The organism is Pseudomonas sp. P7779 (assembly GCF_013386315.1).
Taxonomy (GTDB): domain Bacteria; phylum Pseudomonadota; class Gammaproteobacteria; order Pseudomonadales; family Pseudomonadaceae; genus Aquipseudomonas.
Genome location: NZ_JACARZ010000079.1, coordinates 1 through 57,671 on the forward strand (window position 1 = coordinate 1; position 57,671 = coordinate 57,671).

The following is a 57,671-nucleotide window of genomic DNA, read 5'->3' on the forward strand; positions in this document are numbered from 1 at the left end:
ACCGATAGGCGCAGCGCAGCAGGCTGGTCTTGCCGCTGCCGTTGGGGCCGATCAGCCCGACGAACTCACCGGCGTTCACGTGCAGGCTGGCGTCACGCAGTTGGAACTGGTGATGACAGTGCTCGTGGCCTGGTGGGGTCCAGGCGAGGGCGGTGAGGTTGAGTGTGTGGGAGCGGGCTTGCTCGCGAAAGCGGTGGATCAGTCAGCCTATTCGTTGCCTGACACACTGCATTCGCGAGCAAGCCCGCTCCCACCCAAGCCCGCTCCCACATCTGTAAGGGGGAAACCTTGAAAATGAAGCGTCTACTCGGCCTGTTGGCCCTGTTCTCTCTGCTCGCCGGCTGCGCCAGCGGCCTCATCGACCCCAACGGCTATGACGAAACCGGCTCCGCTTCCTACTACGGCGCCAAACACCACGGCAACCGCACTGCCAGCGGTGAACCGTTCAACCAGAATGCCCTGACCGCCGCCCATCGTCGCCTGCCCTTCGGCACGCAGGTGAAGGTCACCAATCTCGACAACAACAAAAGCGTCGTTGTCCGCATCAATGATCGCGGCCCGCATACCCGTGGGCGCCTGATCGACCTTTCACGCAAGGCCGCCGAACAGATCGGTATGATCGGCAGCGGCACCGCGCGCGTTCGCGTGCAAGCCCTCAGCAACTGACCGACGGAGCCCAGGCCATTTCCGCATTAACCACCCTCTCGCCCTTTAGCCTGATCGAACTGATCAGCGGCCTGCTGCTGTTGATCTTCGGTGCCGAAGTATTGGTGCGCGCCGCCGTGCGCCTGGCGGCCAGCCTCAAGGTGCGTCCGCTGATCATCGGCCTGAGCATCGTCGCCTTCGGCAGCAGCGCGCCGCAGATGGCGATCAGCTTGCAAGCGACCCTGGCGGACAACACCGACATCGCCGTGGGCAGTGTGATCGGCAGCAGCATCTTCAACACCCTCGTGACCCTTGGCCTGGCAGCCCTGATCATTCCGCTGCGGGTCTCCCGGCAATTGGTACGCCTGGATATCCCGATGATGATCATCGCCAGCCTGCTGGTGTTTGTGCTAGCCGCCAATGAAGAACTCACGCCGATCGATGGCCTGTTACTGCTGGTGGCCCTGGTGGCCTACCTCGGCGTGCTGCTCTACCAGACCCGCCACTCCCGCCGCCCGCGCACCCGGGACACTGTGGTGCAGGCGCCGTGGCTGAGCAGCGTGCTGCTGATGCTCGGTGGGCTGTTGATCCTCGTACTGGCCGGGCACCTGCTGCTGGGCGCGGCGGTGGACGTGGCCTCTGACCTGGGCCTGTCGGAACGCATCATCGGCCTGACGCTGATTGGCGTCGGCACTTCCCTGCCCTGCCTGGCCACCTCGCTGATCGCCGCCCTGCGCGGCCAGCGGGAAATTGCCGTGGGCAACGTGATCGGCAGCAACCTGTTCAACCTGCTTGGGGTGCTGGGCTTTACCGCCCTCGTGGCGCCCTCGCCGTTGTCGGTGTCGCCCAATGCCCTGGATTTCGACCTGCCGGTAATGCTCGGCGTGGTAGCCCTGTGCCTGCCGGTGTTTTATTCGGGCTACCGCGTCACCCGGGCCGAAGGCCTGGTGTTCCTGGGCCTGTACCTGGTGTACGGGCTGCACGTGGTGTCGTTCACCTTCGGCATGCCGCTGGCCAACAAGCTTGAACAACTGATGCTGTATTACGTCCTGCCAGCGCTGGTGGCTTTCCTGTTGTTCACCTCGCTGCAAGCCTGGCGCCGCCAACACAAGAGGGAATCGCAATGACCGAACAGAAAAAGCCCGGCGTTGAAATGCGCCGCCAGGTGATGGGTGAAGTGTTTGTCGATCGGGCGCTGGGCAATGCCACGGAGTTCAGCCAGCCGCTGCAGGATTTCGTCAACGAGCATGCCTGGGGCAGCGTGTGGAATCGCGAAGGGTTGCCGCTGAAAACCCGCAGCCTGATCACCCTCGCCGCGTTGACCGCCCTCAAGTGCCCGCAGGAACTCAAGGGCCACGTGCGCGGCGCGCTGAACAACGGTTGCACCGTGGAGGAGATTCGCGAGGCGCTGCTGCATTGTGCGGTGTATGCCGGTGTGCCGGCGGCGATTGACGCCTTCCGCGCCGCGCAGGAAGTGATCGACAGCTACCAGAAAGACGCCTAGATCCAGCCACCCGCCTGCAACACGAAAATCCCGATATTCGTGGTCACCGCCGCCATCAGGGTGGTGATCACGATAATCGCGGCCGCCAGTTCATGATTGCCCTCCGCCGCCCGCGCCATGACAAAACTGGCCGCCGCCGTGGGCGCGCCGAAGTACAGGAACAGAATCCCCAACTCCGGCCCGCGAAACCCCAGCAGCCACGCCCCCAGGGTCGCGATCACCGGCAGCCAGACCATCTTCATCAGGCTGGCACTCAGGGCCATGTCGCCGCTTTTACGCAGCGCCGCCAACGACAACGTGCCACCGATACAGATCAACGCCAATGGCAACGTCATGTCCGCCAGGTACTGCCCGGAGGATTCCAGCCAGCCAGGCAAGCCAATCTGGAAGTACGCGAAGGGCGCCGCCGCGATCACGCTGATGATCAACGGGTTGGCCAGCACGCTTTTGAAAATGCTCCACGGGTCGGACTTGATCACCGGGCTGTACACCGCCAGCACAATGGTCGACAGGGTGTTGTAGAACAGGATCACCAGCGCCGCGAGCACCGCGCCAAGGGAAATCCCGTAGTCGCCGTACATACTGGCGGCCAGGGCCAGGCCGATCACACCGTTGTTACCGCGAAACGCGCCTTGGGCGTAGATGCCGCGATCTTCCCGCGGGCATCGAAAGATCGCCCAGCCCCAGGCCAGGGCGAAGCTTACCAGCGTGGCGACGGCGAAGTAGATCAGCAGGCCGGGCTTGAGGGCTGAATGCAGGTCGGCATGGAGAATCCCGAGGAACAGCAACGCCGGCATGGTGACGTTGAACACCAGGGCCGAAGCGATGTGGATAAAGTTGTCGTTGATCCAGTTGATGCGCTTGAGCAGGACGCCCAGGAACAGCATGGCAAACACCGGCGCGGTGATGTTCAGGGTTTGTAGGAAGATAGCCAGCATGCCGGGGAGAACCTTGGGTGGGCGTCGGTAGGTGGCTAATGATAAGCCAGCATGGCCAGCTTCGTCTGGACTACCGCTTTCGCGAGCAAGCCCGCTCCCACATTTGACCGAGTTCTACCTTTGGAATGCAGTCAAATGTGGGAGCGGGCTTGCTCGCGAAGCAGGCGACTCGGTCTTAAGTAATCGGCGCGGGATTGAACAACGTAATGTCGTTATGCAGCTTGTGCTGCTCCGCCCATGTCTGCTTCTTGCCGCTGGCCACATCCAGATAGAAGTGGAACAACTCCCAACCCAGCTCCTCAATCGTCGCCCGGCCGGTGGCGATCCGCCCGGCGTCGATATCAATCAGGTCAGGCCAACGCTGCGCCAGCTCCGTCCGGGTAGAGACCTTCACCACCGGCGCCATCGCCAGCCCATAGGGCGTGCCACGCCCGGTGGTGAACACATGCAAATTCATCCCCGCCGCCAACTGCAACGTGCCGCACACAAAATCACTCGCCGGCGTGGCGCAAAAGATCAGGCCCTTGCGATTGAACCGCTCGCCCGGGCCAAGCACGCCATTGATCGCACTGCTGCCCGACTTGACGATCGACCCCAACGACTTCTCGACAATATTCGACAACCCACCCTTCTTGTTCCCGGGCGTAGTGTTGGCGCTGCGATCCGCCTCGCCCTTGGCCAGGTAGCGGTCGTACCAGTCCATTTCCCGCACCAGTTCCCGGGCCACGTCCTGGTTCTCGGCACGGGAAGTCAGCAGGTAGATCGCATCGCGGACTTCGGTCACTTCGGAAAACATCACCGTCGCGCCCGCCCGCAGCAGCAAATCCGAGGCATAACCCAGCGCCGGGTTCGCGGTAATCCCCGAGAACGCATCACTGCCGCCACACTGCATGCCGAGGATCAACTCCGACGCCGGTACGGTTTCCCGCCGGCGCAGGTCGAGTTTCTTCAGGCGGGTTTCGGCCAGTTCCATGATCTGTTCGATCATTTCGGTAAAGCCGTGGCTGGAGTCCTGCAACCGATACAGCCATGGCTCGCTCAGGTCTACCGAGCTGTCGTTTTCATGCATCACCTGCCCGGCCTGCAACTTTTCGCAACCCAGGCTGATCACCAGGGCTTCACCGCCCAGGTTCGGATTGCGCGCCAGGTTACGCACGGTGCGGATCGGGATGTAGGCGTCGGTGGCCGTGATCGCCACGCCGCAGCCGTAGCTGTGGGTCAGCGCCACCACGTCATCGACGTTCGGGTACTTGGGCAGCAACTCGTCCTTGATGCGCTTCACCGCATGGTCCAGCACGCCCGTGACGCACTGCACCGTGGTGGTAATCCCGAGGATATTGCGTGTGCCCACGGTGCCGTCGGCATTGCGATAACCCTCGAAGGTAAAACCCTCCAGGGGCGCCTGGGCGTCGGGCACTTCGGTGGACAGCGGCAAGCTGTCCAGCGGCGGCGCCGTGGGCATGCGCAGTTGATCTTCCTGCACCCAACTGCCTCGCGGAATCGGGCGCAACGCATAACCGATGGTCTGGCCGTAGCGAATGATGCGGCCGCCTTCGGGGATGTCTTCCAGCGTCACCTTGTGGCTTTGGGGAATGAAATCCACCGTCACCAGGCCGTCGGGAAACTCGGTCCCCGCCGGTACGCCCTGGTCGTTGACCACAATCACCACGTTATCCAGCGCGTGCAAACGGATGGAGCGTGGCGAATCGGCATGTTCAATCAACTGCATGACGCGGGCCCCTTCAGGAATGCGCTTGGGAAAGTTTAGTCATCTCGGGGCCTTTGGCCGGCGGCTCCTTGAGCACTACACGCTTGATCGGGCCAACGATCACTACGTAACTGAACACAGCGACCAGCGCGTTGGCGCCAACGAACACCAGGGCCCACTTGAACGAGCCGGTGGTGCTGATGATGTAGCCGATCACAATCGGGGTGGTGATCGACGCGATGTTGCCGAACATGTTGAACAGACCACCGCTCAAACCGGCGATTTGCTTTGGCGAGGTGTCGGAGACTACCGCCCAACCCAGTGCGCCAACGCCTTTACCGAAGAAGGCCAGGGCCATGAAGCCCACCACCATCCATTCGATGTCTACGTAGTTGCAGGCCACGATACTGCAGGAAATCAGCAATCCACCAATGATCGGCGCCTTGCGGGCGAACGTCAGCGAATGGCCTTTGCGCAGCAGATAGTCGGAAATGATCCCGCCCAACACGCCACCGATAAAACCACAGACCGCAGGCAGGGAAGCAATAAAGCCGGCCTTGAGGATCGTCATGCCGCGCTCCTGGACCAGGTACACCGGGAACCAGGTCAGGAAGAAGTAGGTGATGCCGTTGATGCAGTACTGGCCCAGATACACGCCGAGCATCATGCGATTGGTCAGCAATTGACGAATGTAATCCCACTTCGGCCCGTCGACTTTCTTGCCTTTGCCCTTGTCCTGATCCATATCGACCATGCCGCCGTTCTGGGCGATGTGCTGCAGTTCGGCGTCGTTGATCATCGGGTGTTGGCGCGGGCTGTGGATAAGTTTCAGCCAGATCAACGAGAACAGAATGCCGATGCCGCCCATCACGATAAACACGTGCTGCCAGCCGAAGGTGTAGACGATCCAACCCATCAACGGCGCGAACAACACAGTCGCGAAGTACTGCGCCGAGTTGAAGATCGCCGAGGCCGTACCCCGCTCAGCCGTAGGAAACCACGCCGCCACGATGCGCGCATTTCCGGGGAAGGATGGCGCTTCAGCCAGGCCCACCAGGAAGCGCAACATGAACAGCGCAACGATGGCCGTGGAAACACCGAACTCACCGACATAGCCTTGCAGCACGGTGAACAGTGACCAGGTGAAGATACTCAGGGCGTAGACTTTTTTCGAACCGAAGCGGTCCAGCAGCCAGCCGCCGGGAATTTGCCCGGCCACGTAGGCCCAACCGAATGCGGAGAAGATATAGCCAAGGGTGACCGCGTCGATGCCGAGGTCTTTTTGCAGGCTGGAGCCGGCAATGGCGATGGTGGCCCGGTCGGCGTAGTTGATCGTGGTCACCAGGAACAGCATGAGCAGGATCAAATAACGGACATGGGTCGGCTTGGTCGCTTGCATGAAGATGTACTCCCACTAATTATTTTTTTTGCGGGTAATCAAATTGTAAGCCTGTGGCGGGCACGGACCCGCCACAGGGTGCAGCCGTTACGAACCGATGTAGCTGGTTTTCACCACGGTGTAGAACTCTTGCGCATAGCGACCCTGCTCACGCGAACCGTAGGATGAACCCTTACGGCCGCCGAATGGAACGTGGTAATCCACACCGGCAGTCGGCAGATTGACCATCACCATCCCGGCCTGGGAATGACGCTTGAAGTGGTTGGCGTATTTCAGCGAGGTGGTGGCGATACCGGCCGAGAGGCCGAACTCGGTGTCGTTGGCCATCGCCAGCGCCGCCTCGTAATCCGCCACGCGCACCACGTTGGCCACCGGCCCGAAGATCTCTTCACGGCTGATGCGCATCGCGGCTTCGCTGTCGGCAAACAGCGTCGGCGCGAGGAAGTAGCCTTCGGTGTCGCAGGTCACCAGCTCACCGCCGCTGACCAGCCGGGCGCCTTCGCTCTGGCCGATGTCGATGTACTTCAAGTCCTGGTCCAACTGGGCCTGGGAAACCACCGGGCCGATGTCGGTGCCGGTTTTCAGGGCGTGGCCGACCTTGATCGACTTCATCCGCTCGGCCATGGCCGCGACGAACTGGTCGTGAATCCCGGCGGTGACGATAAAGCGGCTGGACGCGGTGCAACGCTGGCCGGTGGAGTAGAACGCGCTCTGCACCGACAGCTCGACGGCTTGCTTGAGGTCGGCGTCGTCGAGAATGATCTGCGGGTTCTTGCCGCCCATTTCCAACTGCACCTTGGCCTGGCGCGACACGCAGCTGACGGCGATCTGACGACCCACGCCCACCGAGCCGGTGAAGCTGATGCCGTCGACTTTCGGGCTGTTGACCATGGCATCGCCGACCACACGGCCGCTGCCCATCACCAGGTTGAACACACCGGCAGGGAAGCCGGCGCGGGAGATGATTTCGGCCAGGGCCCAGGCGCAGCCCGGCACCAGCTCAGCCGGCTTGAGCACCACGCAGTTGCCATAGGCCAGGGCCGGGGCGATCTTCCAGGCCGGGATGGCAATCGGGAAGTTCCACGGCGTGATCAGGCCAACCACGCCCAACGCCTCACGGGTCACTTCAACGTTGACGCCCGGACGCACCGACGGCAGGTAGTCGCCGGACAGGCGCAGGCATTCACCGGCGAAGAATTTGAAGATGTTACCGGCGCGGGTCACTTCGCCGATGGCTTCCGGCAGGGTCTTGCCCTCTTCCCGGGCCAGCAGGGTGCCGAGTTCTTCGCGACGGGCGAGGATTTCGGTGCCGACTTTATCCAGCGAATCATGACGCGCCTGGATCCCGGAAGTGGACCACGCCGGAAAAGCAGCGCGCGCAGCGTCGATGGCCGCGTGGACCTGGGCGAGGTCAGCCTTGGCGTATTCGCCAATGACATCAGACAACTCCGACGGATTGATGTTGGCCGAGTAGTCGGCACCGGCAACCCACTGGCCACCGATGTAGTTTTCAAAACGCTTGGCTTGGGACACGAATTCTCTCCTGACGCAAAAAGCCGCTGATTACTCAGCGGCCTTGGTGATGGGTTATTGCGCGCCTTGCTTGTCGATCAACGCGGCCAGGGCTTCGTATTCTTCCGGCAGCAGATCGGTCAGCGGCGTACGCACGGGGCCTGCGTCGTAACCGACGATTTTCGCCCCGGCCTTGACGATGCTCACCGCGTAACCGGCCTTGCGGTTACGGATGTCGAGGTACGGCAGGAAGAAGTCGTCGATGATCTTGCCGACGGTGGCGTGATCTTCCCGGGCAATGGCGTGGTAGAAATCCATCGCGGTTTTTGGAATGAAGTTGAACACCGCCGAGGAGTACACCGGCACGCCCAGGGCCTTGTAGGCAGCGGCGTAAACCTCTGCAGTCGGCAAGCCGCCCAGGTAGCTGAAACGGTCACCGAGGCGACGACGGATCGACACCATCAATTCAATGTCACCCAGGCCGTCCTTGTAACCGATCAGGTTCGGGCAGCGCTCGGCCAGGCGTTCCAGCAGCGGCGCGGTCAGGCGGCAGACGTTGCGGTTGTAGACCACTACACCGATCTTGACCGACTTGCACACCGCTTCAACGTGGGCGGCAACCCCGTCCTGGCTGGCTTCGGTCAGGTAGTGCGGCAGCAGCAACAGGCCTTTGGCGCCCAGACGCTCGGCTTCCTGGGCGTACTCGATAGCCTGGCGGGTGGCACCGCCGACGCCGGCAAGAATCGGCACGCTGGTGGCGCAGGTATCAACGGCGGTTTTCACTACTTGCGAATATTCGCTGGCCGCCAGGGAGAAAAACTCACCGGTGCCGCCAGCGGCGAACAAGGCGGTAGCGCCGTAAGGGGCCAGCCATTCCAGACGCTTGATGTAGCCCGCCTGGTGGAAATCACCCTGGGCATTGAAATCGGTCACCGGGAAAGACAGCAGACCGTGAGAGAGGATGGACTTCAGTTCTTGTGGATTCATTATTCGAACACCCTGGGCGAAGACTTTCTGTTGTGAGATTACGGATGGTTATCTTGATGTCGTACGTCATCGTACAACTATAAAAATATTCGTCAACTGCAATTCATCGCCGCCCTTCTCGATTGCTGCTTTCTTGACGTAGGAAGTTTTTCCTCTATGCTCGGGATAACTGTATATACGTACAGTTATTACGGAAGATTCCTACGACGTAGCAAGGAGCTAACATGTCAGATCTTGAACTCGCCACACCTGTGAAAACCCCACCAACCCTGCGTTTTGAAGGCGGCGAACACACCGCCATCGGCGACGACACCCTGTTGCGTTTCGTCAAGGACGCCCCGCCGATTCCCGCGCGGCAGGTCGAATTGCACCTGCCCAATGGCCTGGCCCTGAGCTACGGCCAGATCATCGCCCTGGGCGGTGATTTCTATGGCATCCCCGGGCGCCCCATCAACGAAGGCACATCGCCCGCTGATCGTGTGCAGCGCTTTACCGATGCATTCAACTCGCTGGCGGTATTGCCAGCATCACGGGAAGAAGCGGGCAAGATCCTGGCGGTGATGCAAAAGGAGATCAATGCGGTCAACCAGGCGATCAAGGACGGCAAGCAACCCCATGAAGCCTATGACGCGCTGGGTGACACCTTGTCCGAGGAATGGAACCACATCACCGGCGGCGGCAGTGCCGTCTCGGCGCTGATTCCACTGGGTCGCTACCTCAAACTGGCGGCAGACAATGCCGACCACTTTGGCGAATGGGCTTTGGCGGCCTATCTGGCGGGGCATACGGCAGCCTTGCAACAAGCCGTCGTGGCGTATCAGACCGGCACCGACCAGGCGCTGGAACTGGCCTATGCCATGAACAGCTTTGCTGATCACTTTTTGACCGATCTATTTTCCGCCGGGCACCTGCGGGTACCGCGCAAGCAACTGGCGGCGGTGGTGACACCGGGTGAACTGGGCTCGCTGATCAGCCGCTTCATGCACGATGAAGACAGCAAGTTCGGGCTCAATGTGCGCAACGCCCTGGGCGAGCAGTGGCATGCCTACGGTGATAAACGCTATTTCGACAGCAACGATGCGGCCAACCGCGCCATGGTCAAACGCGCCGTGCAGGCCTCGGCCGATGAGATCTTCGAAACGTTTATCAGCGGCATGGCGCCCTCCCCGGCCAACTTCAAGGCACCGCTGTATGTGCCGGACCTGAACGCCGCGCAGAACCCGGCGAACAACTTCTCACCGCTGTTCAAGGCTGAAGGCGACAAGGTGCTGCGACGCAAGGACGTCAACAACCTGAACGACAAGCAGTGGACCAATGACTGGTGGGGTTGGAGCACGTATCTGCTGCTCAAGGACTACAAGCCGAATCAGCCGGCCTGAAAGACGTGAGTTAAGCCTCGCGCACTAACCTGTGGCGAGGGAGCTTGCTCCCGTTGGGCTGCGAAGCAGCCCCGGCAAGAACACGGGGTTCTTTCAGACAGAACTCGGGGCAATGGATTTGGGGCCGCTGCGCGGCCCAACGGGAGCAAGCTCCCTCGCCACAATGAGCTTTCAAGCCACACGCTTACGTCCAGCCTGGAATCAACCGCGCTGCGCTTCCGCCTCTTCATGGGCATGGCGCAGCCGCTCACGGCTGTTGGTCAGGTGCAACCGCATGGCCGCCCGCGCCGCATCCGAATCCTGGCGCGCGATCGCCTCATAGATCTCTTCGTGTTCGCGGCTCAGGCGGCTCATGTAGTGCTGCTGGTCATCATGGGCCAGGCGTGCCGAGTTCAGCCGCGTGCGCGGAATGATGCTGGTGCCCAGGTGGGTCATGATGTCGGTGAAGTAGCGGTTGCCGGTGGACAGGGCAATCTGCAGGTGGAACTGGAAGTCCGACGCCACCGCATCACCGGCGTGGGCCGCGCTTTCGTTCAGCGCATCGAGGGCAGCACGCATGCCGGCCAATTGCTCGTCGCTACGGCGCTGGGCAGCAAGCCCGGCAGACTCCACTTCCAGGCTGATCCGCAGTTCAAGGATGGCCAGCACATCACGCAGGGTGACGACAGTGGCCGGATCAATCCGGAAACCGCTGGGGCTTGGCGTATCCAGCACAAAGGTACCGATGCCATGGCGGGTTTCTACCTGCCCGGCGGCCTGCAATCGCGAGATGGCTTCACGCACCACGGTGCGGCTGACCCCGTGGGCGTCCATGATCGCCGACTCGGTGGGCAGTTTGTCGCCACGTTTGAGTTGGCCGTCGCGGATCTGCTCGGACAACACCGTGACCAATTCCTGGGCAAGGCTGCGGCGCTTGCGGGGAAGACGAGGGGCGGCGCTGGAGTTTTCCATGATGAATCATCTATCTCGGCGATCTGAAGCACGCATGATAGCCCATGGCGGTTGTACGATCACCGTCCTGTCATGACTTTCATCTATAACCGCCGGGGTTTTCGCCAGGCAAAAAAATGCCCCGGCATCGCCGAGGCATTTTCAACGCTGGCCCGAGGGCCCGCGCCTTGTTACTTCACCACTTTCAGACTCGGCCGACCGCTTGGACGCGGTGGCTCGGAATCCGGCGGCGGCACATCATCTTCGCCTCCGAGCTCGATCGCTTCGTCATCCTCAAGGGAAGACTCCAGATCAAACACCATGCCCTGGCCATTTTCCCGGGCGTAGATCCCGAGGATGGCACCGATGGGCACGAACAGCGTATGCGGCACACCGCCGAAACGCCCTTCAAAGCTGACCGCTTCATTGTCCATGTGCAGGTGTCGCACGGCACTGGGTGAAACGTTCAGGACGATTTGTCCGTCACTGGCAAAACCTTGCGGTACCTGAACCGCGGGAAACTCGGAATTGACCAGCATGTGCGGGGTGCAATCGTTGTCCACTATCCACTCATAGAGCGCGCGGACCAGGTAAGGTCGACTGGAGTTCATCAACGGCTCCTTAAGCCTTAGCGCATATCGCGTTCGACACCAGACAGACTCGCCTGGAAAGCCTCACGCGCAAACTGGCGCTCCATGTAGTCAAGCAGCGGCTTGGCAGGCCGCGGCAGTTCTATGCCCAAAATCGGCAAGCGCCAGAGTATGGGTAATAGGCAGCAATCCACCAGACTTTGTTCCTCGCTGAGGAAAAAAGGTTTGTCGGCAAACAACGGCGAAACACCGGTCAGGCTCTCGCGCAATTCCTTGCGCGCCTGAACCCGGGCCGCTTCCTTGCTGCGTGAATCCAGAATCAGGTCCACCAGGCCACACCAGTCACGCTGGATCCGATGGATCAGCAGGCGGCTGTTGGCACGCGCCACCGGATACACCGGCAGCAACGGTGGATGGGGATAACGCTCATCCAGGTATTCCATCACCACGGTTGACTCCCACAACGCCAGGTCACGATCGACCAGGGTGGGCAAGCTGCCGTAAGGGTTCACTTCGATCAGTTTCGGCGGGTGACGTCCCACCTCCACACTGATGATCTCTGCGCTGACACCCTTCTCTGCGAGCACGATGCGTACTCGGTGGGAATAGTGGTCGGCGGGGTCGGAGTAACAGGCCAACCGATTGGTCACGCCCATGGCGGTCCTCCTCGCTTGTTGAAATTATCGGAAGCTCAAAAACGAGCGCGCCCAGTGAGCATCTCCGTGATGCCTGGATAAACCAGACTTACCTTCAGAGATGCCGCTGGGCGCGCAAGATTAACAGCAATTACTTACGGTTGGATCAATGCACATCCTTCCAGTATTCGCGTTTCAGCAGATAGGCGAACACGAAGAAGAAGGCCAGGTACAGCAACACATAGGTACCAATGCGCTGATGCTGCAGCTTCACTGGGTTGGCCGAGTAGGCCAGGAAGGTCACCAGATTCTTGACCTTCTCGTCGAACTGCTCTTCGTTCAGCGTGCCGGTCTTCGGCACTATGGTCAGCTGATCGCACGCTTCATGAGTCAAAGGCGTACCGGTGAGCGGATCATACTGCTTCTTGCCGTCTTCGACGATTTGTACTTGCTTGCATCCTACCACTTGGCGACCTTGCAGGCCGACCAGAACGTTAGGCATACCGACGTTCGGGAACACTTTGTTGTTCACGCCGTAGGGACGCGTCGGGTCTTCATAGAAGGATTTCAGGTAGCCATAGAGCCAATCGGTGCCACGCACACGGGCCACCAGGGTCAGGTCGGGCGGTGCAGCCCCGAACCAGGTCTTGGCGTCGGCCGGTTGCATGCCGATGGTCATGTGGTCGCCGATCTTCGCCCCGGTGAACACCGAGTGGCTCAGCATCACGTCATGGGGAATGCCCAGGTCGTCGGCCACTCGCTCGTAACGCTGGAACTTGGCGCTGTGGCAGCCCATGCAGTAGTTGGTGAACGTACGCAGCCCGTCCTGCATTGCGGCTTTGTCCGACACGTCGATGTCGACTTTTTCCAGCTCTGGGCCGTGTTCAGCGGCGAAAGACAGCAGCGGCAGGGCCGCAAGAATGAATGCAACGAATAATTTTTTCATCAGCCAGTCACCCTTTCCGGTACCGGTTTGGTCTTCTCGAGCCGGGTATAGAGCGGCATCAGAATGAAGTAGGCGAAGTACAGGAAGGTGCAGACCTGCGACAGCAACGTACGCTCCGGGGTCGGCGCCAATACGCCCAGCACACCCAGGATCACGAACGCAATGCAGAACACCCACAGCCAGATCTTGCTCAGCCAGCCCTTGTAGCGCATGGACTTGACCGGGCTACGGTCGAGCCACGGCAGCACGAACAGCACCGCAATCGCTGCGCCCATGGCGATAACGCCCATGAGTTTGTCGGGAATCGCCCGCAAGATCGCGTAGAACGGAGTGAAGTACCAGACCGGGGCAATGTGTTCCGGGGTCTTGAAGGCGTTCGCCTGTTCGAAGTTCGGTTTCTCGAGGAAATAACCGCCCATCTCCGGGAAAAAGAACACGATCGAGCAGAAGATGAACAGGAACACCACCACACCGACGATATCTTTCACGGTGTAGTACGGGTGGAACGGAATGCCGTCCAGTGGTACGCCGTTTTCGTCCTTGTGCTTCTTGATATCCACGCCGTCGGGGTTGTTCGAACCCACTTCGTGCAACGCCAGGATGTGCAGCACTACCAGGCCCAGGATCACGATCGGCAAGGCCACCACGTGCAAGGCGAAGAAGCGGTTCAGGGTGATCCCGGAGATCAGGTAGTCACCGCGAATCCACTGGGTCAGGTCGTTGCCGATGACCGGGATCGCACCGAACAGCGAGATGATCACCTGGGCGCCCCAATAGGACATCTGGCCCCACGGCAGCAGGTAGCCCATGAAGGCCTCGGCCATCAGCGCCAGGTAGATCAGCATGCCGAACACCCACACCAGCTCGCGAGGCTTCTGGTACGAGCCGTAGAGCAGGCCACGGAACATGTGCATGTAGACGACGATGAAGAACGCCGAGGCGCCGGTGGAGTGCAGCAGACGCAGGATCGAGCCGTACTCGACGTCGCGCATGATGTATTCGACGGAGGCGAAGGCTTCTTCGGCCGACGGGGTGTAGCTCATCGTCAGCCAGACACCGGTAACGATCTGATTGACCAGTACCAGAAGTGCCAGGGAGCCAAAGAAATAGAAGAAGTTGAAGTTCTTCGGTGCGTAGTACTTGCTGAGGTGGTCTTCCCACATCTTGGTCGCGGGGAAGCGCGCATCCACCCAATCCATGAACTTGCTCATCAGGCTTTCTCCCCCTCGTCGACGCCAATGACAATGACACTGTCAGTCTCGTAGTGATGTGGCGGAACTGGCAGGTTCAGTGGTGCAGGTTGTGACTTGTAGACGCGGCCAGCGAGGTCGTAGTGAGAACCGTGGCACGGGCAGAAATAGCCCCCGACCCAGTCCTTGCCCAGGTCCGCGGGCGCCACTTCCGGGCGGAAGGTGGGAGAGCAACCCAAGTGGGTGCAGATACCGATCAGCAGCAGAATTTCCGGCTTGATCGAGCGAATTTCCTTATCGACGTAAGCGGGTTGGTCGGAATTCTTCGAGTCGGGGTCGGACAGCTGGCCCTCGATCTTCTTCAGATTTCCCAGGATTTCCTCGGTACGACGAACGATGAACACTGGCTGACCGCGCCATTCAGCAATCATTTGCTGGCCTGGATCGATCTTGCTGACATTCACCTTCACCGGTGCACCTGCGGCTTTCGCCTTGGCACTGGGAAACCATGACCCCACGAACGGGACCGCAGCCCCCACCGCTCCTGCAGCACCCACCACGGATGTGGCTGCTACCAAGAAGCGACGCCGGCCTGCATTCACGCCGTCATTGCTCATTCAGTCCTCTCCCATCAGCTTTGTGGCCTGTTAAATCAGGCGTCTACTAAGTGTTAAATCTGAACTTATAAAAATTTTGCCGAATGGTAATGAAAAGCCCCACGTCTGACAAGGTAATTACCCCCGGCACTGGCTCCAAGCCTTTGAGTATAGGGGCTCTACGGATGTGGCAAGTTGTCACACAGATTTTTTTACATAAATAGCAGGCAATAAAAAACGCCCAGCTCCGTGAGGAGGCTGGGCGTTTTCTGGAACGTAAAAGCGAATTAACGCTTCGAGTACTGCGGACGCTTACGCGCTTTACGCAGACCAACTTTCTTACGTTCAACTTCACGAGCATCGCGAGTCACGAAGCCAGCTTTGCGCAGAGCGCCACGCAGGGTTTCGTCGTACTGCATCAGAGCGCGAGTGATACCGTGGCGGATTGCGCCAGCTTGACCACTTACACCGCCACCGATAACGGTGACGTAGATGTCGAACTTTTCAACGGTCTCGGTCAATTCCAGCGGCTGACGAACTACCATGCGGGCAGTTTCGCGACCGAAGAAATTTTCCAAAGTGCGGTTGTTGATCGAGATGTTACCAGTACCCGGACGCAGGAAAACGCGAGCGGTAGCGGTTTTGCGACGGCCAGTGCCGTAATTTTGAGTCGCCGACATAATGAACTATTCCGTTAAAACTTCAGTTCTTGGGGCTGCTGAGCAGCATGAGGGTGAGCAGCGCCCGCATAGACTTTCAGCTTGCGATACATGTCGCGACCCAGTGGGCCCTTCGGCAGCATACCTTTGACCGCGATTTCAATCGGGGCTTCAGGCTTTTTGGAGATCAGGCCTTCGAAGTTCGAAGACTTGATACCGCCTGGGAAACCGGAGTGACGGTAGTACATTTTGTCTTGCGCTTTGTTGCCGGTAACACGTACCTGCTCGGCGTTGATGATGACAATGTAGTCACCGGTATCAACGTGAGGGGTGTACTCAGGCTTGTGCTTGCCACGCAGACGGCTGGCGACTTCAGTGGCCAGACGACCCAGGGTCTGACCAGCGGCGTCGACGACAAACCAGTCGCGCTGAACTGTTTCTGGTTTTGCAGTAAAAGTTGTCATTCTTTAATAGCCTCAGGGGCCGCCCTGTAAATTAGACGGCGGATCTTACTGAATAGTGCGTACTTTGACAAGTCAAAGGCAGCCGGATACAGACGCTATCGGGGGCTCGGGTCGGCGCGTCCGTTCAACGGCAAGATTCTTCGGCAGGCGGCGCATCACTTCCACTGCAGAAAGAGGTGGGCAATTATGCAGATTGCCAAAAAAATTTCAACCTGCTTTTATGATTGTTTTCCCCGAAGGAGTACCCGATGGACTATCGACAGCTGGGCCGAACCGATCTGAACGTGAGCGCGATAGCCTTGGGCACCATGACCTGGGGCGAGCAGAACAGCGAGGCAGAGGCCTTCGCACAGATCGAACGGGCCAAGGCCGCGGGGATCAACTTCCTCGACACCGCGGAAATGTACCCGGTGCCGCCCAAGGCCGACACCTACGCCACCACCGAGCGCTACATCGGTAATTACTTCAAAAGCCGCGGCGACCGTGCCGACTGGATCCTCGCCAGCAAGATCGCCGGCCCCGGCAACACCATCGACTACATCCGCGATGGCAGCCTCAAGCACAACCGCAAGCACATCGCCGAAGCCCTGGACGCGAGCCTCAAGCGCCTGCAAACCGACTGGATCGACCTCTACCAGCTGCACTGGCCGGAACGCAGCACCAACTTTTTCGGCCAACTGGGCTACAAGCACAAGGCCGACGAAGACCTGACGCCGCTGGAGGAAACCCTCGAAGCCCTGGATGAGCAGGTCAAGGCCGGCAAGATCCGCCACATCGGCCTGTCCAACGAAACCCCGTGGGGCACCATGAAGTTCCTGGCCCTGGCCGAAGCCCGTGGCTGGACCCGCGCGGTGTCGATCCAGAACCCCTACAACCTGCTCAACCGCAGCTTTGAAGTGGGCCTGGCGGAGATCGCCATCCGTGAACAGTGCGGTTTGCTGGCGTATTCACCGCTGGCGTTCGGCATGCTCAGCGGCAAGTACGAAGGTGGCGCACGCCCGGCCAAGGGTCGCCTGAGCCTCTATAGCCGCTTCAGCCGCTACTTCAATGCGCAATCGGAGGCTGCATGCAGCGGTTACGTGGCACTGGCCCGTGAGCACGGCCTGGACCCGGCGCAGATGGCATTGGCGTTTGTGACCCAACAACCGTTCGTGACCAGCAACATCATTGGCGCCACGACCCTGGACCAGCTGGACAGCAACATCGCCAGCGCCGACCTGAAACTGTCGGATGAGGTGCTGGCAGGGATTGAGGCGATTCAGAAGGACCATCCGAATCCTGCGCCTTGATTGATCTCTAGACCGCCTTCGCGAGCAAGCCCGCTCCCACATTCGACCGAGTTCCACCTTTGGAATGCAGTCGAATGTGGGAGCGGGCTTGCTCGCGAAGCGGCCCTCAAAAACACCAAGCATTCAAAGCGCCCGCGCAATAATCTCCTTCATGATCTCATTCGTCCCCGCATAAATCCGCTGCACCCGCGCATCTGCCCACGCCCGCGCAATCGGGTATTCCCACATAAACCCATACCCGCCGTGCAGTTGCACACACTCATCCAGCACCTTGCACTGCAGGTCTGTGGCCCAGTATTTGGCCATCGCGGCCGTGGGCACATCGAGCTTGCCTTCCAGGTGCAACTCCATGCACTTGTCGACAAACACCCGGCCGATCTGGGTTTCAGTGGCAATCTCCGCCAGCTTGAATCGGGTGTTCTGGAAGTCGATGATCGCCTTGCCGAACGCCTTGCGGTCGCGGGTGTATTCCAGCGTCCATTGCAGCGCCGCCTCGGCTGACGACAACGCGCCAATCGCCACCGTCAAACGCTCCTGCGGCAACTCCTGCATCAGGTAGGCAAAGCCCATCCCCGCCTGGCCCAGCAGATTCTCCTTGGGCACCCGCACATCCTGGAAGAACAGCTCCGATGTATCCTGGGCCTTCATCCCGACCTTCTCCAGGCGCTTGCCCTTGTCGAAGCCCGGCGTGTTGGCCTCCACCAGAAACAGACTGGTGCCCTTGGCGCCGGCCTTGGGATCGGTCTTGGCCACGACGATCACCAGATCAGCCAGGAAGCCATTGGTGATGAACGTCTTGGAGCCGTTGATCACGTATTCATCGCCATCCAGCACCGCCGTGGTCTTGACCCCTTGCAGGTCGGACCCGGCCCCCGGCTCGGTCATGGCAATCGCCGTGACCATTTCCCCGGAGATCAGCTTGGGCAGGTACTTGTGCTTCAGCGCCTCACTGCCGTAATGCAGGATGTAGGGCGCAACAATGTCCGAATGCAGGGAGAAACCAATCCCGGTCAATCCCAGGCGACTGATCTCCTCGATCACCACCGCGCTGTAGAGAAAGTCCGCCCCGAGGCCGCCGTACTCTTCCGGCAAATGCGAGCAGAGCATCCCCGCCTCCCCCGCCTTGTTCCACAGGTTGCGGTCGATGTAGCCCTGCTTTTCCCATTGCCCGTGGAACGGCGCCGCGTCTTTTTCGAGGAAGGTGCGCACGCTCTGGCGGAAGAGTTCGTGCTCCGAGCTGAACAAGGTTCTGGGAATCATGGGTCACCTGTGTGAATTGTCGGACAAGACCGGGATCACAGAGCCTAAGCCGCGAAGGCGTCACAGGACACTGGACACATGCGACAAAAAATAAGACGATCCAGCCGTCTGGTGACCACTTTCCCCTATAAGAATAAATGAAATTATGTCTAACCAAATCTCCACGCCCTTGCGGCGCGTCAGCATTTTGGCCATTGATCGGGTATTCGCTTCAACCCTCATGCAAGCCAAGGATTTCTTCCACCTCGCGAGCCTGCGCTACGGCAAACAGCTGGGCCAGGGCCTCACTCCCGCCTTCGAAACCCGCCTGGTCAGCCCCGACGGGCAGTCGGTGCGCAGCTTCAGCGATGTGATCATGCCGGTGGACGGCGGCCTCGAAAACGCCGACATCATCGTGCTCCCGGCCTTCTGGGACGATTTCGACTCGTTGTGCCAACGCTACCCCCAAGTGCTGCCCTGGCTGCGCGAACAACACGCCCGTGGCGCGGTGCTGTGCGGCGAAGCCACCGGGGTGTTCTGGCTCGCCGAAGCCGGCCTGCTGGATGGCAAGGAAGCGACCACCTATTGGCGCTTCTTCAACGCTTTCACCGAACGCTTTCCCAAGGTGCAGCTGAACCAGGACAAGCACCTGACCGACGCCGACAACCTGTACTGCGCCGGCGGCACCACTTCAGCCTGCGACCTCTACATCTACCTGATCGAACGCTTCTGCGGCGCCAACATCGCCCAGGCCGTAGCCCGCGACATCCTCTACGAAGTGCAACGCAGCTACGCCCCCGGGCGCATCGGTTTTGGCGGGCAGAAGCTGCACCAGGACGTGATCATCCTGCAGATCCAGCATTGGCTCGAAGAGCACTTCGCCGACAAGTTCCGCTTCGAAGACGTGGCCCGGGAACACGGCATGAGCATCCGCAACTTCATGCGCCGCTTCCAGACCGCCACCGGTGACAAGCCGCTGCACTACCTGCAACGGTTGCGCATCGAGACAGCCAAGGGCCTGCTGTCCGGCAGCCGCAAAAGCATCAAGACCATCAGTTACGAGGTGGGCTACGACGACGCGAGCTTCTTTGCGAGGCTGTTCCGCCAGCATACCGAGCTGTCGCCCAACCAGTATCGCCAGCAGTTCCAGCAGGCCGCGTAACCAAAGGGTATACGCAGTAAAAATGTGGGAGCTGGCTTGCCTGCGATGGCGGCGTGCCAGGCACCAGCGGCATCAACCGACAGACCGCTATCGCGGGCAAGCCCGGCTCCCACAGTTGCTTTCTGTTGACCTGGAAATTTGCATAAAAAAAGGCCCGCATCGCTGCGGGCCTTTTTCATTTCAAGCACATCGCTTACGGCTTGTGCGCCCGCGACAGAAACTCGTGGGACTGCATTTCCAGCAAGCGGCTCAAGGTGCGCTGGAATTCGAAGTTCAAGCGGCCGCCGGTGTAGAGGTCCTTGAGCTCGACTTCCGCCGAGATGATCAGCTTGACGTTGCGGTCGTAGAATTCGTCGACCATGTTGATAAAGCGCCGCGCGATGTCGTCGGTGGTGACGCTCATCTGCTCGACACCGCTCAGGATCACCGCGTGGAAGATCTTGCCCAGTTCGATGTAGTCGTTCTGGCTGCGAGGGCCGTCGCACAGTTCGCGAAATTCGAACCAGGCCACGTCATCGCAGGTGCGCAGTGCGATGATTTCGCGGTTTTCGATGATCAGCTTGTCGTTTTCAATCGCCTGGGTGCATTCCGGCGTCAGCGCGCGGAAGCTCTTGCGCAGGCTTTCCTGGGCCACTTCGTTGAGCGGGTAGTGGAACAGTTCGGCTTGTTCAAGGTGACGCAGGCGGTAGTCGACGCCGCTGTCGACGTTGACGATGTCGGTGTTCTGCTTGATCAGGGCGATGGCCGGCAGGAAACGCGCGCGTTGCAGGCCGTCCTTGTACAGGCCGTCTGGCACGATGTTCGAGGTGGCGACCAGGGTCACGCCGTTCTTGAATAGCTCTTCCATCAGGGTGCCGAGGATCATCGCGTCGGTGATGTCGGACACGAAGAACTCATCGAAACAGATCACCCGGGCTTCTTCCGAGAAGCGCTTGGCGATGATGGTCAGCGGGTTCTTTTCGCCCGGCAGGGTCTTCATCTCTTCGTGCACGCGCTTCATGAAGCGGTGGAAGTGGGTGCGGACCTTTTCCTTGAACGGCAGCGCTTCGAAGAAGGTGTCCACCAGGTAAGTCTTGCCCCGGCCAACACCCCCCCAGAAATACAGGCCCTTGACCGGCGTGTGGTCTTTCTTGCCAAACAGCTTGCTGAACATGCCCGGCTTGTTCTGCGAGGCCTGGACCAGATCGTCGTACAGGCGCTGCAAATGGCGCACCGCAGTTTCCTGGGCAGCGTCATGGAAGAATTCAGGGCGTTTCAGATCAGCTTGATATCGTTCTAGGGGCGTCATAATTCGTTAGCAAGGCAACAAAAACGGGCCGCCACTGTAACGACGGCCCTGAAGAATGGCAATCACCCCTTGGTCGGGTCAATCCTCGATTGGGGTCAACGCAACGCGCAAGGCTTCGATCGCCGCATCCCGCGAGGCGCTGTCGGCGAACGCCGGGCTATCGGCGACGACTTCACCGTCCAGCCACACGCTGAAGCTCGAGGCTTCACTGCGGACATCCAGCGCCTGACCCGATTGCAGCTGCTTGGTTACGGCGCCTGCGGTTTTACCGTCGGCAAAGTTGCGCGACAGCAGCAGTTGCTCGCCTTCGGCCGCCAGCAAACGGAAGCGGAAGCTGCCGTCGTCTTCGCGGAAGCTGACAAAGCGTGCGGCTTTCGCAGCTTTCTTCTTGGTGGTGGCAGCCACGGCGACCGGATTGACGAACGAGCGCAGGCCCACCGCTTCACGCAGTTCGGCCAGGAACGGTGCAGCCACGGCGCGGGCTTTGCGGGCGCCGACCAGCAGCAGGTCTTCCATGTCCGACGGGCGCGACATCAGTTGGTGATAACGCTCGCGCGCTTCAACCAACTGGCCGTCCAGCAGTTGGAACAGACGGTTCTTCGCCTCGCCCCAGCCCAGGCCTTGCAGCAGTTCACCGCGGAACTCTTCTTCCTGGGTCTGGGTGGCAAATGCCTGGTACAGGGTGAACAGGTGCGAGTTGTCCGGATCCTTGGCTTCGCCCGGCGCGCGGGAGTCGGTGACGATCCGCGAGATCGCGTCCTTCATGTCCTTGGCGCTGGTGAACAACGGGATGGTGTTGTCGTAGCTCTTCGACATCTTGCGGCCATCCAGGCCCGGCAAGGTGGCGACGCTTTCTTCGATCAGCGCTTCGGGCATGGTGAAGAATTCTTTACCCTTGCCGAACAGGTGGTTGAAGCGCTGGCCGATGTCGCGAGCCATTTCCACGTGCTGGATCTGGTCACGACCGACCGGCACCTTGTGGGCGTTGAACATCAGGATGTCCGCAGCCATCAGCACCGGGTAGCTGTACAGGCCCATGGTGATCCCCGCATCCGGGTCTTCGCCGTTCTCCAGGTTCTTGTCCACCGAGGCCTTGTAGGCATGCGCACGGTTGAGCAAGCCCTTGGCCGCCACGCAGGTCAGCAGCCAGGTCAGCTCGGGGATTTCCGGGATGTCGGACTGGCGGTAGAAGGTTACCCGGTTCACATCCAGGCCACCGGCCAGCCAGGTCGCGGCAATTTCCATGCGCGAGCGCTGGATGCGCTGCGGGTCATCGCACTTGATCAGGGCGTGGTAGTCGGCCAGGAAGTAGAAGGAGTCGGCGTTGGCGTCCTGGCTGGCAAGGATCGCCGGGCGAATCGCGCCGGCGTAGTTGCCCAGGTGCGGCGTGCCGGTGGTGGTGATGCCGGTGAGGATGCGGGTACGGGTCGTCATGGGTGATCGCTTGTCATCAATTCGAAAGGCGTGGCAGCACAAGATCCTTGAGATCGGTCAGCTTGCCATGAAAAAAGTGTCCGCATTCTGCCACTTTCAGCAGCTCATGGGGGCGATTCAGGGCCGCGGACCAGTCGTAGACGAGTTGCGGGTCGACCACTTCGTCGGTTTCCGGCTGGATCACGGTCAATGGGCAGCCTTGTGGCAACACGTCGTTATCCCGCAGGCGCATCACGGCCGCGGCCACCATGAACAGGTGCGCGAGTTTTTCGCCCTTGGCTTCCAGGCGGCCGCCGAGGGTGGCCGCGACAAACCCGCCGAAGGAAAAACCCAGCAGGGTGATCGGCAGGTCGGGATGCTTTTCACGCAACCAGGTGGCTGCCGCTTCGGCGTCGTCGACTTCACCGGTGCCCATATCGTGCGTACCGGCACTGGTGCCGACACCGCGATAATTGAAACGTAACGTGATCAAGCCGGCATCGCGCGCGGTGCGTTGCAGGGTCGATACGACTTTGTTGAGCATGGTGCCGCCCTGCACCGGGTTCGGGTGACAGATCAGCGCCAGGCCACGTGGCTCGGGGTGATCCAGATACAGGGCTTCCAGTTGGCCTACCGGGCCATCGATCAAAACGGGGGTTTCACGCATCAGCAAGGAAGGAACTCCGTGACCTCTCAAGGGGTCGACTCGTCTAGCTAAAAGTCTGTGCATGGCATCATTGCGAGCTTAATCGCGGTATACAGCGCAGGTCCGAGCCGTTAACGTAAAGCAAAGCCGTTTATAGAGGAAGGACTCGTGGAACACTCGCTCTTAGTTTGGTTGTTGCCGACTCTCGCCTTGGTTGCCGGTGTCGCCATTGGATTCCTGGTTGCCCGCCTGCTGCCGAATGCCGCGCCTAACCGCACGCAGCGTCAGCTGGATGACATTCAGGAACGTTTTGACAGTTATCAGAACGAGGTTGTTACCCACTTCAACAGCACCGCGACCCTGGTGAAAAAGCTCACTCAGAGCTATCAGGAAGTACAGGATCATCTCGCCGAGGGTGCCAACCGCCTGGCCCTGGACGACATCACCCGCCAGCGCCTGCTGGCCGCGCTGCATTCCGATGCACCGCACGCTCCACGGGAACGCCTGACCCCTCCGCGGGAAAATCAGGAACCGCCACGGGATTACGCGCCAAAAACGCCAAACGCCCCGGGGATGCTGGATGAGCATTACGGCTTGAAGAAGTAATAGCTTTTCAAGCGGCATGAAAAAGCCCGGCTGATCGATGATCAGCCGGGCTTTTTTGTTGGAATCAGGTCGACCAGACGACACTGATCCAATGTGCGAGCGGGCTTGCTCGCGAATGCGGTCTATCAGTCACCCTATGTATTAACTGACCCACCGTATTCGCGAGCAAGCCCGCTCCCACATTGACCGAGTCCGACTTCAGGACACTGGCTGTTCTTGTAGCTGCCCGTCCTGTATCCGCACATGCCGCCCATGGAAACGCTTGAGGCTGCTGCGGTGCCCGACGCTGACGATGCTCAACCCCGGCAACTCATCGATCAACGCCTGATACAGCGCCGCCTCATCTTCCTCGTCCATCGCCGAGGTGGCCTCGTCCATGTACAGCCATTGCGGTTCAAACAACAACGCCCGCGCAAACGCCAGGCGCTGTTGCTCACCCGGCGACAGCATGCGCTGCCAGTGATTGGCTTCGTCCAAGCGTGGAATCAGGTGCGCCAGGCGGCAGGTTTCCAGGACCTGTGCATAACGTTGCGCCGGGTACGCGCCCTCCTCCTGTGGATAACTCAACACACCCCGCAAGGTACCAATCGGCAGGTACGGCTTTTGCGGCAGGAACAGGTAACGCTCGGCCGGCAAGCGGATGTTGCCGTGGCCGTTTGGCCAGAGATTGCCCATGGCCCGCAGCAAGGTTGACTTGCCGCTGCCGGAACGCCCGCTGAGCATCAATCGCTCACCCTCGGCAACCGTCAGGTTGGCGCCATCCAGCAGGTGACGACCATCCGCCAGATCGAGGCTGAGGTTGCTCATCTGCAAATTGCCGCCCTGGCGTTGCAACTCGATGCCCATGTTGCGGCCTTCGTTTTCCTCCATCGCCTCGCCAAAGCTCAGCAGACGATCACAGGTCGCACGCCAGCTGGCCAACACGGTGTACGCGTCGACAAACCAGCTCAGGCTGCCCTGCACGCTGCCAAACGCACTGGCCACTTGCATCAGCACGCCCAGCTCTATCTGGCCGGAAAAGTAACGCGGCGCTGCCACCACAAACGGGAAGATGATCGCGATCTGCGAGTAACCACTGGTGAAAAAGTTCAGGCGCTTCTTGAGCTGCATGATGCTCCAGAAGTTGCTCCACACCCGCCCGAAACGTGCACTCAGTTGTTGGTGTTCATTCGGCTCGCCATTGAACAGCGCGATGCTTTCGGCGTTCTCGCGCACCCGCACCAGGCTGAAACGCAAGTCGGCCTCGAAGCGTTGCTGGCGGTTGCTCAAGCCGATCAGTTTTCGACCAATCAAGTGGGTCAACCAACTGCCCAGCACGGCATATACCAGTGCCGCCCAGAACATATAGCCGGGAATCGTGATGCCCCAAACCTCGATACTGCCGGACACGCCCCACAGGATCACCGAGAACGACACCAGGCTCACCAGGTTACTGATAAACCCCAGGCCCAGGCTCAGGGTGCTGCTGGTAAAGGCGTTGAGGTCTTCGGAGATACGTTGGTCGGGGTTATCGGTGTAGCCGCCATATTCCAGGTGGTAGTAGTTCTTCTCGCTCAGCCACTTGGCGAAGTAGGTTTCAGTCAGCCAGCGCCGCCAGCGGATGGTGAGCATTTGCTGCAAATAGGAAGTGAACACCCCGGTGACGATCGCCACCACGGCGATCACACTGAAATACATCAGCAGGTGGGTGAAGGCGTCGTAGTCCTTCTTTTCCAGGGCGTTATAGAAGTCGCGGTTCCAGCTGTTGAACCACACCGACACGGCCACACTGAACAGCGAAAGCCCCAGCACCACCAGCAACAACAGCCAGGCCTTGAACTTCTCCTCACTGCGCCAGTAGGGGGTGATCAGCGCCCAGACTTTCCTTAAAAATTGCCCACGCACCGCGTCATTGACCGCGGAATACTCAGCGTTCTGATTCATTGTTCAGGCTCGGTAGGAAAAAAATAACAGGCGTTTGAACCGATCATAAACGATCGGTTCAGGGCTCCGTGCGGCCTGAAGCAGATTGTTCAGTCGCCGTTCAACGTCGAACCGGGCGTTTCTGCAACTTGCGCTGCAACGTTCGACGATGCATGCCCAGGGCGCGGGCCGTGGCGGAGATGTTGCCTTCGTGCTCGGTCAACACCCGCTGGATGTGTTCCCACTGCAGGCGGTCCACCGACATCGGGTTTTCCGGCACCAGGGTGTCGAGGTCGGCGTGCTCGGAGAGCAAGGCGGCCAGCACGTCGTCGGCGTCTGCCGGCTTGCACAGGTAGTTGCAGGCGCCACGCTTGATCGCCTCGACGGCGGTGGCAATGCTGGAATAGCCGGTGAGGATCACCACGCGCATTTCCGGGTCCAGCTCCAGCAGCTTGGGCAGCAGCACCAGGCCGGAGTCGCCGTCCATTTTCAGGTCCAGGGCCGCGTATTCCGGCAGGTCGGCCGTGGCGATGGCCAGGCCTTCCTCGGCGGAACCTGCGGTGCTGACGCGAAAGCCACGACGGCTCATGGCGCGGGCCATCACGCGGGTAAAGGTGGCGTCGTCATCTACCAGCAGCAGGTGCGGCAGTTCTTCGCCTTCGACTTGGATCTCGTCACTCATCGATGTCTCCTCGTGCGACACGGGGCAGGCGCAGCTCGGTGAGCGTGCCGCCTTCCTCATGACTATAGAGTTTCACTGAGCCGCCCGCGCGGGTCACGCTGGCCTTGCTCAAAAACAGGCCCAGGCCGAAGCCTTTGCCCTTGGTGGTAAAGAAGGGCTTGCCGATCTGCTCGGCAATCGCCAGCGGCACACCGGCGCCGTGGTCGCGAATGCTGATGGTGAAGTCTTCCGCATCCCAGTCCAGGGTCACTTCCAACCCTTCCGGGCAGGCATCGGCGGCGTTGTTCAGCAGGTTCAGCAGCGCCTGGGTCAGGTCCGGCGGCGGTGCCATGCGCGGCACCGTGCCCTGGCCCAGCAGGTGAAACCGGTAACTGGCTTCGGGACGCATCAGGTGCCAGCGGTTCAGGGCTTCGTCCAGCCACTGGGTGACGTCTTGCATCTCCACCGCCAGGCGGCGATTGGCCTCGGCGGCGCGCACCAGCTGCTGCAAGGTCAGCTTGCACTGCTTGACCTGTTCCTGCAGCACACTCAGGTCGTCTTGCAGGGCCGGGTCGTGGTGGTCCTGGGTCATTTCCTTGAGCAGTACGCTCATGGTCGCCAGCGGCGTCCCCAATTCGTGGGCCGCGCCGGCGGCCTGGGTGGCAACGGCCAGCAGCTGCTGGTCACGCAGGCCTTCTTCACGGCGAATGGCGCGCAGTTCTTCCTGGCGGCGCAGCTCTTCCGCCATTCGTGCGGCAAAAAAGGTGATGACCGCCGCCGACAGGGCAAAGCTCAGCCACATGCCGTAGATCTGCAGGTTTTCCCGGGCGATGGGGAAGGTCTGCAACGGGTAGAACTGTGCCAGCAGCAGGGTGTACAGGGTCAGGGCAATACCCGACAGCACCACCGAATAACGCCACGGCAAGGTCACCGCCGCGATGGTCAGTGGCACCAGGTAATAGGACACGAACGGGTTGGTGGAGCCGCCGGAGAAGTACAGCAACACACTGTGGATAAACAGGTCGCAGGCCAGTTGCAGGGCGTATTCCAGCTCGGTCACAGGCCACGTGGTGCGCAGCCGGATGACGGTAAATACACACAGCACCGTGGAGAAGCCGAGGGTCACGGCCAACTGCAACCAGGGCAGCGGCAGCAGCTTGAACCAATAGGCGAGCCCCACCGAACCGGCCTGTGCGGCCAGCACCAGGGTGCGGATGAACGTCAGGCGCCAAAGGTTCTGGCGGGTGGCGGAAGTCAGTTTTACGGCGGCGAGCATGAGCTCTCCCGATGAGCGCTGCAGGCGGATCGCACGGAGTATAAACGAAGCGACAGCGCTGGCACGGCGTGTGTGGCTCTTTGACGCAGGGGTCAGGATCATGACCGTTCGTCGGCATCCGCCAACTTGTAGCGAATGTGTAAACCCGAAGAACTGAAACCTTGCGTCTACAGTCTTACCGAACACGAACATCTCAAGGAGCTTACATGTCTCGTTTCATTCGCAGTGCAGCCACCCTCACCCTCGGCGCCGCTACCCTCGCCAGCCTGCCGGCCATGGCCGCTGACGAACTGCATTACAACCAGATTTCCCTGCGTGCCGAAGTCAGCCAGGAAGTGGCGCGCGACCAGATGATCGTCACCCTGTACACCGAGTCGCAGAACACCGACCCGGCCAAGCTTGCCGCCGAAATCACCACCACCATGAACAAGGCGCTGGCCCAGGCCCGCGAAGTCAAAGGCGTGACCCTGCGCCAGGGTAGCCGCAACAGCTACCCGATCTACGACAACAAGAACCAGAAAATCACCGGCTGGCGTGAACGCGCTGAGCTGCGCATGGAAAGTGCCGACTTCGCCGCCCTGTCCAAGCTCACCGGCGACATGCTGACCAACCTGAAAATGGACAGCATGGACTTCGCCATCGCCAACCCGACCCGCAAGGCCAGCGAAGATGCCCTGCTTAAAGAAGCGGTCACCGCATTCAAGGCCCGTGCCCAACTGGCCACCGATGCGCTGGGCGGCAAGGGCTACAAGATCGTCAACCTGAACTTCAACACCAACGGTTATCCACAGCCGTATGCACGTGGCGGGATGATGATGAAAGCCGCAGCGATGGATTCGGCACCGACGCCGGAAGTCGAAGCCGGCACCAGCCAGGTCAACATGACCGCAGATGGCGTGATCGAAGTCCAGATGCCTTGATCGAGCGGTACCCCAGTTGCAATGACGCTGCCCACGGGCAGCGTTTTTTTTGCCTGCGCACTTCATTCAAGAAGTATCAGCGGTAATAACCGGATATCAGCTTAAGAAAATACTCAATGGCTGAGAGTGTTCTGGTCCACACACCTTGAAGCGCACCGGCGATAAATCTTTTCAGCTTATAACCCGCGTAATGGCGAACTACATCTTCCCCATCAAAGAACGGAACACGCCTACACGCTGAACCACCTATGGCGGACATCACATCATTCCTGCACACCATGCACATCAGGATTTGTCATATGACCACCATAGGTTCCATCGCGGCAAACAACGGCTTCTTCCTTGATACCCCCTCCTCGGCAGGTATTGCCGAAGAACAGGGAAAACCCCGCCAAGGTACGGATACTTCACGGCAGACATATTCGCCAGGGCAGCCCGTAAAGGCAGCCGATCGGGCCACCGACACTCCCGCATCACGACCCCGCCGTCACACTCACGACGTGTTGATCCCGGGATTGCCATACAACAAGACAGTCGAAAACTACATTCGCAGTGCAACGACAGGGTTCGAGACGCCCCTGGAAAGCACCGCCAACCTTATCAAGGCCGAAATCAAGAAAAAGTGGGGCGAGGACGTTGATCCGGACAACACGTTTATTACTACCTTCAACTACGACCCGACACGGGGAAGGCCTCCTCGCAATGCAAAGGTACTGAACCGGATAACCTTGACCCAGGCGGCCCTGCAAGATGTGCAGAAAAAAAACAACACCGATGAACACCAGACGCCCGAGGAAAAAACACGCACGACCCTGCATACCTGGCTGGAACGGCTACTGACGTTTTCGCCGCTGGGCCAGGCGGGGCTTGCCATTGACTCTGCCGTCAATGCCCAGCAGACCTATGAGTTTATATACCGCGCCTCCCCGCCCGGCCAGCGCCAGCAATACAACGAGTCGATGCGGATCAAAAAGACCCCGGAGCAATTCAGGGAATTGGTGTGGAACACCGAACGCGCCGCGCCGTATAAAACATTCCTGGATACGTTCTGGCCCAGCCACGAAAGCAAATACACGGCATTGACCAAGGCCTCCTTCGTTGCCGCCATCCTGCTCCAGGAAAAGACCGGCAGCCTGAGCCCAAGCGACAAGGAACTGGCGCTACGCGCAGCGAACTTGACCACCGATAAAGACTGGTCGAACCTCCGCGTCGAGGACCTGAAAGCCTCTGCCGCCCAGGACCCAGGCCTGGAAATGGGTCTGCTCAGCATCAACGGTTTTCAATCTTCGGACCTGCTGTACATCACCGACAAAAACCCCAAGGTCACCGATGACGGCAAGATCATCAGCCCCACGCTTTTGTATATTCCCGGCAACTCGTCGCCTATTCATCGCTTTGACAGCCAGGCCCAGATGAAAAACTGGCTGGCTGAGCAAGCTGCCGACCCCACCAAGCGCGAAGCCCTTTCAACCCATTTCACGCTGCGTGACCAGGCCGACCGGACGTTCTCCGACGGCGTGAACCAGACACTGACCGGGCTGGGTGGCTGGCACCGCAAAGACGCGCCGGATGCCGATGTGTTGGAGCGCCTGAATGAATTCAACCCGCAGACTTTCATCACCACCGAACCCCTCGCCCAGGACCCATTCGAGGCCATTACTGCCCGCCAGAAAGATCGCTCGTACAAGGATGCCGAGACCCAAATCGTCACCGACAGCGACGTGACCAAAGCCAACATCCTCAAAGGCCTGGAAACCGCCACCAAAGTCGCGATGCTGATGACGCCGCTGGCACTGGTGATGCCCGAAGTCGCCGTGGCCCTCGAGGTGTTCTACGTCGCCTCCGGCGTAGCGGAGGCCGGTATCGGCATCGATGACGTCAAGCACGGCAAGAAAGGCGGGGCCGACCATATCGTGTTCGGAGTGCTCAATGCGCTGCCGACGGTGGCTTCGGGCGCAACTTCACTGGTGGAGAAAGGGATAGAGAGGGCCTCGAAAGCCCTTGAGTCCTCCACCCGCATCGCCCTCACGCGCGAAGTCGAGCCGGGAGCTGCAGGGGCAAGCGTGCTGGTACCTGAGGGCCTGTCCGCAGACCAGACCTTCCTGATCAAGCGTGCAACCCATACCGATGTAGTGGTCGGGGATGACGTTTACCGCTACGACCCCGCACAACCGGACGCCTTGACCAAGATGGGGCCTACCGAGCATGCCGAGCCGCTGGAGGATTTTGAAGCCGTTTGTGCGCCGGTTGGGCGCCGCGTAAAGCGCAACATTGACAGCTTGTGCTACACAAAAATGATCGAGGACGCCGATACATCGGTCGCTCAAGACGCCCAGGCACTTGAGCATCGGCGTCTCTTGCCGGGCGCCCCAACGCAGGAAGGCGCGCGGACCGTGGTGCATGAGCACAGGCTGTATAGAGTGAGCGACACATCCAGCCAGGAGCTGATGTCGGTGCCCGGGCACACGCCGGTTACCTACCGCAACCAAACCAGCGGGGTGGTGCTCAATGAGCCGGACTTCGGCTATGAAGATATCGGTCAACCACGGGCGCTCAACCAGGAAACCGTGGTTGTAAAGCTGGACCAGATCAGTGATCTCAGTGATGACCAGCGCGTCCTGAGGGGCATAAAAATACCCTACGCAGGAATAGATTATGTGGTGGTCGAGGGCGATACCGGCATTTACTACGTGGCCGAATACGACGGTTCGAACCCTGCGCTCAACTTTCAACGCATCGCCGCAAACACCGATCCGGCCAGCCGGGACATCATCAGGCTGCATGACGAGTACAAGGACCTCTATCGTGACATTTCCGGAAAAACCCACAATAACGATCTGGTGATACTGCCCTCCCTGGACTCACTGGCAAAAAAACTGAGCCTTGAATACAACTTCACACCCGATCAAGCCACCCAACTGGACCGAGTCCTGGCCGGACTGTCCGATGAAAAGAAACGTGAAGTTCTACTGGCAGTCTATGCCTGGGACAAGAAGGTAGAGGTGGCCGCCAAGACCATACAACTTGAGCCCCTTCAAAAGCCTCACTATTTCGGGCAGCTCACGGTCAACGAGCAAAACAAGGCCTACGCCCGTTGGGGCAAGAGAACGGTGGAGGAACAGTTCCAGACAACCGGTATACGGTCGGCCAACCAGAAAACCCTGGCCGATGCCGGTAACAGTCTGCGCAGCGACGTGGCCAATGAAATAGTGACCTGGCTATACACTCGAACCGGCGCGCCCAACTACTCGGAGGTCATCCTGAAAACGGGGGCCGGCAATTGCGACCAGATGGCCAGGGTCGCCACCGATACCGTTAACGCCAGTGGCGGCTTTGCCCGCATTGCACAAGTGCAGGGACACACCTTCAGCGTGGTCGGCGGCCCCGCAAGTCAGCCTAACCTCTTGACCGCTGGATTTGCCGAGCCCGAATGGGCTGATGCGTGGATAGTGGACCCATGGGCCGGTATCACTTGTCCAGCCAACGAGTACCACGGCCAATTCGCACAACGCATGCAGGAATGGAGCGACGAGGGCCGGCAAATCCTGATCGGAGATGGTGGTACGCCGCCTCGGCACGTCTGGAGCGATCCTATGGACCCGCGGTGGATACAGTCCACCGTTTATGGCGGCGCACAGGTGTTTTAAGGCGATCGCCGCGACGCAGGCGCTTATCTCAACCTGGGTAACCCGAACGGCGGCAACCGTGGTGACCGCCGTTCTCGTTCGCGTAGCGTTTACCTGCCATTTCAGGGAGCAGGACTGCAATGCCGCTGCCTTCGGGCAGCATTTTTTTTGCCTGGCACTTAATTCAAGAAGTTTCAGCGGTAATAACCGGTTACCAGCTTCAGAAAATGCTTAATCGCCGGGCGTCTGCTGGTCCGGACACATTGAAGTGCGTTGGTGATAAATCTTTTCAACTTATAACCCGTGCAATGGACAACTACATCCTCACCCTCAACGAGCGGAACACGCCTGGACGCTGCACCACTCATGGCGTAGATCACCGTACTCCTCATCCACAGTTTATGGCGGCGCAGATGCGTGCAATCAACATCCAGCCAGGTAATCTGAAATGACAAGCTCAGTTCAACTTAACATTGTCCATTACCCAAAAACACCGCTACCCGGTACGACTCAAGAACAACGTACCGAGGCGCTGGAACGGATACCGCCAACGCCATTGAAGAGTACCGATATTTATGAAACGGACAACGTTGGCACTGCCGCCAGGAACGAGTCTGATATCTACAAGGCAACCATTTACGGACCCGACTTTGTTCACGCGCCAGGCGATGGGTATATCTACAATGAGCGAGAGGCTCATATCGATGCCTATGCCAATCGTGTAAAGACGCAGATCGAAAATATAGAAAGTGGCACTGAAGGCGAACGAAACGTCAAGTTCCAGAACGTGCGCCTGTTCATGGACCCCGCAGGATACTTCAGTGGGGGTTTATTGGCAGCCGGGTTCGACCCGCATGAAAAGTTCACGGTAACGTTCAATACCTATGTCGGTATGGGCACAGCACAAAATCTCTCTGATACCCAGACACACACTTATTTCGCATGGGAAATTGCAGCGGGTGCTCTAGCGCACGACAGACCCGCACGTGGTGGGGTTTTAAATTTTCCTGAAATGGAAATAGAAAAAAAAGACCGGACAAAAATCAATGATCTGGAAGCGTTCGGCCGACAACTTCAAGCTCGCTGGGAGAAAGACATAGCCGCGCCGATGCGCGAGGGCTCCGGAACAATAGCAGAGCGATCGGGAAAAGCAGACGCCTATGTAACACGGGGCACGTTGCTGAGCCTTCGTAGTGACACGGAAAATTTCGCAAGGTTAAGCCCTGCCGGCCAGGAAGCGGTGAATCGCACGCTGGACAAGAATGGGCAAGTGATTATCCCCAATATTTACGGCTACCCCATGAGCGGGTATGCCTTTATCCCCTACACGCCTTACGATGGCAATCCCGCCAATCGCCCCAATCAGGGAGTCATGATCGACTTGAAGAACGGCGCTGTCCGCGAGATAAAAGGCGATGAAGAATTTGCGAACTGGGCCAAAGACAATCGTGATGAATTGATGCGCCGTTTCAATACCGGTGATATGCAAGGGGGACACAATGCCCACTGGCCACCGGCCGGGGCGGTGCTCGACAGCCTCATCCAGGATAATCGGTCGCGATATCCGGGGTACGAACACTGGTACAAAGATAAATCCGTGCCGGTACGAGAGCTATTCAACTACACCGAATCGCGAAAAGCAGGTTATGGGCTGCAATTTGGCGATCTGAACAAAGGTATCGCCCCCCACTATCAGGAGCAGAACGCCAACAATGCGGTGTGGGCCGACCAGACGGATGTGTTTGGTGCCTCGCAGCAAGCCTGGAAGTCGGTGAAAGACACCTGGGGCAAAACCTTTGGTAATCTGCCCATTGTTGGCAATATAGGCAATATCGTGTTTGGCGTGCATGACAGCCTCTATGGCAAGACCGCAGGCGAGCGCACAGGGGGAACTGCTGCGGCCGTCATCTCAAGCCTGATGCTGGCACACGAAGTTGCACCCGGTTTGGTCGAGGCGAGCCTGGGTGAAACTCCGATCACGTTCAACTCCACCGTTACTGAAGACTACCGCTGGAACTATAATTCGCAGAAGAGCGAATTTGAGCTGACACGCGTTTCGAAAGTATCCGGCGATAGTCATCCGGACCCGTCTTTAAATGAAATTGAGTCGAGTGGACCAGAGGCCCCCCCGGCATCTATCAACGTAGACGGCGTCGAACTGCCGCCCCTGAAAACGGTTAAAAATCTGCCGGTCGGCGAAGCCCTTTTTTCTACTGCTGAAAAAACCAGTATTCTCAGTGGAGAAATAGATAGCCTGAACACTATCAACGATAAACTTTACACGTTCGTGGATGTGAACAAACAAGGTTCGGCCCAGCGATTGAACATACTGGTACACGGTAAAGTCGATGAGACTACCGGGGTCGCAAAAGTTTCTTATGATGGAAAGCTCAATAGTCCGGAAGAATTGCTGGATACGCTTCACAGCAAAGGGATCCATCCGGAAGAGTTCGACAACGTGCGCCTGCTGTCATGTGACTCCGCAACCGGTGGGGATGCTTCGTTTGCCGCTCAATTCCAAAAGTTGATTGGCCGCCCTGTCAAAGGTTATAGCGGTACCTTGACCGCCAACCTGTCCCCGGAACAAGTAAAAGCAGCCATTGATAAAGTAGAACACCTCTACCTGGAGAACTTATCCGCACAAAAAATCCCGATCACCGACAACGTCCGTACCGCAGTAAGAGCTCAGGCTGAACAGTATGTCAGCGAAGAAATGGCGCGAATCAAGAAATTCAAGCCGTCAAAGAACAACCCGTACTGGAATCCGTTCAAGTGGTGGGCGTTCACTTATAAACCCGAACACTTTCCGGCCAAATCGTAGCGACCTGGAATAGCCGAATCCCGGAGACACTGGGGCCTCGCATGCTTATCTCTACCTGAGTGACAAGAACGGCGGTAACCTCGGTGACTGCCGTTTTCGTTCGGGCACTATTTGCCTGCCACTTCAGGGGTCTCCATGGAAAGAATCACCTTAAAACCGCTGCTCCTTGCTGCCGGCCTGCTGGCATTCATGCCCATGGCCCAGGCAGCCGGCACCCTGGTCTACTGCTCCGAAGCCAGCCCCGCCGGCTTCGACCCCAGCCAGTACACCAGCGGCACCGATTTCGATGCCTCCGCCGAAACCGTGTTCAACCGCCTGACCCAGTTCAAGCGTGGCGGCACTGAAGTCGAACCCGGCCTGGCAACCAATTGGGACGTGTCCAAAGACGGCCTGATGTATACCTTCCACCTGCGCGATGGCGTCAAGTTCCACACCACCGACTATTTCACCCCGACCCGTGATTTCAACGCCGACGACGTGCTCTTCACCTTCCAGCGCCTGCTGGATCCCGAGACCCCGCTCCGCAAGGCCTATCCATCGGAGTCGCCCTACTTCACCGACATGGGCTTGAACACCACGATCAAGAGCGTCGAAAAACTCGACGAGCACACCGTGCGCTTCAACCTGAACAACGTTGACGCCTCCTTCGTGCAGAACCTGGCCATGAGCTTCGCCTCGGTGCAGTCCGCCGAATATGCCGCGCAGTTGCTCAAGGAAGGCAAGGCCGCGGACATCAATCAGAAGCCGGTGGGCACCGGGCCATTTGTGTTCAAGCGTTACCAGAAGGATTCGCAGATTCGCTACAGCGCCAATAAACAGTATTGGAAGCCCGAAGATGTGAAGCTCGACAACCTGGTGTTCTCGATCACCCCGGACGCCGCCGTACGCCTGCAAAAGCTCAAGGCCGGCGAGTGCCAGGTCAGCGGTTACCCGCGCCCTTCCGACATCGAAGTGATGAAGCAAGACCCCAACCTGCGGGTTCTTCAGCAAGCCGGCTTCAACCTGGGCTTTCTCGCCTACAACGTGACCCACCCGCCCCTGGACCAGCTCAAGGTGCGCCAGGCGCTGGACATGGCCATCGACAAGCCGGCAATTATCAAGGCGGTGTACCAGAGCGCCGGACAATTGGCGCAGAACGCCCTGCCTCCGGCCCAGTGGTCTTATGACCCGACAATCAAGGACGCGCCCTACGATCCGGCCAAGGCGCGGGCGCTACTAAAAGAAGCAGGGGTTGCACCAGGTACCACCCTCAACCTGTGGGCGATGACCGTACAACGCGCGTCGAATCCCAATGCCCGGATGTCGGCGCAGATGATCCAGCAGGATTGGGAAAAGATTGGCATCAAGGCCAATATCGTCAGCTATGAGTGGGGCGAGTACATCAAACGCGCCAAAGCCGGCGAGCACGACGTGATGATCTACGGCTGGACCGGCGACAACGGCGACCCGGATAACTGGCTGGGCGTGCTCTACAGTTGTGCCGCGGTGAAGGGCAGCAATTATGCAAAATGGTGTAACCCGGCCTACGACAAACTGGTACAGCAGGCCAAGGTCAGCAGCGACCGCGAGCAGCGCATCAAGTGGTATCAACAGGCACAAAAAATCCTTAAGGAACAAGTACCTATAACGCCTATCGCAAACTCGACGGTTTTCCAGCCCCTGCGAAAGGAAGTGCAGGACTTCAAGATCAGTCCTTTTGGACTCACTCCCTTCTACGGCGTCAGCCTGAATAAGTAACAGCCGCGCCCCAACCGAGTGCGCCAGACGCCTCGGTTGGGCATTCCTGGTGCAGCCCTCGCACCGAAAAAAACCCTCAAAAGTGCGTAAATGTGTCTGAACTTACACATATGCGACATTCGTGTACGTTCGTACCACTGTTTAGCCGTTGTAGGCTCTCAACATCTTGCATTGGGTATGGGCCCTGCATAAGTATCCGCAGGTCGACTCACGAGGTCGCCCTCACTACCAAAAATGACAACAAATCATGAGGCCAACATGCTTAAACACGCAGTCATTCCGTTATTAGTCAGCGCCGGTTTAATGGCTGCTGCACCTTTCGCCCAAGCGGCGAGCAACCTGGTGTTCTGCTCCGAAGGGAGCCCGGCCGGTTTTGATCCAGGCCAGTACACCACCGGAACAGACTTCGATGCTTCGGCCGAAACCATGTTCAACCGTCTGACCCAGTTCGAGCGCGGCGGCACCGCTGTTGTTCCTGGGCTCGCCACGACCTGGGACGTTTCCCCGGATGGCCTGACGTACACCTTCCACCTGCGTGAAGGCGTCAAGTTCCACACCACCCCGTACTTCAAGCCAACTCGTGAATTCACGGCTGACGACGTACTGTTCACCTTCAACCGGATGATCAATAAAGACGATCCGTTCCGTAAAGCCTACCCGACCGAGTTCCCGTACTTCACGGACATGGGTATGGACACCAACATCAAGAACATTGAGAAAGTCGATGACCACACCGTCAAGTTCACCCTTGGCACCGTGGACGCCGCCTTCATCCAGAACCTGGCAATGAGCTTCGCCTCCATCCAGTCGGCTGAATACGCCGCCCAGCTGTTGAAGGAAGGCAAGGCACAGGACATCAACCAGAAGCCAATCGGCACTGGCCCGTTCGTGTTCAAGAGCTACCAGAAAGACTCCAACATCCGTTACACCGGCAACAAGGATTACTGGAAACCTGAAGACGTGAAGATCGACAACCTGATCTTCGCCATCACCACCGACCCGTCGGTGCGTATCCAGAAGCTGAAGAAAAACGAATGCCAGGTGACCCTGTTCCCACGTCCGGCCGACCTCAAGGCGCTGGGTGAAGACAAGGACCTGAAACTGCCGCACCAGGCCGGTTTCAACCTGGGCTACATCGCCTACAACGTAATGCCGGTCCTCAAGGGCCAGACCGCGCCTAACCCGCTGTCCGACCTGCGCGTGCGTGAGGCCCTGGACATGTCGGTGAACAAGCAGCAGATCATCGACTCGGTGTACCAGGGCGCAGGCCAACTGGCTGTCAACGCCATGCCGCCAACCCAGTGGTCCTATGACACCACCATCAAGGATGCGCCGTTTGATGTGACCAAAGCCAAGGCTTTGCTCAAGGAAGCCGGCGTCAAGGAAGGCACCGAGATCACCCTGTGGGCGATGCCGGTCCAGCGTCCGTACAACCCGAACGCCAAGCTGATGGCCGAGATGCTGCAGAACGACTGGAAACAGATCGGCCTGAAAGTGAACATCGTCAGCTATGAGTGGGGCGAGTACATCAAGCGTTCCAAAGGCGGCGAGAACCAAGCCATGATCATTGGCTGGAGCGGCGACAATGGTGACCCGGACAACTGGCTGAACGTGCTGTTCGGCTGCGATTCCCTGGCCGGCAACAACTTCTCCAAGTGGTGCGACAAGAAATTCGACGGCATCGTGAAAGAAGCCAAGGCGACTTCCGACGTAGCCAAACGCACCGAGCTGTACAAGCAGGCGCAACATATCCTCAAAGATGCAGTCCCGATGACACCTATCGCGCACTCGACGGTGTATCAACCCATGCGCAACAACGTGCAGGACTTCAAGATCAGCCCATTTGGCTTGAACTCCTTCTACGGCGTGAGCGTAAGCGGCAAGTAAGGATCTCTGGCGGCGACGTTTCATAACGTCGCCGTTATTGCATCCGCCAAGACCGTAGGAAACAGACCACCTCCGCACACGCTGCCGTCCTACGGCAGCTAACTGCGAATCGCGGCTCCGTTACCTACAAGGTCTGTCAGATTCGTTGCATTTACTGCCTGGCTCCCGACCCATAACGTCGTGGTACGGCAGACGCATCGTCTCTGTAGGGCAACTGCCGTTGTGGGATCAGTGTTGTCGCAAGGTCGTGAATGACCTTGCGATTGCTCACTGACGAAAACAACAAACAAGGATCGGGATTGTTATGCGCCATACCACCGTTCTATCCGCGATATTTGGCACCAGCCTGCTGGCTGTGGCCTCGATGGGCCAGGCTGCCGAGAAAAAGAGCCTGGTGTTTTGCTCCGAAGGCAGCCCGGCGGGCTTCGACACCGCGCAATACACGACGGCCACCGATAACGACGCCGCCGAGCCTATCTACAACCGCTTGGCCGAGTTTGAAAAAGGCGCGACCAATGTCGTACCGGGCCTGGCAACCCGTTGGGATATTTCCGAAGACGGCCTGACCTATACCTTCCACCTGCGTGAAGGGGTGAAATTCCACGGCAACAAGGACTTCAAGCCGACGCGCGACTTCAACGCCGACGACGTGCTGTTCACCTTCAATCGCATGCTTGACCCCGAACACCCGTTCCGCAAGGCCTACCCCACCGAGTTTCCGTACTTCAACGGGATGAGCCTGAACAAGAATATCGCCAAGGTCGAGAAAACCGACCCGCACACCGTGGTGATGACCCTGAACACGGTCGACGCCGCGTTTATCCAGAACATCGCCATGAGCTTCGCCTCGATCCTGTCGGCTGAATACGCCGACCATTTGCTCAAGGTCGGCAAGCCCAGCGACATCAACCAGAAGCCGATCGGCACCGGGCCGTTCGTGTTCCAGCGCTACCAGAAAGACTCGCAGATTCGCTACACCGGCAACAAACAGTACTGGGACCCGAGCCGCGTGAAGCTCGACCAGCTGATCTTTGCGATCAACACCGACGCCTCGGTACGGGTACAAAAGCTCAAGGCCGGCGAATGCCAGATCACCCTGCACCCGCGCCCGGCCGACGTCGAAGCCCTGAAGGCCGACCCGAACCTGCAACTGCTGACCAAGCCGGGTTTCAACCTGGGCTACATCGCCTATAACGTGCGGCACAAGCCCTTCGACCAGCTCGAAGTGCGCCAGGCCCTGGACATGGCGGTGAACAAGCAGAGCATCCTCAACGCCGTGTACCAGGGCGCGGGGCAACTGGCGGTCAACGCCATGCCGCCGACCCAGTGGTCTTACGACGACACCATCAAGGACGCCGCCTACAACCCGGAAAAAGCCAAGGAATTGCTCAAGGCTGCCGGCGTGAAGGAAGGCACCGAGATCACCCTGTGGGCGATGCCGGTACAACGGCCGTACAACCCCAACGCCAAGCTGATGGCCGAAATGCTGCAAAGCGATTGGGCGAAGATTGGTCTCAAGGTGAAGATCGTCAGCTATGAATGGGGCGAGTACATCAAGCGCACCAAGAATGGCGAGCACGATGTCAGCCTGATCGGCTGGACCGGCGACAACGGTGACCCGGACAACTGGCTGGGCACCCTCTACAGCTGCGACGCCATCGGCGGGAACAACTACTCCATGTGGTGTGACCCGGCGTACGACAAGCTGATCAAGCAAGCCAAGGTCGTCACCGACCGCGAACAAAGGACTGTTCTATACAAACAGGCGCAGCAACTGCTCAAGCAGCAGGTGCCGATCACGCCAGTCGCCCACTCGACGGTCAACCAGCCGTTAAGCGCCAAAGTCGAAGGTTTCAAAGTGAGCCCCTTCGGCCGCAACGTGTTCTCGGGCGTCAGCATCAACCCATAAAAAGATAACCGGATTGCGCAGGGCGAGCATTCGCCTTGCTGCAAACGTGCAGCCTTATTTCGGGTTTTACCCATGGGCAAACGTTTGCAAAGGCTTGAACGAGTTACACACCCAATAGCCGGTTCACCTAAAAAGACCGGCATTAAAAAGAGAACCAAAGGAGCTTCACCCATGAAACTGAGCAGCACCGCGCTACTGGCCCTGGCCATCAGCAGCATCACGGCTAACGCCTACGCTGATCCTGCAAGCCAGGACTTCGTTCCAACCACACTGGCCGGCACCAGCGCCCAAAGCGAGGCCAAAGGCTTTATCGATGGCGCAAGCCTGGGCGGTACAACCCGCAACTGGTTCTCCAACGAACAACGCTTCCGTGGCAGCAAGTTCACTTACCAGAAGCACGGCGAAGCCCGTACTGACAACTACCGTACCAACTGGGTGCAAGGCACCATCCTCAACGCTACCTCGGGTTTCACCCAAGGCACCGTTGGCGTGAGCACTGAAGTGGCGGTCTACAACGCTCTGGTCCTGGACCGCAGCAAGCGCGACATCAAGGGCGGCTCCAACCGTACCCTGGCCGACTCCGACGGCGACGCTGTAGACCAGTGGAGCAAACTGGGCCTGGCCAACGTCAAGTTCCGTGTCTCGAACACCACCTTGACCGCCGGTCGCCAGAACTTCAGCAGCGGCATCATCGACACCATCGGTAACCGTGCGCTGCCTTCGAGCTTCGAAGGTGTGAGCTTCAACAGCGAAGAGTTCAGCAACCTGTCCTTCCAGGGCGGCGTGTTCGACCGCGTTTCGCCACGGACCGAGCAGAGCCTGTCGAAATTCCGTACTGAATACGGCAATGGTCGCCAGGAAACCGACAAGGTCAACACCCTGGGCGTCAACTACCAGCCGTTCAAGAGCCTGAAGACCAGCCTGTTCGCCGCTAACGTGGAAGACTTCTGGAACCAGTACTACTTCGGTGCTACCCACGAGCTGGGTGACAGCCAGACCCTGTCCCTGACCACGGGCCTGAACTACTACAAGACCGTCGACGAAGGCAAAAAGTTGATGGGCAAGATCGACAACGACACCTACTCGCTGTCGTTCGGCCTGACCCACCAGGCTCACAGCCTGACCTTCTCCTACCAGGCCGTGAACGGCGACGAGTACTTCGACTACCTGCACGAAACCAACGGCATCTACCTGGCCAACTCCCTGACGTCCGACTTCAACGGTCCGAACGAGAAGTCCTTCCAGATCGCCTACGGCATCAACATGGCCGAATACGGCGTGCCGGGCCTGAAGTTCAACGTCTACTCGGCACGTGGCTGGGGTATCGACGGTACTCACTACACCGGCGACGGCGGCCGCGCTGGCTTTGCCTACAACGGCATTCAGGCCCAGGACGGCGAGAAGCACCAGGAATACGGTGTAGGCGCGGCTTACGCGATCCAGAGCGGCGCACTCAAGGCCACCACCATTCGTGGTACCTACGTGACTCACCGTGCCAGCGCCAACCAGGCTGACGGCAACCTGCGTGAGTTCCGCCTGGTGACCACCATCCCGTTCAACATTCTTTAATCAGCGCCAGGTCGGCGGCGGGCTCAGGACGAGCCCGCCGCCTACGCTTGTCTGGTCCAATCGATTGCAGAGGGCTCTTAGATGAAAATGCTCCCGTTACAAGCCGCCATTGCCGCTGCGCTGTTGAGCGTTGCTGTCGGCATCTCGGCCAAACCGTTGGTCGTCTGCACCGAAGCCAGCCCGGAAGGCTTCGATCCGGTCCTGTACACCACGGCTGTCACCGCCGACGCCGCGGCCGAAACCATCTTCAACCGCCTGGTGGACTTCAAGCCCGGCACCACCGAAGTGATCCCGGCGCTGGCCAAAGACCTGCCCGAGATCAGCGCCGATGGCCTGACCTACACCTTTCACCTGCGTGACGACATCAAGTTCCACACCACCGACTACTTCAAACCCACGCGCAACATGAACGCCGACGACGTGCTTTGGAGCTTCCAGCGCCAGCTGGACCCGAATCACCCGTGGCACAAAAAGTCCAACGTGGGCTACCCATACTTTGAAAGCATGGGCTTCAAGGAACTGCTCAAGAGCGTAGAGAAGACCGATGACCACACCGTGGTCTTCACCCTGACCCGCCCTGAAGCACCGTTCCTGGCCGACCTGGCCATGGCGTTTTCCTCGATTCACTCCGCCGAATACGCCGACCAGCTGCTCAAGTCCGGCAAGACCGATGACCTGAACGCCAAGCCCATCGGCACCGGCCCGTTCATCTTCACCCGCTACGCCAAAGACGCCCAAGTGCGCTTCAAGGCCAACCCGGACTACTTCCGTGGCAAGCCGCCGGCTGACCCGCTGATCCTGGCCATCACCACCGACAACAACGTGCGCCTGCAAAAGCTCAAGGCCAACGAATGCCAGATCGCGCTGTATCCGAAACCGGATGACGTGCCGAGCATGAAGGCCGACCCGAACCTGAAGGTGGCGGAACTGGCGGCGATGACCACCGCCTACACCGCCATGAACACCACCCACAAGTACATGAGCGACGCGCGGGTGCGTCACGCGATCAACATCGCGTTCGACAAGAAGGGCTACAACGAATCCCTGTACGGCAAAGGCAACGCGGTCGACGCCACCGGCCCGTACCCGCCAACCCTGCTGGGTTTCAGCGACAAGCTGAAAAACCCGCCCCGCGACCTCGACAAGGCCCGCGCCCTGCTCAAGGAAGCCGGCGTACCGGAAGGCACCGAGTTCACCCTGTTTACCCGCAACGGCGGCGGCCCGACCAACCCCAACCCAATGCTCGGCGCCCAGCGCATGCAGGCGGATCTGGCGCAGATCGGCCTGAAAGTGAACATCAAGGTCATGGAATGGGGCGAAATGCTCAAGCGCGCCAAGAATGGCGAACATGACATGGTCTCCGCCGGCTGGGCGGGGGATAACGGGGACCCGGATAACTTCCTCACCCCGAACTTGAGTTGCGATGCAGCGAAAAACGGCGAAAACTACGCCCGCTGGTGTAACAAGGAGTTTCAAGACTTGATCGACAAGGCGCGCGCCATCGCTGAACCCACCCAGCGCGCTGCACTCTATGAACAAGCAATGGACGTTTTCGACAAGGACCAACCATGGATTCCCATGGCTTACCCGAAAATGTTCACCGCCATGCGTAAAAACGTCGAGGGTTATACCCAAAGCCCTCTGACCACAAATAACTTCGCCACCACCCAGGTGAAGTAGATAAGAGACGCTCGGCACCGTCGACATTGACGGTGCCGAACCTGCCTAACCGGCTGATTGAGGTACACAACAAGATGTTTAGTTTTATTGCCCGCCGATTGGGGTTATTGATCCCCACGTTTTTCGGCATCACCTTGCTGACCTTCGCGTTGATTCGCATGATCCCTGGCGACCCCGTCGAAGTCATGATGGGCGAACGACGAGTCGACCCCGAGATGCACGCTCAGGCAATGGAACGCCTTGGTCTGAATAAACCGCTCTACGCGCAATACCTGGATTATGTCGGCAAGCTCGCCCACGGCGACCTCGGCGAATCCCTGCGCACCCGTACCAGCGTGTGGACTGAATTCACCGCCCTTTTCCCTGCGACCCTGGAACTGTCCATGGCCGCCCTGTTGTTCGCCGGCATCCTGGGGCTGTTAGCCGGGGTGATCGCGGCCTTGAAGCGAGGATCCCTGTTCGACCATGGGGTGATGGGCATCTCCCTGGCGGGATATTCGATGCCGATCTTCTGGTGGGGCCTGATCCTGATCATGTTCTTCTCCGTCAGCCTGGGCTGGACGCCAGTCTCCGGACGGATCGACCTGCTCTACGACATCGAGCCGCGCACCGGCTTCATGCTGATCGACACCCTGCTGGCCGACGAGCCGGACGCATTCTGGGATGCCCTGCACCACCTGATCCTGCCGGCCATCGTGCTCGGTACCATCCCGCTGGCCGTTATCGCGCGGATGACCCGTTCGTCGATGCTCGAAGTACTGCGCGAAGACTACATCCGCACCGCCAAGGCCAAGGGCCTGTCGCCGGCGCGCGTGGTGTTCGTCCACGGCCTGCGTAACGCCTTGATCCCGGTACTCACCGTGGTCGGCCTGCAAGTCGGCACATTGCTGGCCGGTGCGGTCCTGACCGAAACCATCTTCTCGTGGCCCGGCATCGGCAAATGGCTGATCGAAGCCATTGGCGCACGGGATTATCCCGTGGTGCAAAACGGCATCCTGTTAATCGCCTGCCTGGTGATTCTGGTGAACTTCGTGGTGGATATCCTCTACGGCTTCGCCAACCCACGCATCCGTCACCAGCGCTGAGATCATGACCATGACCACACCTACTCCCGCGGTAGCAGTCGATCAAAGCCTGCTGTACCCGTCCCCGTACAAAGAATTCTGGCAAGCCTTTTCCAAGAACAAGGGCGCCGTTGCCGGCCTGCTGTTCATGTTGCTGGTGGTGTTTTGCGCGCTCTTCGCCCCTTGGGTGGCCCCGCATAACCCGAGCGAGCAATACCGTGACTTCCTGCTGACCCCTCCGGCCTGGCTCGAAGGTGGGCAGATCCAGTTCCTGCTGGGCACCGATGAACTGGGCCGTGACCTGCTGTCGCGCCTGATCCAGGGTTCGCGCCTGTCGTTGCTGATCGGCTTGTCGTCGGTAGTGATGTCGCTGATCCCGGGGATCCTGCTGGGCCTGTTCGCCGGTTTCTTCCCGCGCCTGCTCGGCCCGACCATCATGCGCCTGATGGACATCATGCTGGCCCTGCCGTCGCTGCTGCTGGCTGTGGCGATTGTCGCGATCCTCGGCCCTGGCCTGATCAACACCGTGATTGCGATCGCGATCGTGTCGCTGCCGTCCTATGTCCGTCTGACCCGCGCTGCGGTGATGGGCGAACTGAACCGTGACTACGTGACTGCCGCCCGCCTCGCCGGCGCCGGCCTGCCGCGCCTGATGTTCGTCACCGTGCTGCCGAACTGCATGGCGCCGCTGATCGTTCAGGCCACCCTGAGTTTCTCCTCGGCGATTCTCGATGCTGCCGCCCTGGGCTTCCTGGGCCTTGGCGTACAACCGCCAACCCCTGAGTGGGGCACCATGCTGGCTTCGGCCCGCGACTACATCGAACGCGCCTGGTGGGTCGTGAGCCTGCCTGGCTTGACCATTTTGCTCAGCGTGCTGGCAATCAACCTGATGGGCGACGGCCTGCGCGATGCGCTGGACCCGAAACTCAAGAACGCCGCCTGAGGAGATTCCCATGTCACTGCTAGAAATCAAGAATCTCAATGTCCGCTTCGGCGACAAGACCGCCGTACCGGTGGTCGATGGCCTCGACATCTCCGTCGACAAAGGCGAAGTACTGGCGATCGTTGGCGAGTCGGGTTCGGGTAAATCCGTGACCATGATGGCGCTGATGGGCCTGATCGAGCACCCCGGCATCGTCACTGCCGACGCCCTGAACTTCGACGGCAAGGACATGCTCAAGCTGAGCAACCGCCAGCGTCGGCAGATCGTCGGTAAAGACCTGGCGATGGTCTTCCAGGACCCGATGACCGCCCTGAACCCCAGCTACACCGTGGGTTTCCAGATCGAAGAAGTGCTGCGCCTGCATTTGAAAATGTCCGGCAAGCAAGCGCGCAAGCGTGCCATCGAACTGCTCGAAAAGGTGGAAATCCCGGGCGCAGCCAGCCGTATGGATGCCTACCCGCACCAGCTGTCCGGTGGTATGAGCCAACGTGTGGCCATCGCCATGGCGATTGCCGGCGAGCCGAAACTGCTGATCGCCGATGAACCGACTACTGCGCTCGACGTGACCATCCAGGCCCAGATCATGGACCTGCTGCTGGCCTTGCAGAAAGAGCAGAACATGGGCCTGGTGCTGATCACGCATGACCTCGCGGTAGTGGCCGAAACCGCCCAGCGCGTGTGCGTGATGTATGCCGGCCAGGCCGTGGAAGTCGGCCAGGTGCCGCAGTTGTTCGACATCCCGGCGCACCCGTACAGCGAAGCGTTGCTCAAGGCGATCCCCGAGCACAGCCTCGGCGCCACGCGCCTGGCCACGCTGCCGGGTATCGTTCCCGGCCGCTATGACCGCCCGCAGGGTTGCCTGCTGTCGCCGCGGTGCCCGTATGTGCAGGAGTCCTGCCGCGCCCAACGCCCGGGCCTTGACCCGAAAAGCAACAGCCTTGCCCGCTGCTACTACCCGCTGAATCAGGAGGTGGCGTAATGGCCGTCGTACTTACCGCCCGCGACCTGACCCGTCACTACGAAGTGTCCCGTGGCCTGTTCAAGGGCCATGCCCTGGTGCGCGCACTCAACGGTGTGTCGTTCGAGCTGGAAGCCGGCAAGACCCTCGCGGTCGTGGGCGAATCCGGTTGCGGCAAATCCACCCTGGCCCGCGCCCTGACCCTGATTGAAGAGCCGTCTTCCGGCTCGCTGAAAATCGCCGGGCAAGAAGTCGCCGGTGCCGACAAGGCCCAGCGCAAGCAACTGCGCAAAGACGTGCAGATGGTGTTCCAGAGCCCTTACGCCTCGCTGAACCCGCGCCAGAAGGTCGGCGACCAACTGGGCGAGCCGCTGCTGATCAACACCAACCTGTCTGCCGCCGAGCGCCGGGAAAAGGTCCAGGCGATGATGAAGCAAGTGGGCCTGCGCCCTGAGCATTATCAGCGCTACCCGCACATGTTCTCCGGCGGCCAGCGCCAGCGAATCGCACTGGCGCGGGCGATGATGCTGCAACCCAAGGTGCTGGTGGCGGATGAACCGACCTCGGCGCTGGACGTATCGATCCAGGCCCAGGTGCTGAACCTGTTCATGGATTTGCAGCAGGAATTCAACACCGCCTACGTGTTCATCTCCCACAACCTCGCGGTGGTGCAGCACGTCGCCGACGACGTAATGGTGATGTACCTCGGCCGCCCGGTGGAAGTGGGCCCGAAGGAAGACATCTACGCACGCCCGCTGCACCCGTACACCCAGGCGTTGCTGTCGGCAACCCCCACCATTCATCCGGACCCGAACAAACCGAAGATCAAAATCGTCGGCGAGTTGCCCAACCCGTTGAACCCGCCATCCGGCTGCGCCTTCCACAAGCGCTGCCCGTACGCGACCCAGCTGTGCAGTACCGATGAACCGGTGCTGCGACCACTCGACAACCGCCAGGTGGCTTGCCACTACGCGGAGCAATTTGTGGTCTGACGTGCAAAAAAAATGCTCTGGAGGGTGAGTCCAGAGCATTCCAGTGTTCTACAGCCCTGCTTGTCGGATAGCGCATCTGTTCGGCAAGCGGGGCTTTCTTTTGCCTGCGTTACTTATGTATCGCTGTCGCCATCGTTGTAGGTGTCGCTGTCTTCGCCATCATTGTCCGGGTTCTCGGCATCGTCATCGTCCTTGGAACCGCCCTGGTTTTCGTCACCGGGCTCGGATTCACTCTTGGCCAACTGCAAGCCACCCGCCTGCACCGTCTTCGCCGCCACAAACCCCGTGCCATGGCTTTGCACAGCCGTATTGGCCCACGCGGCAGACATGCCCAATGACATCATCACCAGCACTTTGAGCAACAGCACCACACGTTGAAAGATACTCATGGTCGAATTCCGCCCAGTCAGAAGATGAATTGCGCACGACAGCCTTTTACCGTCGCCACGATAGACGCTAGACCCAATGCGGCGTTCTCGCAACACCTGGCCTGGATGGGCGGCACAATCGCTTCAATCCCCTGCGAACGGTTTTCTACGCTTCTCGCCTGTCTTTCGAAAATCGGCTCTTGATCTTTTCATAGCCGGAATTGTCCAGCCCCTCGACTCGGCACGACCCATGGAAGTTTTCAACTTCGTGGTTGAATTCGCCGTGAAACTCAAAGCTAAGACGAAGAGAGGGCAGCGAATGATCGATATCCTCTACAGTAATTTTTCCGTCTACCGCCTCATGGATGCTGTGATCACCTTCGAACGTGTAATCAATCGCCGCCACTTCCAGGCCATCATGAACACCGACTTTGAAAACATCACCTTTTTGAATGCCTGAAAGACCTGTTCGAAGAAAGTGAATGGATACCCCATTAACCCCGCCATGGTATCCAGCGACTGCAACTAGACGGGACAGTGCAGTAAGCAAGACATCATGGGTCAGCATCATATTTTGCTCAGGCACTAAAACAACGTGCATATCACCTGAAGAACCGTTTGCTTTAGGATCAGTCATGTCATCACCTCATCTTTTAAAGGGACTCGCTGCATCGCCTTTATAGACCGAAGGCAAGGCAGGGAAATACTGTCAAGTCTCACAGAGAAACGATTCAGCAAGCATGCAACACCCGCCCATTCACTTTTCTCGGGCATGAAAAAAGGCGAAGCCATGACAGCTTCGCCTTTTGGTGTACCGCTCAGATCTTAATGATGCTCACGGGTCGCGCGGAATTTCACATCCGGCCAGCGCTCTTCCATCAGCGCCAGGTTGACCCGGGTCGGGGCCAGGTAGGTCAGGTGACCACCGCCGTCGATCGCGAGGTTTTCCACGGCCTTGATCTTGAACTCTTCCAGCTTCTTCTTATCGCTGCAGTCGATCCAGCGCGCGGAGTACACGGTGATCGGCTCATAAGAGCATTCCACCTTGTATTCCTCTTTCAGGCGACTGGCCACTACATCGAACTGCAGCACACCGACGGCGCCGAGGATGATGTCGTTGCTGCGCTCCGGGAAGAACACCTGGGTGGCGCCCTCTTCCGCCAACTGCTGCAAACCCTGGCGCAGTTGCTTGGATTTCAGCGGGTCACGCAGGCGTACGCGGCGGAACAGTTCCGGGGCGAAGTGCGGGATACCGGTGAAGCCCAGCACTTCGCCTTCGGTGAAGGTGTCACCGATCTGGATGGTGCCGTGGTTGTGCAAGCCGATGATATCGCCGGCATACGCTTCTTCCAGCTGCTCACGCTCGGAGGAGAAGAAGGTCAGGGCGTCGCCGATGCGCACGTCCTTGCCGGTACGCACGTGGCGCATCTTCATGCCTTTTTCGTATTTGCCGGAGCAGATACGCATGAAGGCGATACGGTCGCGGTGCTTGGGGTCCATGTTCGCCTGGATCTTGAACACGAAGCCGGCGAATTTCTCTTCCACAGGCTCCACGGTACGCTCGTTGGCAACCCGGGCCAGCGGCTTGGGGGCCCAATTGACCACGGCATCCAGCACGTGATCGACACCGAAGTTGCCCAGGGCGGTACCGAAGAACACCGGCGTCAGCTGGCCGTCGAGGAATTCCTGCTGGTTGAACTCGTGGCAGGCGCCCTGCACCAGTTCCAGCTGGTCGACAAACCGGTCGTACTCGTCACCCAGGTGGGCGCGGGCTTCGTCGGAGTCGAGCTTCTCGATGATTTTCACATCGGTACGTTCGTGGCCGTGGCCGGCGGTGTACACAATGATGTAGTCGTCGGCCAGGTGGTACACGCCCTTGAAGTCGCGGTAGCAACCAATCGGCCAGGTGATCGGCGCAGCCTTGATCTTCAGGACGGCTTCGATTTCGTCCAGCAGTTCGATCGGGTCGCGGATGTCACGGTCGAGTTTGTTGATAAAGCTGACAATCGGCGTATCCCGCAGGCGGCACACGTCCATCAGCGCGATGGTGCGGGGCTCGACGCCTTTACCACCGTCGAGGACCATCAGCGCCGAGTCCACCGCCGTCAGGGTGCGGTAGGTGTCTTCGGAGAAGTCTTCGTGGCCCGGGGTGTCGAGCAGGTTGATCATGTGGTCGCGATACGGGAACTGCATGACCGACGTGGTAATGGAAATACCACGCTGCTTTTCCATTTCCATCCAGTCGGAGGTGGCATGGCGGTCGGATTTACGGGATTTCACCGTGCCGGCCACCGCGATCGCCTTGCCCATCAGCAACAGCTTTTCGGTGATGGTGGTTTTACCGGCATCGGGGTGGGAAATAATGGCGAAAGTGCGGCGTTTCGCGACTTCGGCGGCCTGGTGGGTCATGGGAAATCGCCTGGCAGGTGAGTCAAAAAAGGGCGGCGAGTATAGCGCAAACCCGGGGTGACGGACCACCGTTCACCCCATTGGGGGTGGCTAATTGCTGCCAAGTATGGAACCTTTTAAAAGGTAGAGACGTCCACTCCCCTGCTATCGCACTCGTAACAGGGGCTGAAAAATCAGCAAGTTAGCCTGACGAGGCTGCGCTCATGGCTCGACCGCATACCGCGTTGCCGGTACGGGCGAGCTGCTATTCGCGACCACATTCGCCGACAGCCAGGAATGGCATTGCCGCTCGGAAATGTGTTCGCCGACAAAAGAAAAAAGGAGTCCGCCTGTGGCTATTCGCTATGGCAAAGGGCTGATAGGAGGAGCGGTTGTCGTCGCTCTCCTGGCCCTGCTGGTCCACTGGATCGGCATCAACACGATCGAACTGTACCGCGACGATTTGTTGTTTTACCTGCAAGCTCACTTGATCCTCGTCCTTGTTTCGATGCTGGCCGCCCTGATCGTAGGGATTCCCGCCGGTATCCTGCTGAGCCGACCCAACATGGTCGGGCGCGCAGAACGCTTCATGCAGATCTTCAACATCGGCAATACCGTCCCTCCCCTGGCCGTACTGGCCATCGCCCTCGGTGTCCTTGGCATCGGCAGCGGCCCCGCGATCTTCGCGCTGTTCCTCGCCTCGTTGCTGCCCATCGTGCGCAACACCTATGAAGGCCTGAAAAACGTTCAAGGTTCCCTGAAAGAAGCCGCCGTCGGCATCGGCATGACGCCGCGCCAGGTGCTGTTTCGCGTGGAATTGCCCAACGCCGTGCCGATCATCATCGGCGGTGTGCGCGTGGCCCTGGCGATCAACGTCGGTACCGCGCCCCTGGCGTTCCTGATTGGCGCCAACAGCCTGGGCAGCCTGATCTTCCCCGGCATCGCCCTGAACAATCAGCCGCAACTGCTGCTCGGCGCCGCATGCACCGCGCTGCTGGCCTTGCTGCTCGACGGTCTGGTGACCATGGCCAGCCGCCTTTGGCTGGAACGCGGGTTGCGTCCGTCTTAAGGCTTTGGCCCCGTCTTGGGCCTGAAACAGGAATTCACATGAAAAAACTGACATTGATATTGAGCTGCGTCCTGCTGTTCGCAGGGTTTGCGCAAGCCGCTGAAAAACCGGTCATCCGCATCGGCGCCCGGGTGTTCACTGAACAGACCCTGCTCGCCGAAATCACCTCCCAGTACCTGCGCACCAAGGGCTACGACACCCGTGTGACCGGCGGCCTGGGCAGCAACCTGGCGCGCAGTGCCCAGGAAAGCGGGCAACTGGACCTGATCTGGGAATACACCGGCGTGTCGCTGGTGGCCTACAACCACGTCGACGAGAAGCTCGACAGCGAACAGTCCTACGCCCGAGTGAAAGAACTCGACGCGAAAAAAGGCCTGGTCTGGCTCTCCCCGTCGAAATTCAGCAACACCTACGCCCTGGCCCTGCCAGAGAACGTGGCCAAGGAATTCCCGCAGATCAACAGCATCAGCGACCTGACCGCGGCACTGGCCGAGAAAACCAAGGAAAACCGCCTGGTGGCCCTGGACACCGAGTTCGCCAACCGTTCCGACGGCATGGCCGGCATGGTCAAGCTGTACGACATGAACCTGACCCGCAAGAACACCCGGCAGATGGACGCCGGCCTGGTGTACACCGCGCTGCGTAATGGCCAGGTGTTTGCCGGCTTGGTCTACACCACCGACGGTCGCCTGAACGCCTTCAAATTGAAGCTGCTGGAAGACGACAAGCACTACTTCCCGGACTACACCGCCGCGCCGGTGGTGCGTCAGGTTTACCTCGATGCCCATCCGCAACTGGCCGCTGATCTCAAGCCACTGGCTGCGCTGTTCGACGACGAAACCATGCGCCAGCTGAACGCGCGGGTCGACGTCGACCACGAAAGCCCGTCCGCCGTGGCCGCAGATTTCCTGCGCCAGCATCCGATCAACTAAGAGGAGAAGACATGGAATTCCTGAACGCCTTTTCCCATCTTGATTGGGCCCAAGTCCTGCACCTGACCTGGCAGCACATCACCCTGGTCGGCATTGCAGTGATCCTCGCAATCGTCGTCGGCGTGCCCCTGGGCGTGCTGATGACCCGCTTCCCGACGCTCGCCGGCCCATTGCAAGCCAGTGCCACGGTGTTGCTGACCGTGCCGTCGATTGCGCTGTTCGGCCTGCTGCTGCCGTTCTACTCCAAGTTCGGCCAGGGCCTGGGGCCGATGCCGGCGATCACCGCCGTGTTCCTCTATTCCCTGTTGCCCATCATGCGTAACACCTACCTCGCCCTCACCGGCGTTGAGCCAGGCATTCGCGAGGCCGCCAAAGGCATCGGCATGACCTTCGGCCAGCGCTTGCGCATGGTCGAGCTGCCGATTGCCGTACCGGTGATCCTCGCCGGTGTGCGCACCGCCGTCGTCATGAACATTGGTGTGATGACCATCGCCGCCACCATCGGCGCCGGTGGCCTGGGTGTACTTATTCTGGCTTCCATCAGCCGCAGCGACATGTCGATGCTGATCGTTGGCGCCGTGCTGGTCAGTCTCCTGGCCATCTTCGCCGACCTGCTTCTGCAATGGCTGCAACGCACGCTGACTCCAAAAGGACTGCTCAAATGATCGAACTTCAAAACCTGACCAAGACCTTCCAAAGCAACGGCAAGACCATCACCGCCGTTGATTCCGTAAGCCTGACCGTCAACGAAGGCGAAATTTGCGTATTCCTCGGCCCCTCGGGCTGCGGCAAGAGCACCACGCTGAAGATGATCAACCGCCTGATCAAGCCGACCTCCGGCAAGATCCTGATCAACGGCGAAGACACCACCGACCTCGACGAAGTGACCCTGCGTCGCAACATCGGCTACGTGATCCAGCAGATCGGTCTGTTCCCGAACATGACCATCGAAGAGAACATCGTGGTGGTGCCCAAGTTGCTGGGCTGGGACAAGCAGAAATGCCACGACCGCGCCCGCGAGTTGATGAGCATGATCAAGCTCGAACCCAAGCAGTACCTGCATCGCTACCCGCGTGAACTGTCCGGCGGCCAGCAGCAGCGGATCGGCGTGATCCGCGCCCTGGCGGCGGATGCACCGTTGCTGCTGATGGATGAGCCGTTCGGCGCGGTCGACCCGATCAACCGCGAGATGATCCAGAACGAGTTTTTCGAGATGCAGCGCGCGCTGAACAAGACCGTGATCATGGTCAGCCACGACATCGACGAAGCCATCAAGCTGGGTGACAAGATCGCGATCTTCCGCGCCGGCAAGCTGCTGCAGATCGACCACCCGGACACCCTGCTGGCCCACCCTGCCGACGAATTCGTCAGCAACTTCGTTGGCCAGGACAGCACCCTCAAGCGCCTGCTGCTGGTGAAGGCTGAAGATGCGGCGGACAACGCGCCGTCGGTCAGCCCGGAAACCCCGGTGGCGGATGCCCTGGAGCAGATGGATGAGCTGGACCGTCGCTACGTGGTGGTCACCGATGCCGAGAACAAGGCCCTGGGTTATGTGCGACGTCGCGACCTGCATCGTCAGACCGGTACCTGCGGCCAGTACCTGCGGGAATTCAACGCCACGGCGGCGTATGACGAGCATTTGCGCATCCTGCTGTCGCGGATGTACGAGTTCAACCGCTCGTGGTTGCCGGTGATGGATGCGGAGCGGGTGTTCCTCGGGGAAGTGACCCAGGAGTCGATTGCCGAGTACCTGAGTTCCGGTAAGTCCCGTGGGGGCAAGACCAGCATTGTGTCGCCTGCCGAGACAGCACTGGCCTGACCTGACACACAGCGGTCAAAATGTGGGAGCGGGCTTGCTCGCGAAGGCGGAGTGTCAGTCACCGGATGCATTGGCTGATACACCGCCTTCGCGAGCAAGCCCGCTCCCACATTGGATCTTCACTGTACCCGCAACACCTCAAATTGCCCCTACCGGGGAACATCAATCCGTCATACCGGTCGGTTACATAAGTAGCTGCACGCGACCGCACGACGAACGCGTGCAAAAACGCGACATTTTTAGTTGATCTATAGCCCCTCACGTCCTAAAGTTCGCGCCGAACGTCCATGCTGGAAACGATCCATCCGGCTCAAGTACTGACGACGAGACAGCAAGGCCAAGGGAAGCGGTTGATCCCATGGCCTTTTTGCTTTCGGCGACATGCCTTGGGAAGTAGGCGAACCAAAGTGGGGATACGGAGGACGTTCATTTGCACCCATTGATCAATCTAGTTTGCCAGTAGGAGTTCCCAGCATGTCGATCCAGGTCGAAGACTATTTCGCGCGCGCCACTTTTGACAAAATGAAGGCGTTCGCCGACACCCAGGAAACCCCGTTCGTGGTGATCGACACCGCGATGATCAGCCAGGCCTACGATGACCTGCGCGCCGGTTTCGAATTCGCAAAGGTGTATTACGCCGTCAAGGCCAACCCGGCCGTCGAGATCATCGACCTGCTCAAGGACAAGGGTTCGAGCTTCGACATCGCGTCGATCTACGAGCTGGACAAGGTCATGGACCGCGGCGTCAGCCCCGACCGTATCAGCTACGGCAACACCATCAAGAAATCCAAGGACATCCGCTACTTCTACGAGAAGGGCGTGCGGCTGTTCTCCACCGACTCCGAAGCCGACCTGCGCAACATCGCCAAGGCCGCCCCGGGTTCGAAAGTGTATGTGCGTATCCTCACCGAAGGCTCGACCACGGCCGACTGGCCGCTGTCGCGCAAATTCGGCTGCCAGACCGACATGGCCATGGACCTGCTGATTCTCGCTCGCGACCTGGGCCTGGTGCCTTACGGCATCTCCTTCCACGTCGGCTCGCAGCAGCGTGACATCAGCGTGTGGGACGCGGCGATTGCCAAGGTCAAAGTGATCTTCGAGCGCCTGAAGGAAGAAGACGGCATCCACCTGAAGCTGATCAACATGGGCGGTGGCTTCCCGGCCAACTACATCACCCGCACCAACAGCCTGGAAACCTACGCCGAGGAAATCATCCGCTTCCTCAAGGAAGACTTCGGTGACGATCTGCCGGAAATCATCCTGGAGCCGGGCCGTTCGTTGATCGCCAACGCCGGGATCCTGGTCAGCGAAGTGGTACTGGTTGCGCGTAAATCCCGCACCGCCGTCGAGCGCTGGGTATACACCGACGTGGGCAAATTCTCCGGCCTGATCGAAACCATGGACGAAGCCATCAAGTTCCCGATCTGGACCGAGAAGAAAGGCGAGATGGAAGAAGTGGTCATCGCCGGCCCGACCTGCGACAGCGCCGACATCATGTACGAGAACTACAAGTACGGCCTGCCGCTGAACCTGGCGATTGGTGACCGGATGTACTGGTTGTCCACCGGTGCGTACACCACCAGCTACAGCGCAGTTGAATTCAATGGCTTCCCGCCATTGAAATCGTTCTACCTGTAAACGCACGCCCTGATCGTTCCCACGCTCTGCGTGGGAACGCATCCGGTGACGCTCTGCGTCACGCCGTTAGAGCGGACGCAGAGCGTCCAGGGCGGCATTTCCACGCAGCGCGTGGGAACGATCAAGTTCAATCGCATGCTCTTGATAGATCTCGGCCATTGCCCGTATCTGCGGCTCATTGGCGGCACACAACGCCTTGTGCGCCACCCGCAAGAACTTCAAATTCCCGCCCGCCAGTGCCTTGCGCAACCATTCCAGTGCCGTTTCTATCTCGCCCCGGTCCGCCAACACCGCCGCATAACTGAACTGCCCGCGAAAATCCCCGCCTTCTGCTGACTGGCGATACCACGCCACCGCCGCCTCCAGATCCCTCGGGCAGTACTGCCCTTCTTCCAGATAACGCCCCAGCAGGTTCATCGACTTGGCATGGCCCAGTTCCGCCGCCTGTCGATAACACGCCAGCGCCTGGGCTTGATCCTCGGCAACCCCGCGCCCGGTCGCCAGCAGGTTGGCGTAGTTGTACAAACCCCAATCCAGCCCGGCCTCGGCCGCCCGACGATATTCCCGGGCCGCCGCCACGGCATCCGCCTCGCAACCCCAGCCATGCTCCAGGCAACGCCCGAGCATATTGCGCGCCATCAAATGCCCGCCCTTGGCGGCGATGCGGAACCAGCGCATTGCCAGTGCTTCATCGCGCTCGATGCCGCGCCCTTCCAGCAGGATTTGCCCGAGCAGCGCCTGGGCATCCACCACACCCTCTTTCGCGGCGATCAAAATCGCCTGGGCGGCGCGCACCGGGGAGTCGTCGAGCATGCTCTGCAATTGCTCAACGTTGAGGACTTCTTCACGGCGCAATAAAAAGCCCACGGTCAGACCTCAACCCAGCGGCGCAGCAGGTTGTGATAGGTGCCGGTGAGCTGGATCAGCGCGGGGTGGTCGGGCACGTCGCGGCTCAGTTGCTGGATCGCCCCGTCCATCTCGAACAGCAAGGTGCGCTGGCTGTCCTCGCGCACCAGGCTTTGGGTCCAGAAAAACGAGGCGTAGCGCGCGCCACGGGTAACGGCGTTGACCTTGTGCAGGCTGGAGCCGGGGTACAGCACCATGTCGCCCGCCGGCAACTTGACCCGCTGCAGGCCGAAGGTGTCCTGGATTTCCAGCTCGCCGCCGTCGTAGTCGTCGGGGCCGCTGAAAAATACGGTGGAGGAAAGGTCAGTGCGCACCCGCTCGTGGCTGCCCTTGGACTGGCGCACGGCGTTGTCGATATGGAAGTCGAAACTGCCACCGGCGGTGTAACAGTTGAGCAATGGCGGGAAGACCTTGTGCGGTAACGCCGCTGACATGAACAGCGGATTTTTCCACAGGCGATCAAGGATCGCCGCGCCGATTTCCTTTGCCAGCGGGTGGCCTTCCGGCAGTTGCAGGTTGTGTTTGGCCTTGGCCGATTGGTGCCCGGCAGTGATTTTGCCGTCGGCCCACTCGGTGTGCGCCAGGGCTTCGCGGATGCGCAGCACTTCCTCGCGAGAGAACAGGCCGGGAATGTGCAGCAACATGGAGGCATTACCTGAAAACAGTGAGACGCCAATGGTAGTGATTCTTATTGACTGTGTACAACCCTACTCCCGCCCAAAGGACGAACGAGATCGTCAAAACCGTAAGCAAAAAGTGTAAAGAACGTAAATTCAGTGCGAATAGTAATGTATCGCAATTGATATGAAGTCTTGTTCTCCCTATATTCCGCGGCCTCACCTCCTTGGGGAAAGGACACTTTCATGCCGCGCACTTCGATA

The 57,671-nt window shown here is 59.5% G+C and carries 52 protein-coding genes (1 of these 52 running past the window's edge); 26 read left to right on the forward strand and 26 right to left on the reverse strand.

All coding sequences use genetic code 11. The annotated features are described in order from the left end of the window. A partial coding sequence (locus HX869_RS22355; RefSeq protein WP_178903675.1) for an ATP-binding cassette domain-containing protein occupies nucleotides 1–199 on the reverse strand: 199 nt, incomplete at its 3' end. A 95-nt stretch (nucleotides 200–294) separates the two neighbouring features. On the opposite strand from HX869_RS22355, the gene HX869_RS22360 reads away from it, so the two are divergent. The 3 genes from HX869_RS22360 to HX869_RS22370 are packed head-to-tail and all read left to right on the forward strand — an operon-like array spanning nucleotide 295 to nucleotide 2,149. Next, a complete protein-coding gene (locus HX869_RS22360; protein ID WP_003216071.1) occupies nucleotides 295–666 on the forward strand; it encodes a septal ring lytic transglycosylase RlpA family protein in 372 nt (123 codons plus the stop codon). 59 nt (nucleotides 667–725) lie between these two features. Beyond that, a complete protein-coding gene (locus HX869_RS22365) occupies nucleotides 726–1,772 on the forward strand; it encodes a calcium/sodium antiporter (protein ID WP_032899620.1) in 1,047 nt (348 codons plus the stop codon). Then, nucleotides 1,769–2,149, forward strand: coding sequence for a carboxymuconolactone decarboxylase family protein (locus HX869_RS22370; RefSeq protein ID WP_178903658.1), 381 nt, complete (start codon nucleotides 1,769–1,771; stop codon nucleotides 2,147–2,149). Before HX869_RS22365 ends, HX869_RS22370 begins: the two co-directional genes overlap by 4 nt. On the opposite strand, the gene HX869_RS22375 is transcribed toward HX869_RS22370, so the two are convergent. The 5 genes from HX869_RS22375 to kdgD form a co-directional block, all read right to left on the reverse strand. After that, nucleotides 2,146–3,087 (reverse strand): AEC family transporter, encoded by a 942-nt coding sequence (locus HX869_RS22375; RefSeq protein WP_102604562.1) that lies wholly within the window; start codon nucleotides 3,085–3,087, stop codon nucleotides 2,146–2,148. The genes HX869_RS22370 and HX869_RS22375 overlap by 4 nt on opposite strands. A gap of 175 nt (nucleotides 3,088–3,262) precedes the next feature. Beyond that, a complete protein-coding gene (gene garD / locus HX869_RS22380) occupies nucleotides 3,263–4,816 on the reverse strand; it encodes a galactarate dehydratase (protein ID WP_008437248.1) in 1,554 nt (517 codons plus the stop codon). A 13-nt stretch (nucleotides 4,817–4,829) separates the two neighbouring features. Beyond that, nucleotides 4,830–6,194, reverse strand: a complete 1,365-nt coding sequence (locus HX869_RS22385; protein WP_178903659.1) for an MFS transporter — start codon at nucleotides 6,192–6,194, stop codon at nucleotides 4,830–4,832. 87 nt (nucleotides 6,195–6,281) lie between these two features. Then, entirely contained in the window at nucleotides 6,282–7,727 is a 1,446-nt protein-coding gene (locus HX869_RS22390; RefSeq protein ID WP_003216060.1) for an aldehyde dehydrogenase family protein, read from the reverse strand. Nucleotides 7,728–7,781: 54 nt separating this feature from the next. Next, the gene (kdgD, locus tag HX869_RS22395; protein WP_003216058.1) at nucleotides 7,782–8,693 is read right to left on the reverse strand and encodes a 5-dehydro-4-deoxyglucarate dehydratase; all 912 of its coding nucleotides are present in this window, start codon (nucleotides 8,691–8,693) and stop codon (nucleotides 7,782–7,784) included. A gap of 224 nt (nucleotides 8,694–8,917) precedes the next feature. Here kdgD and HX869_RS22400 point away from each other — a divergent pair, with 224 nt between their 5' ends. Next, the gene (locus HX869_RS22400; protein WP_177036222.1) at nucleotides 8,918–10,072 is read left to right on the forward strand and encodes a phospholipase; all 1,155 of its coding nucleotides are present in this window, start codon (nucleotides 8,918–8,920) and stop codon (nucleotides 10,070–10,072) included. A gap of 201 nt (nucleotides 10,073–10,273) precedes the next feature. Here HX869_RS22400 and HX869_RS22405 read toward each other — a convergent pair whose 3' ends face one another. From HX869_RS22405 to rplM, 8 genes are all read right to left on the reverse strand, one after another. Continuing rightward, nucleotides 10,274–11,023, reverse strand: a complete 750-nt coding sequence (locus HX869_RS22405; RefSeq protein WP_008437251.1) for a FadR/GntR family transcriptional regulator — start codon at nucleotides 11,021–11,023, stop codon at nucleotides 10,274–10,276. Between the two features lie 170 nt (nucleotides 11,024–11,193). Further along, on the reverse strand, nucleotides 11,194–11,613 hold the full coding sequence (locus HX869_RS22410) for a ClpXP protease specificity-enhancing factor (RefSeq protein WP_177036223.1): 420 nt from the start codon (nucleotides 11,611–11,613) through the stop codon (nucleotides 11,194–11,196). Nucleotides 11,614–11,630: 17 nt separating this feature from the next. After that, nucleotides 11,631–12,248, reverse strand: a complete 618-nt coding sequence (locus tag HX869_RS22415) for a glutathione S-transferase N-terminal domain-containing protein (protein WP_003216049.1) — start codon at nucleotides 12,246–12,248, stop codon at nucleotides 11,631–11,633. A gap of 145 nt (nucleotides 12,249–12,393) precedes the next feature. Beyond that, the gene (locus tag HX869_RS22420; protein WP_003216044.1) at nucleotides 12,394–13,173 is read right to left on the reverse strand and encodes a cytochrome c1; all 780 of its coding nucleotides are present in this window, start codon (nucleotides 13,171–13,173) and stop codon (nucleotides 12,394–12,396) included. After that, nucleotides 13,173–14,384 carry a cytochrome bc complex cytochrome b subunit gene (locus HX869_RS22425; RefSeq protein WP_177036224.1) on the reverse strand — a complete coding sequence of 404 codons (1,212 nt, stop codon included), beginning with the start codon at nucleotides 14,382–14,384 and terminating at the stop codon, nucleotides 13,173–13,175. Before HX869_RS22425 ends, HX869_RS22420 begins: the two co-directional genes overlap by 1 nt. Further along, nucleotides 14,384–14,980, reverse strand: coding sequence for a ubiquinol-cytochrome c reductase iron-sulfur subunit (gene petA, locus HX869_RS22430; protein WP_003216040.1), 597 nt, complete (start codon nucleotides 14,978–14,980; stop codon nucleotides 14,384–14,386). The genes HX869_RS22425 and petA overlap by 1 nt, the downstream gene beginning before the upstream one ends. Nucleotides 14,981–15,246: 266 nt before the next feature. Continuing rightward, on the reverse strand, nucleotides 15,247–15,639 hold the full coding sequence (rpsI, locus tag HX869_RS22435) for a 30S ribosomal protein S9 (RefSeq protein WP_003216038.1): 393 nt from the start codon (nucleotides 15,637–15,639) through the stop codon (nucleotides 15,247–15,249). Between the two features lie 14 nt (nucleotides 15,640–15,653). Next, entirely contained in the window at nucleotides 15,654–16,082 is a 429-nt protein-coding gene (gene rplM / locus HX869_RS22440) for a 50S ribosomal protein L13 (protein WP_003216032.1), read from the reverse strand. A gap of 248 nt (nucleotides 16,083–16,330) precedes the next feature. On the opposite strand from rplM, the gene HX869_RS22445 reads away from it, so the two are divergent. Continuing rightward, the gene (locus HX869_RS22445; protein WP_178903660.1) at nucleotides 16,331–17,371 is read left to right on the forward strand and encodes an NADP(H)-dependent aldo-keto reductase; all 1,041 of its coding nucleotides are present in this window, start codon (nucleotides 16,331–16,333) and stop codon (nucleotides 17,369–17,371) included. Between the two features lie 123 nt (nucleotides 17,372–17,494). Here the strand turns inward: HX869_RS22445 and HX869_RS22450 are convergent, their stop codons facing one another. Continuing rightward, entirely contained in the window at nucleotides 17,495–18,631 is a 1,137-nt protein-coding gene (locus HX869_RS22450; protein ID WP_003216028.1) for an acyl-CoA dehydrogenase family protein, read from the reverse strand. A 220-nt stretch (nucleotides 18,632–18,851) separates the two neighbouring features. Between HX869_RS22450 and HX869_RS22455 the strand changes: the two genes are divergently transcribed. Beyond that, the gene (locus HX869_RS22455) at nucleotides 18,852–19,772 is read left to right on the forward strand and encodes a GlxA family transcriptional regulator (RefSeq protein WP_173406101.1); all 921 of its coding nucleotides are present in this window, start codon (nucleotides 18,852–18,854) and stop codon (nucleotides 19,770–19,772) included. 193 nt (nucleotides 19,773–19,965) lie between these two features. Here the strand turns inward: HX869_RS22455 and zapE are convergent, their stop codons facing one another. The 3 genes from zapE to HX869_RS22470 form a co-directional block, all read right to left on the reverse strand. After that, complete coding sequence (gene zapE, locus HX869_RS22460; RefSeq protein WP_003216025.1) at nucleotides 19,966–21,060, reverse strand: cell division protein ZapE; 1,095 nt, start codon at nucleotides 21,058–21,060, stop codon at nucleotides 19,966–19,968. A 78-nt stretch (nucleotides 21,061–21,138) separates the two neighbouring features. Next, complete coding sequence (locus HX869_RS22465) at nucleotides 21,139–22,494, reverse strand: tryptophan--tRNA ligase (RefSeq protein ID WP_178903661.1); 1,356 nt, start codon at nucleotides 22,492–22,494, stop codon at nucleotides 21,139–21,141. A gap of 16 nt (nucleotides 22,495–22,510) precedes the next feature. Further along, on the reverse strand, nucleotides 22,511–23,140 hold the full coding sequence (locus HX869_RS22470) for an alpha/beta hydrolase (RefSeq protein WP_023659190.1): 630 nt from the start codon (nucleotides 23,138–23,140) through the stop codon (nucleotides 22,511–22,513). 147 nt (nucleotides 23,141–23,287) lie between these two features. Between HX869_RS22470 and HX869_RS22475 the strand changes: the two genes are divergently transcribed. Then, nucleotides 23,288–23,725, forward strand: a complete 438-nt coding sequence (locus HX869_RS22475) for a YhcB family protein (RefSeq protein ID WP_003216019.1) — start codon at nucleotides 23,288–23,290, stop codon at nucleotides 23,723–23,725. A gap of 198 nt (nucleotides 23,726–23,923) precedes the next feature. Here the strand turns inward: HX869_RS22475 and HX869_RS22480 are convergent, their stop codons facing one another. The 3 genes from HX869_RS22480 to HX869_RS22490 form a co-directional block, all read right to left on the reverse strand. Beyond that, nucleotides 23,924–25,648 (reverse strand): ABC transporter ATP-binding protein/permease, encoded by a 1,725-nt coding sequence (locus tag HX869_RS22480; protein WP_102369913.1) that lies wholly within the window; start codon nucleotides 25,646–25,648, stop codon nucleotides 23,924–23,926. 100 nt (nucleotides 25,649–25,748) lie between these two features. After that, complete coding sequence (locus tag HX869_RS22485; protein WP_003216016.1) at nucleotides 25,749–26,309, reverse strand: response regulator transcription factor; 561 nt, start codon at nucleotides 26,307–26,309, stop codon at nucleotides 25,749–25,751. Continuing rightward, a complete protein-coding gene (locus HX869_RS22490) occupies nucleotides 26,302–27,564 on the reverse strand; it encodes an ATP-binding protein (RefSeq protein ID WP_003216013.1) in 1,263 nt (420 codons plus the stop codon). Before HX869_RS22490 ends, HX869_RS22485 begins: the two co-directional genes overlap by 8 nt. A 206-nt stretch (nucleotides 27,565–27,770) precedes the next feature. Between HX869_RS22490 and HX869_RS22495 the strand changes: the two genes are divergently transcribed. From HX869_RS22495 to HX869_RS22555, 13 genes are all read left to right on the forward strand, one after another. Further along, complete coding sequence (locus HX869_RS22495; RefSeq protein WP_003216012.1) at nucleotides 27,771–28,484, forward strand: SIMPL domain-containing protein; 714 nt, start codon at nucleotides 27,771–27,773, stop codon at nucleotides 28,482–28,484. Nucleotides 28,485–28,783: 299 nt separating this feature from the next. Continuing rightward, the gene (locus HX869_RS22500; protein WP_023659189.1) at nucleotides 28,784–32,131 is read left to right on the forward strand and encodes a dermonecrotic toxin domain-containing protein; all 3,348 of its coding nucleotides are present in this window, start codon (nucleotides 28,784–28,786) and stop codon (nucleotides 32,129–32,131) included. 119 nt (nucleotides 32,132–32,250) lie between these two features. Next, a complete protein-coding gene (locus HX869_RS22505) occupies nucleotides 32,251–32,562 on the forward strand; it encodes a hypothetical protein (RefSeq protein WP_134327322.1) in 312 nt (103 codons plus the stop codon). Continuing rightward, nucleotides 32,559–34,931, forward strand: coding sequence for a hypothetical protein (locus HX869_RS22510; protein WP_218645432.1), 2,373 nt, complete (start codon nucleotides 32,559–32,561; stop codon nucleotides 34,929–34,931). The genes HX869_RS22505 and HX869_RS22510 overlap by 4 nt, the downstream gene beginning before the upstream one ends. 135 nt (nucleotides 34,932–35,066) lie before the next feature. Continuing rightward, nucleotides 35,067–36,668 (forward strand): ABC transporter substrate-binding protein, encoded by a 1,602-nt coding sequence (locus HX869_RS22515; protein ID WP_003216002.1) that lies wholly within the window; start codon nucleotides 35,067–35,069, stop codon nucleotides 36,666–36,668. 258 nt (nucleotides 36,669–36,926) lie between these two features. Then, nucleotides 36,927–38,555 carry an ABC transporter substrate-binding protein gene (locus HX869_RS22520; protein WP_003216000.1) on the forward strand — a complete coding sequence of 543 codons (1,629 nt, stop codon included), beginning with the start codon at nucleotides 36,927–36,929 and terminating at the stop codon, nucleotides 38,553–38,555. A gap of 364 nt (nucleotides 38,556–38,919) precedes the next feature. Next, complete coding sequence (locus HX869_RS22525) at nucleotides 38,920–40,464, forward strand: ABC transporter substrate-binding protein (protein ID WP_372865593.1); 1,545 nt, start codon at nucleotides 38,920–38,922, stop codon at nucleotides 40,462–40,464. A gap of 171 nt (nucleotides 40,465–40,635) precedes the next feature. Beyond that, nucleotides 40,636–42,033, forward strand: a complete 1,398-nt coding sequence (locus tag HX869_RS22530; protein WP_003215995.1) for an OprD family porin — start codon at nucleotides 40,636–40,638, stop codon at nucleotides 42,031–42,033. Nucleotides 42,034–42,114: 81 nt separating this feature from the next. Further along, the gene (locus tag HX869_RS22535) at nucleotides 42,115–43,713 is read left to right on the forward strand and encodes an ABC transporter substrate-binding protein (RefSeq protein WP_003215993.1); all 1,599 of its coding nucleotides are present in this window, start codon (nucleotides 42,115–42,117) and stop codon (nucleotides 43,711–43,713) included. A gap of 74 nt (nucleotides 43,714–43,787) precedes the next feature. Further along, a complete protein-coding gene (locus HX869_RS22540; RefSeq protein ID WP_003215992.1) occupies nucleotides 43,788–44,798 on the forward strand; it encodes an ABC transporter permease subunit in 1,011 nt (336 codons plus the stop codon). A gap of 10 nt (nucleotides 44,799–44,808) precedes the next feature. Then, a complete protein-coding gene (locus tag HX869_RS22545) occupies nucleotides 44,809–45,720 on the forward strand; it encodes an ABC transporter permease subunit (protein ID WP_003215991.1) in 912 nt (303 codons plus the stop codon). Between the two features lie 10 nt (nucleotides 45,721–45,730). After that, nucleotides 45,731–46,699 carry an ABC transporter ATP-binding protein gene (locus HX869_RS22550; protein WP_178903663.1) on the forward strand — a complete coding sequence of 323 codons (969 nt, stop codon included), beginning with the start codon at nucleotides 45,731–45,733 and terminating at the stop codon, nucleotides 46,697–46,699. Then, a complete protein-coding gene (locus HX869_RS22555) occupies nucleotides 46,699–47,670 on the forward strand; it encodes a peptide ABC transporter ATP-binding protein (protein WP_003215987.1) in 972 nt (323 codons plus the stop codon). Before HX869_RS22550 ends, HX869_RS22555 begins: the two co-directional genes overlap by 1 nt. Nucleotides 47,671–47,783: 113 nt before the next feature. On the opposite strand, the gene HX869_RS22560 is transcribed toward HX869_RS22555, so the two are convergent. The 3 genes from HX869_RS22560 to HX869_RS22570 form a co-directional block, all read right to left on the reverse strand. Beyond that, nucleotides 47,784–48,059 carry a hypothetical protein gene (locus tag HX869_RS22560; RefSeq protein ID WP_003215984.1) on the reverse strand — a complete coding sequence of 92 codons (276 nt, stop codon included), beginning with the start codon at nucleotides 48,057–48,059 and terminating at the stop codon, nucleotides 47,784–47,786. 145 nt (nucleotides 48,060–48,204) lie between these two features. Continuing rightward, entirely contained in the window at nucleotides 48,205–48,675 is a 471-nt protein-coding gene (locus tag HX869_RS22565) for a hypothetical protein (RefSeq protein ID WP_177116871.1), read from the reverse strand. A 188-nt stretch (nucleotides 48,676–48,863) separates the two neighbouring features. Continuing rightward, on the reverse strand, nucleotides 48,864–50,447 hold the full coding sequence (locus HX869_RS22570) for a peptide chain release factor 3 (RefSeq protein ID WP_003215978.1): 1,584 nt from the start codon (nucleotides 50,445–50,447) through the stop codon (nucleotides 48,864–48,866). Between the two features lie 295 nt (nucleotides 50,448–50,742). On the opposite strand from HX869_RS22570, the gene HX869_RS22575 reads away from it, so the two are divergent. The 5 genes from HX869_RS22575 (at nucleotide 50,743) to HX869_RS22595 (ending at nucleotide 55,884) form a co-directional block, all read left to right on the forward strand. Beyond that, nucleotides 50,743–51,495 carry an ABC transporter permease gene (locus HX869_RS22575; RefSeq protein WP_233092015.1) on the forward strand — a complete coding sequence of 251 codons (753 nt, stop codon included), beginning with the start codon at nucleotides 50,743–50,745 and terminating at the stop codon, nucleotides 51,493–51,495. Nucleotides 51,496–51,533: 38 nt separating this feature from the next. Then, on the forward strand, nucleotides 51,534–52,427 hold the full coding sequence (locus HX869_RS22580; protein ID WP_003215975.1) for a glycine betaine ABC transporter substrate-binding protein: 894 nt from the start codon (nucleotides 51,534–51,536) through the stop codon (nucleotides 52,425–52,427). Nucleotides 52,428–52,438: 11 nt separating this feature from the next. After that, a complete protein-coding gene (locus tag HX869_RS22585; protein WP_003215973.1) occupies nucleotides 52,439–53,092 on the forward strand; it encodes an ABC transporter permease in 654 nt (217 codons plus the stop codon). Next, complete coding sequence (locus HX869_RS22590; protein WP_008437274.1) at nucleotides 53,089–54,246, forward strand: betaine/proline/choline family ABC transporter ATP-binding protein; 1,158 nt, start codon at nucleotides 53,089–53,091, stop codon at nucleotides 54,244–54,246. Before HX869_RS22585 ends, HX869_RS22590 begins: the two co-directional genes overlap by 4 nt. A 474-nt stretch (nucleotides 54,247–54,720) precedes the next feature. Then, a complete protein-coding gene (locus tag HX869_RS22595) occupies nucleotides 54,721–55,884 on the forward strand; it encodes a type III PLP-dependent enzyme (protein WP_003215969.1) in 1,164 nt (387 codons plus the stop codon). Nucleotides 55,885–55,950: 66 nt separating this feature from the next. Here HX869_RS22595 and HX869_RS22600 read toward each other — a convergent pair whose 3' ends face one another. Beyond that, nucleotides 55,951–56,751, reverse strand: coding sequence for a tetratricopeptide repeat protein (locus HX869_RS22600; RefSeq protein WP_177027806.1), 801 nt, complete (start codon nucleotides 56,749–56,751; stop codon nucleotides 55,951–55,953). A 2-nt stretch (nucleotides 56,752–56,753) separates the two neighbouring features. Continuing rightward, nucleotides 56,754–57,434, reverse strand: coding sequence for a Fe2+-dependent dioxygenase (locus tag HX869_RS22605; RefSeq protein ID WP_178903664.1), 681 nt, complete (start codon nucleotides 57,432–57,434; stop codon nucleotides 56,754–56,756). A 219-nt stretch (nucleotides 57,435–57,653) separates the two neighbouring features. On the opposite strand from HX869_RS22605, the gene HX869_RS22610 reads away from it, so the two are divergent. Further along, nucleotides 57,654–57,671, forward strand: partial view of a TonB-dependent siderophore receptor gene (locus tag HX869_RS22610; protein ID WP_178903665.1) — the beginning only. It continues 2,277 nt past the right edge of the window; 18 of the gene's 2,295 nt are visible here — the first part of the coding sequence; its start codon is at nucleotides 57,654–57,656; its stop codon lies off the right edge, out of view.

Excerpts from the sequence above, each read along its gene's own strand:
- HX869_RS22360 (WP_003216071.1), top strand. The coding sequence starts at position 295 with ATGAAGCGTCTACTCGGCCTGTTGGCCCTGTTCTCTCTGCTCGCCGGC.
- HX869_RS22370 (WP_178903658.1), top strand. The coding sequence starts at position 1,769 with ATGACCGAACAGAAAAAGCCCGGCGTTGAAATGCGCCGCCAGGTGATG.
- HX869_RS22375 (WP_102604562.1), bottom strand. The coding sequence starts at position 3,087 with ATGCTGGCTATCTTCCTACAAACCCTGAACATCACCGCGCCGGTGTTT.
- garD (WP_008437248.1), bottom strand. The coding sequence starts at position 4,816 with ATGCAGTTGATTGAACATGCCGATTCGCCACGCTCCATCCGTTTGCAC.
- HX869_RS22385 (WP_178903659.1), bottom strand. The coding sequence starts at position 6,194 with ATGCAAGCGACCAAGCCGACCCATGTCCGTTATTTGATCCTGCTCATG.
- kdgD (WP_003216058.1), bottom strand. The coding sequence starts at position 8,693 with ATGAATCCACAAGAACTGAAGTCCATCCTCTCTCACGGTCTGCTGTCT.
- HX869_RS22400 (WP_177036222.1), top strand. The coding sequence starts at position 8,918 with ATGTCAGATCTTGAACTCGCCACACCTGTGAAAACCCCACCAACCCTG.
- HX869_RS22405 (WP_008437251.1), bottom strand. The coding sequence starts at position 11,023 with ATGGAAAACTCCAGCGCCGCCCCTCGTCTTCCCCGCAAGCGCCGCAGC.
- HX869_RS22410 (WP_177036223.1), bottom strand. The coding sequence starts at position 11,613 with ATGAACTCCAGTCGACCTTACCTGGTCCGCGCGCTCTATGAGTGGATA.
- HX869_RS22415 (WP_003216049.1), bottom strand. The coding sequence starts at position 12,248 with ATGGGCGTGACCAATCGGTTGGCCTGTTACTCCGACCCCGCCGACCAC.
- HX869_RS22420 (WP_003216044.1), bottom strand. The coding sequence starts at position 13,173 with ATGAAAAAATTATTCGTTGCATTCATTCTTGCGGCCCTGCCGCTGCTG.
- HX869_RS22425 (WP_177036224.1), bottom strand. The coding sequence starts at position 14,384 with ATGAGCAAGTTCATGGATTGGGTGGATGCGCGCTTCCCCGCGACCAAG.
- petA (WP_003216040.1), bottom strand. The coding sequence starts at position 14,980 with ATGAGCAATGACGGCGTGAATGCAGGCCGGCGTCGCTTCTTGGTAGCA.
- rpsI (WP_003216038.1), bottom strand. The coding sequence starts at position 15,639 with ATGTCGGCGACTCAAAATTACGGCACTGGCCGTCGCAAAACCGCTACC.
- rplM (WP_003216032.1), bottom strand. The coding sequence starts at position 16,082 with ATGACAACTTTTACTGCAAAACCAGAAACAGTTCAGCGCGACTGGTTT.
- HX869_RS22445 (WP_178903660.1), top strand. The coding sequence starts at position 16,331 with ATGGACTATCGACAGCTGGGCCGAACCGATCTGAACGTGAGCGCGATA.
- HX869_RS22450 (WP_003216028.1), bottom strand. The coding sequence starts at position 18,631 with ATGATTCCCAGAACCTTGTTCAGCTCGGAGCACGAACTCTTCCGCCAG.
- HX869_RS22455 (WP_173406101.1), top strand. The coding sequence starts at position 18,852 with ATGCAAGCCAAGGATTTCTTCCACCTCGCGAGCCTGCGCTACGGCAAA.
- zapE (WP_003216025.1), bottom strand. The coding sequence starts at position 21,060 with ATGACGCCCCTAGAACGATATCAAGCTGATCTGAAACGCCCTGAATTC.
- HX869_RS22465 (WP_178903661.1), bottom strand. The coding sequence starts at position 22,494 with ATGACGACCCGTACCCGCATCCTCACCGGCATCACCACCACCGGCACG.
- HX869_RS22470 (WP_023659190.1), bottom strand. The coding sequence starts at position 23,140 with ATGCGTGAAACCCCCGTTTTGATCGATGGCCCGGTAGGCCAACTGGAA.
- HX869_RS22480 (WP_102369913.1), bottom strand. The coding sequence starts at position 25,648 with ATGAATCAGAACGCTGAGTATTCCGCGGTCAATGACGCGGTGCGTGGG.
- HX869_RS22485 (WP_003216016.1), bottom strand. The coding sequence starts at position 26,309 with ATGAGTGACGAGATCCAAGTCGAAGGCGAAGAACTGCCGCACCTGCTG.
- HX869_RS22490 (WP_003216013.1), bottom strand. The coding sequence starts at position 27,564 with ATGCTCGCCGCCGTAAAACTGACTTCCGCCACCCGCCAGAACCTTTGG.
- HX869_RS22495 (WP_003216012.1), top strand. The coding sequence starts at position 27,771 with ATGTCTCGTTTCATTCGCAGTGCAGCCACCCTCACCCTCGGCGCCGCT.
- HX869_RS22500 (WP_023659189.1), top strand. The coding sequence starts at position 28,784 with ATGACCACCATAGGTTCCATCGCGGCAAACAACGGCTTCTTCCTTGAT.
- HX869_RS22505 (WP_134327322.1), top strand. The coding sequence starts at position 32,251 with ATGCCGCTGCCTTCGGGCAGCATTTTTTTTGCCTGGCACTTAATTCAA.
- HX869_RS22510 (WP_218645432.1), top strand. The coding sequence starts at position 32,559 with ATGACAAGCTCAGTTCAACTTAACATTGTCCATTACCCAAAAACACCG.
- HX869_RS22515 (WP_003216002.1), top strand. The coding sequence starts at position 35,067 with ATGGAAAGAATCACCTTAAAACCGCTGCTCCTTGCTGCCGGCCTGCTG.
- HX869_RS22520 (WP_003216000.1), top strand. The coding sequence starts at position 36,927 with ATGCTTAAACACGCAGTCATTCCGTTATTAGTCAGCGCCGGTTTAATG.
- HX869_RS22525 (WP_372865593.1), top strand. The coding sequence starts at position 38,920 with ATGGGCCAGGCTGCCGAGAAAAAGAGCCTGGTGTTTTGCTCCGAAGGC.
- HX869_RS22530 (WP_003215995.1), top strand. The coding sequence starts at position 40,636 with ATGAAACTGAGCAGCACCGCGCTACTGGCCCTGGCCATCAGCAGCATC.
- HX869_RS22535 (WP_003215993.1), top strand. The coding sequence starts at position 42,115 with ATGAAAATGCTCCCGTTACAAGCCGCCATTGCCGCTGCGCTGTTGAGC.
- HX869_RS22540 (WP_003215992.1), top strand. The coding sequence starts at position 43,788 with ATGTTTAGTTTTATTGCCCGCCGATTGGGGTTATTGATCCCCACGTTT.
- HX869_RS22545 (WP_003215991.1), top strand. The coding sequence starts at position 44,809 with ATGACCACACCTACTCCCGCGGTAGCAGTCGATCAAAGCCTGCTGTAC.
- HX869_RS22550 (WP_178903663.1), top strand. The coding sequence starts at position 45,731 with ATGTCACTGCTAGAAATCAAGAATCTCAATGTCCGCTTCGGCGACAAG.
- HX869_RS22555 (WP_003215987.1), top strand. The coding sequence starts at position 46,699 with ATGGCCGTCGTACTTACCGCCCGCGACCTGACCCGTCACTACGAAGTG.
- HX869_RS22560 (WP_003215984.1), bottom strand. The coding sequence starts at position 48,059 with ATGAGTATCTTTCAACGTGTGGTGCTGTTGCTCAAAGTGCTGGTGATG.
- HX869_RS22565 (WP_177116871.1), bottom strand. The coding sequence starts at position 48,675 with ATGACTGATCCTAAAGCAAACGGTTCTTCAGGTGATATGCACGTTGTT.
- HX869_RS22570 (WP_003215978.1), bottom strand. The coding sequence starts at position 50,447 with ATGACCCACCAGGCCGCCGAAGTCGCGAAACGCCGCACTTTCGCCATT.
- HX869_RS22575 (WP_233092015.1), top strand. The coding sequence starts at position 50,743 with ATGTGTTCGCCGACAAAAGAAAAAAGGAGTCCGCCTGTGGCTATTCGC.
- HX869_RS22580 (WP_003215975.1), top strand. The coding sequence starts at position 51,534 with ATGAAAAAACTGACATTGATATTGAGCTGCGTCCTGCTGTTCGCAGGG.
- HX869_RS22585 (WP_003215973.1), top strand. The coding sequence starts at position 52,439 with ATGGAATTCCTGAACGCCTTTTCCCATCTTGATTGGGCCCAAGTCCTG.
- HX869_RS22590 (WP_008437274.1), top strand. The coding sequence starts at position 53,089 with ATGATCGAACTTCAAAACCTGACCAAGACCTTCCAAAGCAACGGCAAG.
- HX869_RS22595 (WP_003215969.1), top strand. The coding sequence starts at position 54,721 with ATGTCGATCCAGGTCGAAGACTATTTCGCGCGCGCCACTTTTGACAAA.
- HX869_RS22605 (WP_178903664.1), bottom strand. The coding sequence starts at position 57,434 with ATGTTGCTGCACATTCCCGGCCTGTTCTCTCGCGAGGAAGTGCTGCGC.